The organism is Roseobacter sp. MH60115 (assembly GCF_015644665.1).
Lineage (GTDB): Bacteria > Pseudomonadota > Alphaproteobacteria > Rhodobacterales > Rhodobacteraceae > Roseobacter.
Genome location: NZ_JADOBQ010000004.1, coordinates 399485 through 457155, shown reverse-complemented (window position 1 = coordinate 457155; position 57671 = coordinate 399485). Strand labels below are relative to the sequence as shown.

The window sequence follows — 57671 nt, the reverse complement described above, 5'->3', positions numbered from 1 at the left end:
TCTGGCGCGCGGCGAGATTACGGACGTTGAGTATACAGAGCAGCGGGCGCTGCTGATCGACAGTGTCGATGTCGTCGAAACCGAATTCCTCGGGACCGAGACGCCTGCCGCACCGCCAGAGAAACGTCTTTCCGGCTCCATGACGTGGGGCTTTGGGATCGTCATTTGCCTCGGTGTTGTGGGCGTTTGCCTGTGCTTTGCCATGCTGGTGTTCGGCGACATGAACCTGGCGCTCACGCTGGGCGTTACCATTCTTGCGGCACTGACGGTCGCCCTGTTCCGCTCGCTGGAAGAGTGACGCGTATCCCGATACCGCCGGCCCTCGGCATCAACGGCAACGGCCCGCCAGCAAACTGGGCTCCGCCCTTTGACGGGCTCAAAACCTCCCCCGGAGGTTTTTGCAAGACGCCCGTCAAACCCGTTCAATGATCTTCTCCCCGAAGAGGCCCTGCGGGCGGAATACCAGGAACAGCAGCGCCAGCATGTAGGCGAACCAATTCTCCGTCGCCCCGCCGAGGTAAGGCGCGCCGATCAGGAATTCGAAAAGCTTCTCCCCCACGCCGATGATCAGCCCGCCGATGATCGCACCGGGGATCGAGGTGAAGCCACCCAGCATCAGCACCGGCAAAGCCTTCAGGGCAATCAGCGACAGCGAGAACTGTACGCCCGATTTCGCGCCCCACATGATGCCCGCCACCAGCGCTACGAAGCCCGCCAGCGACCACACCAGAATCCAGATGAAATTCAGCGACACGCCCACCGACAGCGCCGCCTGGTGGTCATCGGCCACCGCCCGCATCGCGCGCCCCTGCTTGGTGTACTGCGCAAACAGCACCAGCGCCGCGACCAGAATGATCGCCACAACGCTCGCCACGATGTCCAGATTGTCGATGAAGAATCCATAACCGAACCAGCCGAAGGTGACCTCGTCGATGGTCTCGTTGATGCCCTGCGGCAGGCCCACATCCAGCGTCTTGATGTCGGAGCCCCACATCAGATCGCCTACGCCTTCAAGGAAATACGCAAGCCCAATGGTGGCCATGAACAGGATGATGGGCTCCTGCCCCACGAGATACCTGAAGATGAACCGCTGCACCATCCAGGCCAGCAGAACCATCACCGCGATGGTCAGCAGGATCGCCGCCAGGGCGGGCACGTTCCAGCCGAAATAGTGGATCTCCGTACCAAAAATCGCGTTGATCAGATGGGCAAACGGCACCTGCCCGTTCATGACCCCGTAAAGGGTCATGGCCGCAAACAGCGCCATGACCCCCTGCGCAAAGTTGAAAATGCCGCTGGCCTTGTAGATCAGAACGAAGCCCAAGGCGACGAGCGCATAAAGCACCCCCGCCATGAGCCCGTTGAGAAATACCTCGATGGTAAAGGCCAGCTGTTCCGGCATCAGTTTGCTCCTTGCCCCAGCAGAAGCCGCGTGTGTTCGCGCTCCGGCTGATACGAGACTTTGAGCCGGGTCAGACCCGCCTCGCTCAGGTTCCAGTTCAAGGTGATCTCGGTGACCCGCCCGTCTTCACGGGGGGCTGCCAGGAACACCGCCGCATAGGCGCGCGGCATCTCGCGTTTCGAGACCGGCTCGAACGGAGCGGTGGCCGCAAACTGCGCCCCTTCCCCCCCACGCCAGTCGCGGTAGGCGATCAGCAGGTCCGAATACTGCATCCCCGTCATCAGCAATTCGCACGACGGGTACTCATCACCGTAGACCACAGCCACCTGCGGGTTCGGCGTCGTCAGATAGCCCAGCGTGACCTGCGTCAGCTCGCTCGCGGCGAACCGCGCCCGCGCCCCACTGGGAATTTCGCGCAAGGTAGACCGGTCCAGTGAGGACGGGTCTTCCAGATAGGCCGCGCAATAGGATTGATAGACGGCGCAGGTTTCCTGCATCGCCGGGCTTGGCTCTGCGCAGAACTGCGGTGCCGCATCGGCTTTTGAGCCTGTGAACACTACTCCAGACAGGGCGAAAGCGCCCAATAACCACCACTTACTCATATGTACCCTCCAAACGGTATCCATTGTCCGTCTGCTCTGTGACACCGACCCAGGCGGGTCGGCATGGCATGAAGGACAAGATCGCCGGCAGACAAAGCGGGTTCTTGCCCATTTTGCCTTGGTACCACGGAAACAATCCGCCGATGGTTAACCTTTTGTTCAAAAAATATAACAGAAAGAGAAGGTTCGTGAGGGTATGGTTGGGTCGCACAAAGAGTGGGCAACCTGGCCAATCGCATCGCATGTCGCATATCATTCTGACGCTGCGCGACATCAGACGCACTCCTTGGGCCAGTTCTCACAGAAACGTTCCATGAATTTGTTTTTGTCAGACCAAATCCAGCGGACATCAACAGTCGCCCAAGGCGCCTCACCAACGTCTTTGACAGCACAGAATATCGCTTCGGTCGTTCCATTGTCGACGTCACGGACGGCCCGTCCGCACGCCCGCACGCCCCATTCGTCGCGACTGACGGTTGCTAGTTTCTTGAGCTCGAAACCGTCTTCATTGTTCGTCAAATATGCATTCCAGGTCGCGGCCAGGTTCGCCACCACGAAACTGTAAGACAAAACCTGGCACTCCAAACTCCAGCTGAGTGGTCTGCGCTGGTACAGATACCAGGCATCCGTGTCACCCACCCAAACCCGGTCACCTGCCGAAAGCTTGCGGTCTGCGGGATGATGGGCGTTGAGCGCCTCAAAACGCCAGTATTTATCCACTCCAACGACAGCCGCGCTTTCAACTTTCGGAACACAGTTCTCGAAAGCGGCACGGATCAGGTCATCTCCGGTGTAGTCCGCCAAGGCGGGTTTCGACAGTAAACACAAGCCAAATAGACCGACCGCCACGCACCGACGCAATACCGATGTGATACCGACGCAAAACCGACACGCCACCGACGGGGCCACTTCAATCATGCGCGACCCCCAGATAAGCGTCGATCACCGCCTGATTTCCGCGCACCTCATCGGGCGTCCCGTCGCCGATCTTCTTGCCGTAATCCATCACCACCACCCGGTCCGACAGATCCATCACCACACCCATGTCATGCTCGATGAGCGCGATCGTCGTGCCGAACTCGTCATTCACGTCGAGGATGAAGCGGCTCATGTCCTCTTTCTCCTCCACGTTCATCCCCGCCATCGGCTCGTCCAGCAGCAGAAGCGACGGCTCCGCCGCCAGCGCCCGCGCCAGCTCCACGCGCTTTTTCAACCCATAGGGCAGCCGCGAGACGGGCGTCTTGCGGATCGCCTGAATCTCCAGAAAATCGATAATCTTTTCAGCGACTTCCCGATTCTCCGTTTCCTCTTTCTCCGCCTTGCCCAGCCAGAACGACTGCGAAAACAGCCCGGTCTTCATATGGGTCAGCCGCCCGGTCATCACGTTGTCCAGCACGCTCATGCCTTCGAACAAGGCAATGTTCTGAAATGTCCGCGCGATACCTTGCTGCGCCACCTGATAGGGCTTCATCGGCGGCCGCGGCGCACCCTTGTAGAACACCTGCCCCTCCTGCGGCACATAGAACCCCGAGATGACATTCAGCATCGAGGATTTACCCGCCCCATTGGGCCCGATGATCGCGCGAATTTCCCCTTCGCGGATGTCAAAGGAGATGTCCTTGATCGCCTCAACTCCCCCGAATCGCAGGGTAATATTGCGCATCTCCATGACCACGCCGCCGATCTTCCGGCCGTCCTCGGTGGTGTAGCCTTCCGTCTGATCAAGCATGGTTTACCCCCGCCGTGCGCCAACTCCGCGATAAATTAACCATTCTCTGTCTAAGGTGACGAACGGAGCAGCAAAAAGGAACGTCACAATGCGCAGCGATTGGGAACGCACCTGCCTGATGTCGATGGCCACCAAACGCAAACGCCAAGGCCTCAGCCGCGCTGAGGCGATCCAAGACATCGACGCCGCCCTGCGCGGCTTTTCCACACGGTTTCACATCAGCCGCGCCGTCAGCGCCGCTTACAACGGACCGATCACCGAATTCTAAGCGCGCCCTTCGGGAGGGTGGGCGGGGCGATGGCGCAGCCGAGCGTCGTCCCATCATTCCGCAGCCATCTTCTGTGCAACCGCCTGCACCGCAGCCGACCGTACTTCCAGCGTTGCTGAAATCGAGCCCTTGCGGCCGTCCTCATAGGTCACTTCCGTGACCGTATCGACGGATGTCGACCCGTCATAGAGCGCCGCGATGATATCGGCGTATTTCTCCTCGATGATCCGGCGGCGCACCTTCCGCGTCCGGGTGAGTTCCCCGTCATCGGCATCGAGTTCCTTGTGCAGCACCACGAATCGGTGCACCTGACAGCCGGACAGCATTTCGTCCTGCGCGACCGACCGGTTCACCTCTTCCATGTGGTCCTGGATCGTATCCATGACCTGCGGGTGCCGCGCGAGCTCCTGATAGGAGGCATAGCCGATGTTGTTCCGCTCGGCCCAATTGCCCACGGCCGTCAGGTCAATGTTGATGAAAGCCGTGCATTCATCCCGCCCGTTCCCAAAAACCACCGCCTCCAGAATATTCGGGAAGAACTTCAGCTTGTTCTCCACATACTTCGGCGCAAAGAGCGCACCCGAGGCCATCTGCCCCACATCCTTCGCGCGGTCGATGATGCGCAGATGCCCGGTGTCCTCCTCGACGAACCCTGCATCCCCCGTGGCGACCCAGCCCTCGGCGTCCTTGGTGTCCGCCGTGCTTGCTGCGTTCTTGTAGTACTCAACGAACACGCCCGGCGAGCGATAAAACACCTCACCGTTCTCCGCGATCTTCAACTCCACACCGGGGCAGCAGACGCCCACCGTGTCACTGCGCACTTCGCCATCGGGCTGCGCCGTAATGAACACGGTGGCCTCAGTCTGGCCGTAGAGCTGTTTGAGATTGATCCCCAGAGAGCGATAGAAATCAAAGATTTCCGGGCCAATGGCCTCGCCCGCCGTATACCCCACGCGCACCCGGGAAAACCCGAGCGTGTTTTTCAGCGGACCATAAATGAAGAGCTCACCCAGATTATACTTGAACCGGTCCCACTGGCTGACCGGTTCGCCGTCCAGAATGGCCGACCCCACCTTGCGCGCCTGTGCCATACAGACGTCAAAGAGCCACTTCTTGAAGCGCCCCGCATCCTCCATCCGGATCATCACATTGGTCAGCTGCGTCTCGAACACACGCGGCGGGGCGAAGTAATAGGTCGGTCCAATCTCCCGCAGATCCACATGCATCGTGTCGGCGCTTTCGGGGCAATTCGTGCAGAACCCCGTCCACATCGCCTGCCCGACCGAGAAGATGAAATCGCCGACCCAGGCCATCGGCAGGTACGCCAGAATATCATCGCTCTGCCGCAGATCATCGAATTCAGAGGACGACTTCGAGGTCTCGATCACATTGCGATTGCTCAGCACCACGCCCTTGGGCTTGCCGGTCGTGCCCGAGGTATAGAGCATCACACAGGTGCTGTCGTAGTTCAGCTTATCCTGTCGTGCTGTCAGCTCACCCAGCAGCTCATCGCGCTTGGCCCGCCCCACGTCCTGAATGTGGCTGTATTGATGCAGCCTGGAATGATCGTATTTCCGCAAACCCCTGGGGTCGAGGTAGACCATCTGCTCGAAGTTCGGCAGCTCGGCCTGCACTTCGATCACCTTGTCGACCTGCTCCTGATCCCCCACAATCACAAAGCGCGCGCCGCAATGGCTGAGCACATATGACATCTCTTCCGCAACCGCATCCTGGTAGAGCGGCACGGGCACGGCGCCGCACATCTCGGCCGCCACCATGGACCAATAGAGCTTGGGCCGGTTACGCCCGATGATCGCGACAAAATCCCCTTCGGCCACCCCCAGATCCAGCAGGCCCAGCGCCAGCGCTTCGATCTCTTCGCGCGTCTCCGCCCATGTCCAGCTCTGCCAGATGCCATACTCTTTTTCACGATACGCAGGCGCGTTCGCAAACTCGGTGGCATTGCGGTGCAACAGCGCCGGAACGGACTGCGGTCCGTCAGCGCCCTTGGTGCGATCAGTCAACTGTTGTCCTCCCAGACCTTGTCTTTTGCAGACAAGCGCGGCGCTGACGCCGTCATATCAGTAACAATGTTGCTTTTAGGCTCGGCGTCAACTTTTTCGTTATGATTTCTCAATCCTTACGAATTGTTACACGCATCTCTCACACCGCTGTGTCGGACGATTTGGATTTTCACCGCCTCAATCCATGATAGGTTTGCGCCGTCCGCGCGCAGTTACAGGAGCAGCATTGGCCCTTTCCGATTCCAGAACGCAAGAGCTGACCGCTGCCGGTCTCAACCTGATTGGTCAGTCTCTGACGATCTACGATTCCGACCTGCAACTGGCCGTCTGCAACGGCCCGTTTCAACGCATGTTCGATCTGCCGGATGCCTTGGTCACACCGGGTGCCACTTTCGAGGACACGATCCGGCATCTGGTCAGGCGCGGGGAGTATGGCGATGTGACCGACATTGACGCCTTTGTGGCTGAACGGGTGGAACAGGCGCGCGCGTTCGAGCCGCACTACATGGAACGCACACGCTCGAACGGGCGTATCATCAGCGTGGAAGGGGCCCCGCTGCCCCAGGGTGGGTGGGTCACGGTTTACACGGACATCACGCGCACCAAGCGACAAGAGGCCTTGCTGCAAAGCCGGTCGGAGGAATTGTCCGATCAGCTCAACACCTATGCAGAGGAACTTTCCAGCACGAACCGCGCGCTGGCTGCCATGAATGCCGCGCTGCAGGAAGCCAAGCGTGAACTGACAGAGATCGAAGCCCGCACCCGGCTCACCACGGAAATGATGCCCGCGCATATCGCGCATATCGATGCAGCAGGACACTACACCTATTCCAACCGACAACTCAACGCGGTGATCCCGGGACGCCCCTCAGACATTCATGGCATGCACATCAGCAGCGCCCTGGGCGCCTCCGCCTACAACCGGATCGTGCCGCATCTGGAGCAGGCCTACGGGGGACAGGCCTCCGTTTTCGAGTTCACCGATGATGCCAGTGCGCGCCGCATCCGTGCGGCGTTTACCCCCGACACCCGGGGGGGCATCTACATTCTGTCCATGGATGTGACCGCCGAAATGCAGGCCCGCGTGGCCTTGCAGCAAACCCACCGCCGTGCTCTCGCAGCTCAAATGACCTCTGGCCTGACCCATGACTTCTCCAACCTGCTCACGATCATTCTTGGGCTACAATCCAAGCTCTTGCGGCACCAGGGTCTGCCCGGTGACGTGATCGAAATGGCCGAAGGCACGCTGGCCGCGGCCCGACGGGGGGGTGCTCTGCTGAGCAGCATTGCGGGCATGACCGAACAGCGCGCCCTGCGCCCCAGCGCCACCAGTCTTCGTCAGTTGATGGATGACCTGCGCAGGCTTGCGGATCACACCTTGCCGGAGGGCATCGCGCTGGATCTGGATGTATCTGCGCCCGAGGGTCTGGTGATGCTGGACGGTGGCATGGCGACGGACAGCCTGTTGAATCTCATCCTCAACGCCCGTGATGCCTGTGGCGCGACGGGTCGGATTCTGGTCAGGCTGCGCATCGTGCATGAGACCTGGATTGAATGGCAGGTCACGGACACGGGGCCGGGCTTTTCGGACCGCGCGCTCAGCCACGGGTTCGATCCATTTTTCACCACCAAAGGGGCCGAAGGGTCCGGGCTCGGCCTGCCGATGGTCTACGATATGACGAAGCTCGCAGGCGGCGATCTGCGGTTGGAAAACACCGATACCGGCGCCCGCGTGGTGCTGCGACTGCCCTTCAGGCCGGCGGTGGAAACCCCGCAGGCGCTGGTGCTGCTGGTGGAAGACCGCGATGATCTGCGCGCCCTCTATCGGGATATGCTGACCGATCTGAATCACTCGGTCATTGAGGCGGTTAGCGCCGATGAAGCCAGCGCCTTGATGGCGGATCTGCCGGAAATCTCATTGGTGCTGTCGGATATTCAGCTGGCCGGAGACGCCACGGGCATCGACCTCGCGCAGCGTCTGATCGGTGTCGTGCCGGTCATCCTGATGACCTCCCTGCCTGCGGACCACGCGCTGTACCAATCCGCCCAGAGAATTGCGCCTCTGCTGCAAAAACCATTTACGGCAGAGGACATCAGCGCCGTCCTGGGCCCGTCAAACAGCAAGGCAATCGCCTCATGACCGCGCCCTTGGTGACCATCCTCGACGATGAACCGGCCATCCGTACCATGCTGACCGACGCGCTGGAGGAGGCAGGCTTTCGCACGCTGAGCTTTGCCCGCGCGCAGGCCTTCACCGCGGCACTGGCGCAGCATCAACCGGACGTCTGTCTTGTCGATCTATCGCTGCCCGACACGGATGGCCTGACGCTGGTGCACAAGTTGGCGCTTGAACAGGGGGCGATTGTCATCATCATCTCGGGCCGGGCGCTGGTGCAGGACAAGGTGACCGGTCTGGAACTGGGCGCGGATGACTACATCATCAAACCCTTCGATCCGGCAGAGGTCGTTGCCCGCATCCGGGCCCGTCTGCGCACCTCGAAGCCCGCAGCCGCAGCAGGCCAGATTGCCCGCTTTTCCGGGTGGCAGGTGTTCTTCGACCAATATCTGATAGAAGACGCGGAGGGACAACAAACGCCCTTCTCCCATGCCGAAGGCGAGGTGCTGCGGCTGTTCCTCGAAAACCCCAAAAGGCTGATCAGCCGCGCACAGATGCAGGACCACTTGGGCGGTGCGGCCAGCGAAAGCTTCGACCGCGCGATGGATGTGCGCATCTCCCGCCTGCGCACCAAGCTGCGCGAAGATCCAAAGAACCCGCAGCTGATCAAAACGATCTATGGCGCGGGCTACATCTTCCTCGGCGACGTCGCCTGGAGCTGACCGCTGGCAGACAGCAGGTAGGGTGGGCTTCAGGCCACCCTTAGACGCACACCCCAACCGCCTGCGCCAAAACCTTCAGACCCGTCACCAGATCCGCTTCACGGGTATCTTCCTCAAACGCGTGGCTGATGCCGTCAATCGATGGCACAAACAACATAGCGACAGGCATCAATCGCGATAGATTGGTGGCGTCATGCAAGGCACCGGATGTCATTCTGCGCCAGCGGCCCGGCACAATGGATCGTGCCGATTGCACCAGAGCGTCTTGCAATCCCGCATCCATGGCCACCGGCTCCAACCCCAGCATCGGCCCGTAAGAGAGCTGCATCCCGCGCTGTGCAGCAACCTCCTGCGCCGTCTCGCGGATGATCTGTTCCATGCGCTGTAACCGGTCAGCATCGGCATCCCGCCACTGCATCGAAAACACCGCCCGCCCCGGCACGATCGAGGAGGCATTGGGATGCAGGCTAACATGCCCAATGGTCCAGACTGTCTGCGGGGTCACCACGTTCTGAAACCGCGCATCCAGCAGTGTATTGAAAGCTGACACAGCCTGAAACGCATCCCGGCGCAGTGGCATCGGGGTTGTGCCAGCATGGTTTTGCTGCCCCTCAAAGGTGACTTTCATGTCGCGAATACCGACGATATCCGTGACCACCCCAACTCTTTCTCCGCTCGTGTCCAGCGTGGGGCCCTGTTCGATATGCATCTCGATGAACCCGGTGAACTGCGCGGGATCAACCTCGCCCGTAACCATATCCGCCACGGCCTGCCGCGCCTGTGAAAGCGGAACGCCCGAGTGATCCGTCAGCGCATCTGCCTGCCTCTGCGACATGTGGCCTGACCAGACCGCAGATCCTGTCGTCACGCCAAAGCGGCCTTCCTCATCCTGAAAGGAGACAACCGAGACAGGCGGCCCATCACATTCGCGCGTCGCGCGGGCAATCTCCAATGCGGCGATCACGCCAAGGGCGCCATCCAGCCAACCGCCCTCGGGCTGGCTGTCACTATGCGAGCCCAGAAGAATGGATGGAGCTTCCGTCAGGCCAAACAGATTGCCCATGGGGTCAACCGCGACCTGCAATCCGGCTGCGCGCATCTGGTCCGCCAGCCACCGCCGCGCGGCCACATCGGCCTCCGAGTAGGCCGGGCGCACAACACCCTTGCCGACGCCAGCGGCTCCGAAGGACCGCAGCTTATGCAAATCAGTCAGGAAACGATCTGGGCTAACCATGACGTTCACCTACGAAGTAGCTCACTCTTCCATCCGCAAAAATCTCGACTACACTCTCGTCGCCTAGAAGAACAAATACTCTATCGAAAACAAGCCTCGGTAGTCGACTATCCAAAAGGGCTGCTACAGTTCCCGTTTCTAGTGACAATAAACTGGCGTTTGAATTTGGATAAATGAGAAGCCATGCACCAGCTGCGTAGGGCTTATTGGCCTTGCGCGCAATCGCGCGAATGACATCATCAACCAATGCTCGTTCTGGAGTATCCCCAAGCGCGCCGCTCGCAAAACGACCAACGGCAAATCGGGTAGTGTCTGATGCATCATGTCGGGCCTGCGCGATCGCGCGGCGTTCCTCGGGAATAGTGGCCTCGGTGATTTCTAAAGAACGTAGACCGCCGGGCATCTCAAGACAGAAATCGGCCTTGTTGTGATCATCCTGCCACGTCGCGACAATGTTACCGGCAAGCTGACGACTCGAACCTGCCCTGTACAACAACTGCAACAGGCACCACCATTCCTTCCACCTTTGGTCTTCACGCTCAGGCCGAAAGGCCTGCTCTCTGCTCCCTTCAAGCCAGCTTTTCAGGTCTTCTAGCTCTTCCGGAAATCTGACCGTTCTCAAATCCTACTCTGCCGCAACAGCCCCTTTCGCCTTCTCAACACGCACGGCGGAATATTTGAATTCCGGGATCTTGCCATAAGGGTCAATTGCCGGGTTGGTCAGAATATTCGCCGCCGCCTCGACATAGGCAAAGGGGACAAAGACCATATCGGGGGCCACCGCGCGATCCTCCCGCGCCATGATCGAAATGCTGCCGCGCTTGGTGGTCAGCACCACATGCTCGCCGGGCGCTACGTCCAGTTTGCGCAGCGTGGAGGGGTGCAGCGAACAGTTCGCCTCGGGCTCCAGACCATCCAGCACCGCAGACCGCCGGGTCATGGAGCCGGTATGCCAATGCTCCAGCTGGCGCCCCGTGGTCAGGATCATCGGGAACTCTTCATCCGGCACGTCATCGGGGGCAATCACACTCGCGGGTGTGAACCGCGCACGCCCTTCCGGCCGCGGGAATCCATCGCCAAAGACAATTGCCTGACCGGGGTCTTCCGGGCTGAGCGACGGGTAGGTCACCGCGTTTTCGCCCATCAACCGGTCCCAGGTGATGTTCTCCAGGCTGCGCATATTGTGCTTCATCTCGGCAAAGACATCCGCCGGGCTCTCATAGGTCCAACCAAGGCCCAGCCGCTTTGCCAGTTCAACCTCGATCCACCAGTCTTCCCGCGCCTCACCGGGCGGGGACACTGCCGGACGACCCATCTGCACCTGCCGGTTGGTGTTGGTCACGGTGCCCGATTTCTCGGCAAAGGCGCTTGCCGGCAGGATCACATCGGCGAAATTCGCGGTCTCCGTCAGGAAGATATCCTGCACCACCAGATGATCCAGTTTGGCCAGGGCTGCGCGGGCGTGTTCCACATCCGGATCGGACATCGCCGGGTTTTCCCCCAGCACATACATGCCCTTGATCTTGTCCTCATGCACCGCATCCATGATCTCGGTCACGGTCAGACCGCGTTCATTCGAGAAATCCGCAGAGCCCCAGACCTTAGTAAAGGCGGACCGCACACCGTCATCTGTTACCGGCTGATAATCCGGCAGGAACATCGGGATGAGCCCCGCGTCCGATGCACCCTGCACGTTATTCTGACCACGCAGCGGGTGCAGGCCAGACCCTGGACGCCCCACCTGCCCGGTCATCAGCGCAAGGCTGATCAGGCAACGGGAATTGTCGGTGCCGTGAATGTGCTGGCTAACCCCCATGCCCCAGAAGATCATCGCCGCCTTGGCGCCTGCAAAAGTCCGCGCCACATCGCGCAGCACTTCGGGTTCAATGCCACAGATCGGGGCCATGGCTTCAGGCGAGAAGTCCGCTAGATGCGCCTTCTCGGCCTCCCAATTCTCGGTATAGGCGTCGATGTATTGCTGATCAAAGAGGCCTTCCTCGACAATCGTATGCATGATCGCGTTCAGCATCGACACATCCGCGCCAGGGCGGAATTGCAGCATGTGGCTGGCAAAGCGTTTCAGCGCCTGCCCACGCGGGTCCATCACGATCAGCTTGCCACCCCGCTTGGTGAACTGTTTGAAATAAGTCGCCGCCACAGGGTGGTTCTCGATCGGGTTACACCCAATGGCAATGGCCACATCCGCATTCTCGATCTCGTTGAAGGTCGCGGTAACGGCACCCGATCCCACATTCTCCATCAGCGCCGCCACCGAGGACGCGTGACACAGCCGCGTGCAGTGATCCACGTTGTTGTGGCCAAACCCTTGCCGGATCATCTTCTGGAAAAGATAGGCCTCTTCATTCGTACACTTGGCGGAGCCAAAGCCAGCAATCTCACGCCCCCGGCCCTTCATGCCTGCAGCCGCAAAATCCAACGCCTCATCCCAACTGGCCTCGCGAAAATGCGTCTGCCAATTGCCCGGGTCCACATTCAGCCCCTTGGCGGGTGCATCCTCACGTCGGATCAGCGGCTTGGTCAGCCGGTGATCATGGTGGATATAGTCGAACCCAAAGCGCCCCTTGACGCACAACCGCCCTTCATTCGCCGGGCCATTAATCCCTTCGACATATTTGACCTTGTTATCCTTGACCTTCAGCGAGACCTGACACCCCACGCCGCAGAAGGGGCAGATGCTCTCGACTTCCGCGTCAAAATCCGCGCTGTCCCCCACCTGGTCCTCATCAACGACAGTGGCGGGCATCAGCGCCCCCGTCGGGCAGGCCTGCACGCACTCACCGCAGGCCACACAAGTGCTATCGCCCATCGGGTCCGCCATATCAAAGGTCGGGTAGGCATCATGCCCCCGCCCGGCCATGCCGATCACATCATTGACCTGAACTTCGCGACAGGCCCGCACACAGAGCCCGCATTGAATGCAGGCATCCAGGTTCACCGACATCGCCACATGGCTGTCATCGAGCAGCGGAATACGCCCCTCTTCCAGCTTAGGAAACCGGCTCTCGGACACGCCATTCAACTCTGCCATCTCCCACAGATGGCTGGACTTGTCATGCGCTACCTCCTGCTCCGGCTGATCGGCCAGCAACATCTCGACCACCATCTTGCGCGCGCCTTCCGCCCGCGCGGAATTCGTGGTCACAACCATCCCCTCGGAGGGCTCCCGAATACAGGAGGCCGCCAGCGTGCGCTCCCCCTCGATCTCGACCATGCAGGCACGGCAGTTCCCATCCGGGCGATACCCCGGTGCGGGCTTGTGACACAGATGCGGGATCACCAGCCCACGACCGTTTGCGACTTCCCAAATGGTCAGACCAACCTCGGCCTCAACCGTCTGGCCGTCCAGCGTAAAGGTGATTTTGTCGCTCATCGCACCCGTCTCCCACAAAATTCCGCCCGACTATAGCGACGGCACATCCCCCACCGTAGCCCCAATCCCGACACCTCGCACAGGATTCACGGCAGAAAGTTTCCGATAAGAGGCACCTGTCTATTCATTGTTCCGCAAATATGCCCGCCGGAGGCACCCGCCCTTTCCACCGCCCGACCGCTCGCCTATGAAGAGCCAATGTCTCACATCACTCTCATACGCCACGGTCAGGCCAATTCCGGTGCCCAAGATGAAGCCAGCTACGACAAACTGAGCGCACTCGGCCATCAACAATCCGCCTGGCTGGGCACCCATCTGCGCAACCAGAATCAGCATCACGTGCGACTCTACACCGGCACGTTGAAAAGGCATATTGAAACAGCCCGCTCCATGGACACCGGGCTGACGCCCACGCGGGATGCGCGCCTCAATGAGCTGGAATACCTGACGCTGGCCCGCGCGCTGGAGGAAGAACACGGCATCCCCTTTCCAACCGATCAGGTCGGATTCACCACTCATTTGCCACAAGTCTTCGCCTATTGGCAGCGCGACGAGATTGCGGGCGCGCCAGAACGGTTCAGCGATTTCGAAGACCGGGTGGGCGCCGCGCTGGCAGAGATCGCGGAAGGCGACGGCCCCGCCCTTGTGGTGACCTCGGGCGGGTTGATCTCCATGGCGATGCGGCAGGTGCTCCGGCTCGACATCACGGCGATGGCGCAGATGGCACTGGCCATCTACAACACCTCCCAACACCGGCTGTTCCCAATTGGCGGCACGCTGTCGCCCACCATGTTCAACGCCATCCCACATCTTGAAGACCCGGATCGGCACTATGCCCAGACCCATGTTTAAAAGGAGATCATGATGCGCCTTTACTATGCCCCGCGGACGATTTCGATTGCTGTGGCCATTGCTCTGGAAGAAGCAGGGCTTGCCTACGAGCCGGTGCTTGTGGATTTCCAGTCCGGAGAGCAGAAAAAGCCCCAGTATCTGGCGTTGAACCCAAAAGGGCGCGTGCCGACACTGGAGACCGATGCGGGGACCCTGCTCACCGAAACGGGTGCCTTGCTGGACTATGTCGCGGCCCTTGCGCCGGGGGCTAATCTGGTGCCTGCAAACCCTGAGCGGGCCGCCCAGATGCGCAGCGTGATCCATTTTCTGGCAGCAACGATGCACGTGAACCACGCGCATATGCGCCGCGGCGACAGATGGGCAACGCAGCAATCGAGCTTTGACGACATGGCGGCCAAAGTGCCCGAAACCATGACCGACTGCGCGCGTTACTTCACCAGCGACTGCCTCGAAGGCGACTACGTTCTCGGGGACAGCTTCTCCATCGCCGATCCACATGCCTACATGCTGTGCAGCTGGCTCGAACGGGACAACGTGTCCCTGGATGACTTCCCGGAGATCAAGGCCTATCTGGCGCGTATGGCAGCGCGCCCATCAATCCAGACGGTCACCGCCAAGGGCATGCTGTGAGCCAGCTGCATCTTTGGGTCCGGGCAGAGCAACGCGACAATGAAACCCGTGTTGGACTGACCCCGAAAGGGGCCGCCTCCCTTCTGGCAACGGGCATGAAGGTCAGCGTCGAACACTCTCCCACGCGTGTCATCCCGGATGCGGCCTACGTCGACGCAGGGTGCCAGATGGAGCCCTCCCACAGCTGGTCCGACGCCCCCGGGGACGCGATTATCTTTGGCCTCAAGGAACTGCCCGAGGACGGCACGCCGCTGCGTCACCGCCACATCATGTTCGGACATGCGTTCAAGGGGCAGCCTGCCGGGGTGCGTCTGTTGCAGCGCTTCAAGGCGGGCGGCGGGACCTTGCTGGACCTCGAATATCTGCTGGATGATGACGGGCGCCGGGTGGCGGCCTTTGGCTATTGGGCCGGATATGCAGGTGCTGCGGTGGCGCTGACGTGCTGGGCGGCGCAACAGACCGGTGGCATCGCTGGTCCGATCACCGCTTACGACAGTTCCACCCACTTGCTGTCCGAATTGCAGGCTGATCTCGTGGCAACGGGCAGCCACCGACCCAACGCCCTGATCATCGGCGCACTGGGGCGCGTCGGCAAAGGTGTTGCCGATCTCTGTACGGCCATGGGTGTGGCGACCACCAAGTGGGACATCGCGGAAACTGCTTCGGGCGGTCCCTTCCCGCAGGTGCTGGCCCATGAGCTGTTTTTCAACTGCGTGCTGGCCCGTCCCGGCACGCCGGTCTTCGTGCCGTCAGATGCGCCAACCCGCCCGCGCAGGCTCTGCGTGATTGGCGATATCGCCTGTGACCCGGACAGCGATTTTTCCCCGATCAAGGTCTATGACAGGACCACGACCTGGGACGCGCCCGCCCTGCGGGTACATGCCGAACCAGTGCTGGATGTAACCGCCATCGACAACCTGCCGTCGATGCTGCCCCTGGAGAGCAGCGAGGACTACGCGGAACAATTGCTGCCGGTGCTGGCCCAGCTTGGGACACCGGACGCGCCCGTCTGGGCTCGTGCCGCACAGACCTTTCGGGACCACGCCGCACGGCATTAGGAAAAAATCCGGAAATACAGCCAGTCCGGCAGCAGCTGGCTGCCCCGGAACACCAGTGAGAAGAGCCGCGGAAAGCTCAGCTTGAACCGGTCGCTGTTCATGTGTTTGAACATGTATTCCGCAGCCTCTTCAGGTGTCATCAGGAAGGGCATCTTGAAATCGTTCTTGTCGGTCAGCTGCGTCTTGATAAAGCCGGGATTGGCCACCTGCACCTGCACCCCGGTCTGCCGCAGATCGGCATACATGCACTCCGCCAGTGACATCGTCCCGGCCTTGGACGCGGTGTATCCGATGGACCCCGGCAAGCCGCGAAAACCGCTGAGACTGCCGGTGATCACGATGTGGCCCGCATCCCGGCGCACCATACCCGGCACAACGGCGCCCATGACACGCATCAACCCGGTGAAGTTGATATCCGCCATGGCGGTCGCCTGATCCGCATTCCATTCCTGTGCGGGAAAGGGCCAGTACACCCCGGCCAGAAAAACGATGCCATCGACCGGGCCAACGGCTTCTGCCGCCGCCTTGACACTTTGATCGTCGGCCACATCGACCATCTGGTAGCTGCCGTCCGACGGCAGCGTATCGACCAATTCCTTCAACTTGTCCTCTGACCGGGAGGAGACAATAACATGGGCCCCTGCCGTACTGAGACGGGTGGCCAGCGCAGCCCCGAGACCGTCACCGGCGCCGACCAGCCAGTACCGTTTCCCGTTCCAGTTTTTCATGTGATGTCCTTTGGCCGCATGGTGGCGACCAGTTCGGCGACCTTGATCCCGAACTTGCGAAACTGGGACCGGTTCATGATCGTGCCGTTTGGCGTCAGGTACATCCAGTCGACGGTGTTCAGGACATGCCCACCGGACCCTTCGGGCAACCTGATCCGGTATCTCAACTGCACCGTTGGTCCGAGTTGCTGCCCCGATCCCTCCCCCACCACATCATCGGCCCGTGCACAGATCTTGCCGTGATCGTCGATCTGCAAATGCCATTCGCGGTCCTGAACGCTGCCGTCGTCGTAGACAAAATGCTCTTTCATCGAGCCCGAATTGCCCTCCCACGTGGCATCGAAATCTGCAACAAACCGGCTGCTGACCCGCCCTGTCGGGCCGTAAATGACGCCTTCACAGAGGAGCGGGCCATTGAGATGTTTACGGATGTCAAAGTCCGGTGTGCCGTCTTCGTAATCTTCCGATTTTTGCGCTGCAAATCCGACGATGCGTTTGCAGAGCCAAAGGGCCACCAGAGCGGCCACGGCACCGAAAGCCAAAAACATCCATTCACTCATCGTCTCAGACCTCGCTCAGATCGGTGATGGCCAGCAAGGCGATGGAGATCACCTTGAGACCGCAGGGAACCGCAGCATAGAGGATCGCCAGCAAGGCTAGCGTCTCTGGACTGTTCTGCGCCGCGCTGCCGCTTTGAAACCCCGCCCGCTCCAGCATCGGCAACAGGGTGACGGCGGCAAAGGCCAGTGTGAGTTTCGACACGAAAGACCAAAGCCCGAACCCCTCCGCCGCGGAAGGCGAAATCCGCGCCATCCGGTTGGCAAAAATGGCGGGCATCAGCGTGAGGTCAGCCCCCAGCGTCGCCCCGGACATCACACAGATAATCGCGAAAAACACCCAGTCGCCAGGGCCCAGCGTCAGTGTCAGCCCAAAGGCGCAGATTGCCAGGATCATGGCAACGATCAACACGTCTTTTGGGCCAAATCGCTCGGCCATCGCGCCCCAGAACGGCGCGGCAGCAGCAGCCGACAGGAAGAACACCAAGAGAAGCGGCCCTTCGAAACCCGGGGCGTCCAGTTTGCTTTCGACAAAAAACAAAAACAGGGTCGAGCTGACGGCAACGGGGGCCGCGTTTACCAGCGCGATCAGCAACAGGCGGCGCGCCAGCTTGTCCTTCAAAACCACGCCGAAGCCGGTGGATGCCGCGAGGCCAGCCGTGCTCCATTCCGACTGCATGGCCAGAGCGGCGATCACGGCAAGGACGGCGAAACCTATGGCAAACCACGCAAAGGGCGCGGCAAAGATCGATGCCAAGGCAACGGGTGCCACCGCCGCGACACAGACACCCAGCAGCGCGCCGCTCTCGCGCCAGCGTGCCAGCCGGAAATGGCCCTGGCCGGACATGCGCGTGCCTTTCATCACCCCCTGGGCGTAAAAGTTGATGGTCAGAAAGCTGAAGGCGGAAAACACCAGTGTCAGTGTCAGGCCGAACCAGACCAGCGGTGGCAGAACTGGCGGAATTGCAAAAAGGCCGACCATCGCCAGGGCGATCACGGCGCAGCCTGCGGCGACCGCGATAGCCCGCTGATCCCGCAGCTTTTCCGCCAGCTTGCCCAGCAGCGGATCCTGCACCACGTCCAGCAGCCTAAGGCCAAAGAGGACAGCCCCGAGAGCCGCCAGCGACACGCCGTATTCATCCACGTAAAATTTTGGTGCGTGGATATAGATGGGCAGGCCAGCGGCTGCCAAAAGCGCAGCGAAAAGGGAATAGGCCGGTAATCGCTCGCTGTCCTGCGTCACCGTGAGATCTCTTTCTCAGGTGGCACCGGACGGGCCCGATACCGCGCGCCCTTGGCCCAGAGTTTGAGCGCCTGCCAATGGATCAACGCAAGGACACGACGTGCGCCCAAAGGCCGGAGAAAGGCGGAACGCAGGATGGCCCGATTGGTCAGCGGCTTGCGTTTGCCGGTCAGCGTGGCGATCAATCCGCCGTTGCCTCGTGTGTAGTCGATCCAGATGCCGATGCGCGCATCGTTGATGTCGAAGCGGAAGCTATACCCACCCTCAATGGGCTGAAACGGTGAGACGTGGAAAATCTTTTGCGCCGTGAGCGTGTCGCAGGGCTCAATCGGACGCAGATCGGGGTGGTGGCACAGGTAGCTGTGGCGATCACCAAAAGTATTGCTGACCTCGGCAATCACCGTGATCAACGCGCCATCGTCACGGCGGCAGAGCCAAAAGCTGACCGGGTTGAACACATGTCCCAGCATACGCGGCTGCGCGAGCAGTTCGATCTGTGCCACGCCAGTGATCTGATGCTGCTCCAGCACCTCGCGCACCCAAAGCGCGCCACGACCCACTTTGGGTGGGCCGCCATGATCGCTGTCATGCAACGAGGTCAGCGCCGATCCGTTGCGCGCAAAAAGGCGTGGGCAACGCACCTGTGCTTCGGCATCCAGCAGGATGTAGTCTACGGAATAGCGAAAGGCATTCTCAATGGCGCCTTTGCGACCGTGAAACGTCAGGCCCGAGATATGATCGACCCGGGCGGTCATTCAGCGGCAACCCTGTCCCGCTGCACAAGGCGCAGGCTGCGCACCACGTCCACGGCGCTGGACAATCCGTCTTCGTGAAAACCGTTTTTCATCCAGGCACCACAGAACCACGTATTCGCTGTCCCGTTGAATGCTCTGATGTCCTTTTGCGCCTCAAGCGCTGCCAGATCATAGACCGGGTGGCGCAGGGTCACCGCGTCATAGATCAGCTCTTCGCGGATCTGGCGTTTGGTGTTGAGGGTGACGAAATGCGGGTCATCCTGCGGAATGGGCTGCAAGGAGTTCATCCAGTACGTGAGGTCGATCCGGTCGGATTGGGCGTCCTTTTCTTCGGTGTAGACCCAGCTGGCCCAGGTCTTGCGGCTTTTCGGCATCATGTCTGTGTCCGCATGCAAAACGATGTCATTCGGCTGGTAGGCAATGGCGCCCAACGCTTTCTGCTCCTGCGGTGTCGGATCACCAATCATCCGCAGTGTGTCATCCGAATGAGTGGCGAAAATCACGTGATCGAAAACCTCAGGGGCGCCGCCAAAGGGATGCAGGATCACATGGCCAGCCCCCCGGGTCACGGATTTTATGGGCGCGCCAAGCCGGATGTCGGTGCCTACGCCCTCCAATGCCGCCACCAGACGGCTAACGTATTGGGTGGATCCGCCGTCAACCGTGTACCACTGGTGCTGTCCGTGCACGCCGAGCAGCGCGTGGTTCTTGAAGAACTCGATCATGGCATAGGCGGGGAAATCCATGATCTTTTCTGTCGGCGTCGACCAGATCGCCCCCGAAAGCGGCAGCAGATAGTAGTCGCGGAACCACCTGCCGGTCCCGAGCTTTTCGAGAAAGGCGCCGAGGCTCAGGCTGCGATCCTCTGCGATGCTGACCGCGTGTTTGTTGAACCGCAATATATCACGCACCATGCCCAGAAACGCAGGGGTGACCGCGTTCCTGCGCTGCGCAAAAAGGGCGTCGAGCGAGGTCAGCGCATATTCCAGACGCCCGCCGTCGATGGACGCGCCAAAGCTCATGTTCGACTCCACAACCGGCACGTTCAACTGTTCAAACAGGGCCGTCATATAGGGGTAGTTTGCGCGGTTGAAGACGATGAAACCGGTGTCGACGGGCTGGTCACCACGTTTGCCCGCCATCACCGTCCGGGCATGGCCGCCCAGCCGCGGCTCCGCCTCGAACAAGGTAACGTGGCAGTCCTTGCCCAGCATGAAGGCCGCCCCCATCCCCGAGATACCGCCGCCGATGACGGCGACTTTTCGGGTTGTTCTGCGAATGTCAAAAGGAGCAAAGGTGCCTTCGGTCAGGGCTTCAAAGGGCATAAAGGACGTGTCCGGTCTTTCTGGTTGCAGTGCCATGTATACGGCGTGTTGGATAAAATGGATGCATTGCATTAAAAACAAAGTTTTTTTGATCTACTTCTGCACGTGCAGCGTAATCTGGACATGTTGGCGGGTGTAGAACCAGATGTAACAGATACAAGTACACGATCAGTGGGCACACCATTGGCGGCACCTGCGGTATCGATGAAGAAGGCTGGGCAAAGAAAAGTGACTGCAACGACCGGACCTGCGCGGATGCTTTGGGTGGAGCATGTGGCCCGTATCCGTGACGATCAAGATACGCAGGCATTTGCCGAGTTGTTTGCCCATTTCGCCCCCCGGGTGAAGGGCTTTTTGATAAAATCCGGTGCGGATGCCTCTCTGGCCGAGGAGTGCGCGCAGGACGTGATGGCGACGCTCTGGCACAAGTCGCATCAGTTCGATCCCGCCCGGGCTTCCGTAGCGACGTGGATTTTCACCATCGCGCGAAATCGGCGCATTGACCTTATCCGCCGGCAACGGCGACCGGAACCGGAGGACCTGACGTGGGGTCCCGAAGAAGAACCAGATCAGGAAGATGTCCTGACACTGCAACAGGAAACCGAAATTCTCGGTGCGGCGCTGGCAGAGTTACCGGATGCGCAGCGGGAATTGATTGAAAAGGCGTATTTCGGAGATCTGACCCACAGCGAAATCGCCGCCGAAACCGGTCTGCCCCTGGGCACGATCAAATCGAGAATTCGATTGGCGCTGGACCGTCTGCGCCATGCAATGAAGTGAAATGAAAGATGACCGAGACAATCAAACATCACCTGAATGACGCCATCCTGATGGCCTATGCCGCGGGATCGTTACCCGAGGCCTTCAACCTGATGGTGGCCTCTCATCTGTCGCTCTGTGACAGCTGTCGGGCGCAGGCGGAGAGCTTTGATGCTCTGGGCGGTGAAGTACTGGACCAGATGCGCAATGATGAAGTGGCCGACCTTCAGCCGGAAAGCCTTGAGGCGACGCTGGCGTTGATCCTCGGAGGTCCCGTGGATAAACCGCATGTAGCCGAGACCAATGTCTGCGCCGTGCTGCCCAAGCCGCTGCGTGACTATGTAGGCGGGGATCTGGAAGCGATCCGTTGGAAGCCGGTGGGCATGGGGGTCAAACAGGCTATCTTACCGACGTCGAAGGACGCCTCTGCCAGGTTACTCTTTATCCCTGCGGGCACCGCGATGCCAGATCACGGACACCACGGGACGGAGATGACCATGGTGCTGAAGGGGGCGTTTCAGGATGAGGATGATTACTTTGCCCGTGGCGATGTGGAGATCGCGGACAGCGACATGCATCACACGCCTGTGGCGGACATTCACGAGGATTGCATCTGTCTGGCCGTGGCCGACGCACCGCTGCAGTTCGACCGGCTGATCCCGAAGATTGCACAGCGGTTTCTGCGGATCTGACCTTTGCGTTCAGGACAAGCCGCGTGATTTGCATATTTTTGGAACAATGAAGCGGCGTTGGTCCGGTTGTCATACTACCGTTCGCGTTACAGGCGCACCTCAAACGGCACAAGCTCTGGCCAGTCGAAGACGACGCCCACCCCGGGATCATCGGGGGCCACCGCTCGGTGCTCCTTTATGACGAGGGGGCGTGTTGTGTAGCGGTCAATCGGGAAGCTGTGCACTTCGATCCAGCCGGCGTGCGGTTGCGCAGAGACCAGGCTGACATGAAGTTCCTGCATACCGTGGCTGCACACCGGAACATCTGCCTCTCGCGCCAGGTTGGCGACCTGTAACCACCCGGTGATCCCGCCACAATTCGAGGCATCGGGCTGGACGAACCCAAGCTCTCCCTGTGCCAGCGCCATCTCGAATTCATGGATCGTGTGCAGGTTCTCTCCCTGCGCAACGGCCATGCCTGTCGCCCGCGTGATCTCGGCATAGCCTGCGTAGTTATCCGGGATGATCGGCTCCTCGAACCACAGGATGTTCTGATCCTTCACCGCATTTGCCAGCGAGATCGCCTGCGGCACCGTCATCGAATAATTCGCGTCGATCATAAAGGCCGCATCCGGCCCGATCTGCTGGCGTACCGCGCGGATGCGGTCCACATCCTCGGCTTCGGTGGGTTGCCCGATCTTGATCTTGACCCCGTTCAGGCCGGCATCCAGATAGCTCTGCACGTGCTTGAGTAACTTCGGCAGTGGGTAGGCCAGATCAATGCCACCGCCGTAGGCTTTGCAGGTCTTGCCCGCGCCGCCCGCCATTTGCCACAGCGGCTGACCCGCTGCCTGACAGCGCAGGTCCCAGAGCGCGATGTCCACCGCCGAGATTGCAAAGCTCAGGATGCCACCACGCCCAACGTAATGCATATGCCACTGCATCGCATCATAGAGCGCTTCGACATCCGCGGCCTCCTGCCCTACCAGAAAGGGTGCCAGATCGTGGGTGATCAGAGCGGCGGTCGCATGACCGCCGCGCCCTCCGTTGTATGTATACCCCGTGCCACGGCGACCGTCCTTCAGCATGACTGTCGCCGTGATCAGGTGAAAGTGACTGTGAGAGCCATGTTTGGCATCCACCAGCACTTCGTCCAGCGGGACATTGAAGAGCCGGGCCGTGACCGAGGCGATCTGGCTCATGGGCTTACATATCCGCGCATTCCGGGACCGGGCTGATGACCGTGCCGTCCTGCAGGTGCTGCAGAAGGTTATCTACCGTCAGCGCCCCCATGGCGGCGCGGGTCTCCAGCGTGGCGCTGCCCACATGGGGCAACAGCACGACGTTGTTGAGTTTGCGCAGCGCTTCGGGCACATGTGGTTCTGCCTCGAACACATCCAGCCCTGCCCAGCCAAGACGCCCGTCCTGCAAGGCAGCGATCATCGCCTCTTCATCCACAACCGTTCCACGGCTGACGTTGATCAACGTGCCCTGCGGCCCCAGCGCATCGAGCACCTCGCGGTTGACGATCTTGTTGGTCGCGGGCCCGCCGGGCGTGATGCAGATGAGCGTATCCACATCCCGCGCCATTTCGACAAGGTCGCCGTAATACGTGTAGTCGACGTCCTTTTGGCTCCGCGAGTGGTAGACAATCTTTGTCCCCCACGGCGCGAGCTTGTCCGCAATCGCCTGGCCAATCCGGCCCAGACCCAGAATGCCCACGGTCTGATTATCCGCCGAGCGCGTCAGCGCCGAATTACCCTCTGTCTCCCACCGTCCGGACCGCACATAGGCATCGTCGCGCAGCAATTCGCGGTAGCAGGCCAACATCAACAGAACGGCCGTGGTCCCGACCTCGGCGTTCAGCACATTTGGCGTATGTGTGACCACAACGCCCCTGGCCCGCGCCGCATGGGTATCGATGGCGTCATATCCGACACCGTAGCAGCTGATGGCTTTGAGGTTGGGCATCGCCGCCATGAATTCGGGCTTTACCCCATCGTGGCCATTGGTCGCCACATATTCGATGCCATTGCCATTTGCCGCCAGCCACGCCTGCGGATCCTCCATATCCTGTGCCCGGTGAATGGTGAATTTCTCACCCAGACGCTCCAGCATCACATCCGTCGCGCCACCAATCATGAAAAGCTCGGCCACCTATGCGTCCTCCGTCACGGTTTGGCGCTGCGCACCCAGACCTTCGATGGTTAACTCCATGACGTCCCCCTTCTTGAGGTAGACAGGGTCGGGCTTGATGCCCATGCCCACGCCCGGTGGCGTGCCTGTGGTGATCACATCCCCTGGATGCAGCGTCATCAAAGACGACAGATGTTCGATGATCTCCGCAACGGTGAAAATCATCGTCGAGGTGGTTCCGGTCTGCATCCGCTTGCCGTTTACATCAAGGCTCATGGCAAGGTCTTGTGGGTTCGGCACCTCGTCACGGGTCACCAGCCACGGCCCTGTTGGCCCAAAGGTGTCGCAGGATTTGCCCTTGGTCCATTGCCCCGTGAGCTGCGTCTGAAAATGCCGCTCGCTTACGTCGTTCACAACACAATAGCCCGCGACGTGATCCAGCGCGTTTTCCTTGCTCACGTATTTCGCGGTGGTGCCGATCACCACGCCCAGTTCGACCTCCCAATCGGTGTGGGTCGATCCGCGCGGCATGCTGACATCGTCATAAGGGCCGACAATGGCGGAGTTGGCCTTGAAAAAGAGGATCGGATGCGCGGGAATGTCCGCGCCTGTCTCCGCCGCGTGGTCAGAGTAGTTCAACCCGATGCACAGGAACTTCCCGATATTGCCGACACAGGCCCCGATGCGCGGGGCACCGTCAACCACAGGCAAGCTGGCAGGATCAATTGCGCGCAGCTTTTCAAGCCCGGCATCCGACAACACGTCTCCCGCAATGTCGGCAACATGCGCTGACAGATCGCGCAGGGTCCCCTCGGCATCCAGCATTCCGGGCTTCTCTGCGCCCCTCTCCCCATATCGCACAAGTTTCACGTCTCTTGGTCCTTCTCAGTTTGCGGGTAGGGTGGGCTTTCAGGCCACCGCTCTTTAGCGCCACGCCAGAGGCGCGCTAGTGATTGTCGCCCCGAGGGCGCACTAATGGTTATCGCGCGGCATGAACCGACGCGATATATCCTGGTACTTGTCGGCGTCCTCCAGGATCATGCCCTGGTCAAAGCGGCCGACTTTTTCGCGGAAATACTGCTGCCAGGGCGACTGGCTCTCCGGCGCGTCATAGCCGCCCGCTGCTTCGAACGCGCGCGCCCGTTCAGCAAGTTCATCCAGCGGCACCAGCATGTCGGCGGTGCACTTGTTCAGGTCGATCCGCACCCGGTCCCCGTTTTTCAACAGCGCAAGCCCACCGCCCGCCGCCGCTTCGGGCGACGCGTTCAGGATCGACGGGCTGCCAGAAGTACCCGACTGACGTCCGTCCCCTACGCAGGGCAGCGCCTCGACGCCCTTCTTCAGCAGATACGACGGCGGCCGCATGTTCACCACTTCCGCCCCGCCGGGATACCCCTTTGGCCCCGCGCCACGCATGAAGAGCACGCAGTCTTCATCGATGCTCTCCGCCGGGTCATCGATCCGATGATGAAAATCTTCCGGCCCGTCAAACACGACCGCGCGCCCCTCGAAGGCGTTCATGTCGTCCGCATTTGACAGGTATTTCGCGCGGAAGGACTTGCTGATCACGCTGGTCTTCATGATCGCGCTGTCAAAGAGGTTGCCGGTCAGGTTGATGAACCCGGCCTGTTCTTTCAACGGCTCAGACACCGGCTTGATCACCTTGGTATCTTCGCTGCGCAGATGCCCGCAGTTTTCCGCCATCGTCTTGCCATTGGCGGTGATCACATGCGGGTGCGGCAAAAGCCCTGCCGCGATCAGCTCTCCCACCACTGCGGGCACACCGCCCGCGCGCTGGTAGTCCTCGCCCAGATATTCGCCTGCGGGCTGCAGGTTGACCAGCAGTGGCACGTCGTGGCCTACGGCTTGCCAGTCATTATTGTCCAGCGGCACCCCCAGATGCCGGGCAATTCCGTTGAGGTGAATGGGCGCATTGGTCGAGCCGCCAATCGCGGAATTGATCACGATGGTGTTCTCGAACGCCTCACGCGTCATGATGTCGGAGGGCCGCAGGTCTTCCCAGACCATGTCGACAATCCGCCGCCCCGTCTCATAGCTGATCTGCCCCCGCTCACGATAGGGCGCAGGGATCGCCGCCGAGCCTGGCAGCTGCATGCCCAAGGCTTCGGCCAGTGAATTCATTGTCGTCGCCGTGCCCATAGTGTTGCAGTACCCAACCGACGGGGCCGATGAGGCCACCAGTTCCATGAACCCATCGTCATCAATCTCACCCGCCGCGAGCATCTCGCGCGCTTTCCAGACGATGGTGCCTGAGCCTGTGCGCTCGCCCCGGAACCAACCGTTCAGCATCGGACCAACTGACAATGCAATCGCCGGGATATTCACCGTCGCAGCCGCCATCAGCAGCGCAGGCGTGGTCTTGTCACACCCGATGTTCAGCACCACGCCATCCAGCGGATAGCCAAAGAGCGTCTCGACCAGCGACAGATACGCCAGGTTCCGGTCCAGCATCGCCGTGGGCCGCTTGCCGGTCTCCTGAATCGGATGCACCGGCACCTCGATACAGGTGCCTCCGGCGGCAATGATCCCGTCGCGCACCCGCTTGGTCAGCTCCAGATGGTGCCGGTTGCAGGGGGACAAATCACTGCCCGTCTGCGCGATCCCGATGATCGGCTTGCCCGACTGCAGCTCTTCCCGCGTCAGCCCGTAGTTCAGATAGCGCTCCAGATAGAGCGCGGTCATTTCCGGATTGTCCGGGTTCATGAACCACTTGCGCGACCGTAAGTCCTTGATCTCAATCTTCTTGGTCCCAGAATCTGTCACTGTCCTGACCAGCCTCCGTCAATGATATGGGGATGCCCCGTTGTAAATGCGCTCTCGTCGCTGGCCAGATAAACGACCAGCGCCGCGATCTCCTCGGCTGTGGCCACGCGGCCCATGGGTTGGCGCGAGACGAACTGCGTCATCGCCTCGTCCTTGCTGCCCAATTGCTTGCCCAAGGCGTCCACCCGGTCATGCCAACTCGGGCTTTCCACCGTGCCGGGGCAGATCGCGTTGCAGCGGATACCCTTGGACACATAGTCCACCGCCACCGATTTCGTCAGCCCGATCACCGCCGCCTTCGTGGTGCCATAGATGAAACGGTTCGGCGCGCCGATCACGCTGGAGCAGGCCGAGGACATATTGATGATCGATCCACCCCCGCGTTCCAGCATCCCCGGCAGGGCCGCACGGATTGTGCGCAGCATCGACCGCACGTTCAGATCAAAGGCAAAGTCCCATTCGTCATCGGTTGCGTCCAGCACAGACCCATGATGCACAAAGCCCGCACAGTTGAACAGAACGTCCGGCTGCGCCCGCGCCACCCCGGCGGAGACACTCTCATCGCTGCGGGCGTCAAGTTCGAAAATTTCGATATTTTCGTGATTCGCCTCCCGAATCGTGGAAAGCGCATCCATGTTGATGTCGGTGGCAAAGACCTGCGCACCTTCTGCCGCCATGGCCAAAGCACTGGCGCGCCCGATCCCCTGACCAGCCGCTGTCACCAACGCCCGCTTTCCCGTAAGCCGTTGCCCTGTCATAAAAAAGTGTCCCCCGTAGCGCTTGCGGCCGGCTCTCCACACCGGGTGATCCACCCTTGGCCGCAGCACAAATTTTGCCGTCTTCATCAAAAAACCACCGGACGGGCTGGTCCAATGGCTGGTTTTCGTTAGCGTATGACAACAGCGCCAGTTTGGCTACTGCTTTGGAAAACGGATCAAGGGGGATGTCCGGCACCATGACCACATCGCGAAAAATCACGCTGATCGGAACGGGGCTGATGGGTGTCCCGATGAGCCGCAATCTGCTCAAGGCGGGGCATGACCTCACCGTCTGGAACCGCACCCTGGCCCGGGCCGAACCTCTCGCCAACGATGGCGCCACCGTGGCACCCGATGCCATGACCGCCATCACCGGGGCGGAATTCATCATCACCATGCTCTCGGACGGTTTTGCCTCCGGCGCCGTGATCGAAGAGGCGCTGGCCGCAAGGGCACTCAGCCCCGGGGCAGTCTGGATCGACATGTCCAGTGCCAAGCCGGAACATGCGCGCGCCCAGGCCAAGCTACTCGAAAGCCTCGGCTTCGCGCACCTTGATGCGCCGGTGTCAGGCGGGACCAAAGGGGCGGAGGCCGCCAGCCTCGCCATCATGGTCGGCGGCAAGGCGGATACGTATCAAACCGCCCGCGCCATCTTGGAGGCCATGGGCCGACCCGTTCACGTGGGCCCCTCGGGGGCAGGACAACTGTCGAAACTCGCCAATCAGACCATCGTCGCCGTCACCATCAGCGCCGTGGCCGAGGCCATGCTGCTCGCTGAACAGGGCGGCGCCGACCCGGCAGCGGTGCGCGCCGCGCTCAAGGGCGGCTTCGCCGACAGCGTGATCCTGCAACAGCATGGCGAACGTATGACGACAGGGAATTTCGAGCCCGGCGGGCTGACCAAGTTTCAGGTCAAGGACCTCAACAACACCCTGGACGAAGCCGCAAGCCTTGGCCTTACGCTGCCCGCCACGGAAAGCGTGCGGGACAGGTTTCAGCATTTCATCGACGCCATGGATGGCGCGGAGAAGGACCATTCAGGGCTTTACCTCGAACTGAAAGCCAGAAACGGATTAAGCACATGACCCGCGTTCTGATCATCGGTGGCGGCGGCATGGTTGGCCAGAAACTGTTGGCGCGGTTGCTGTCTGAAGGCCTGCAGGGCCACGACACGCTGGATATCTCGCTGTTTGACATCGGCTTTCCGCCCAGCTGCCCCGAGGGGCCTGCGCAGATCACCGGCAATCTCACCGACCCTGCAAAGATCGACCAGCTCGCCGGTCTGCGGCCCGATCTGATCTATCATCTGGCTGCCATTGTTTCAGGCGAATCCGAGACCGATTTCGACAAGGGCTGGGCCACCAACATGATGGCCATGTGGCATCTGCTGGAGGCCCTGCGCGGCGAACATGACGCAAGCGGTGGCGCGTATGTGCCGCGCGTGATCTTCACCTCTTCCATCGCGGTTTTTGGCGCGCCCTTCCCGGACAAGATCGGCGACGAATTCCTCTGCTCTCCGCAAACCAGTTATGGTGCGCAAAAGGCCATCTCCGAACTGATGCTGCAGGACTTCAGCCGCAAGGGCTTCATGGACGGCATGTCGCTGCGACTGCCCACAATCTGTGTTCGCCCCGGCAAAGCCAACTTGGCGGCCTCCTCCTTCTTTTCCGGGATCATCCGCGAACCGCTCAACGGGGTCGAGGCGGTGCTCCCGGTGCCGGATACGGTACGGCACTGGCACGCGTCGCCGCGTGCCGCCGCCGGTTTCCTTATCCATGCTGCAACCCTCGACACCGCGCGGCTCGAAGGCCGTCGCGCGCTCAGCCTGCCGGGGCTCAGCTGCACCGTGGCCGAGCAGATCGAAGCGTTGCGCCGCGTCGCAGGTCAAAAGGCGGTCGATCTGATCAAGCCGCAACCAGATGAGGCCATCATGAAGATCGTCGCGGGCTGGCCGCGCAACTTCGACCCGGCCCGCGCCACGGCGCTTGGCTTCAAAGCAGAGAACAGTTTTGACGAAATCGTACAGACCTATATCGCGGAGGATTTACCGAAGGCATCAGGGTAGGATTTGCGGGGCAGGGGCCGTGTCAGATTGCGCGCCAGGTGGTCATTCACACAGACGCGCATCAGATCCTCATTGCGCTGCAAAGCGGCATCCAGAATCGCCTGATGCTCGCGGATATTCTCCGGAAAATACCCGTAATTTGTCTCTGCAGAGACCAGCTGTTGCCGAAACTGTTCGTAAATTACCACATGCGTACGCTTTAACAGTCCAGACCCGCAGGCGTCGATCAACGTCTCGTGGAATTCCTGCTCCGCCCGGCTCCAGAGCCCCAGCAGGGGAATCAGATCGCCCGATGAGCGCACCCTGGTTTCGATGTGAGACAACTTGTGGTGGGCCGCCGTCAGACGGGATTCCCATTCGACGCCCCCCAAGCGTATCGACAGGCACGCGCCTTCCGTCTCCAGCAAAATCCGCATGTGGGTCAACTCATGCTGTCGCTCAACTGACTGATATGGTGATCTAAATCCGCGCTGCTCCTGAAAATCCACCAACCCGACCGTGGACAGCCGAAACAGGACTTCCCGCACCGTACTGGCCGAGCAATTGTAATCTTGACGTAGCTTTTCCGCGCGCAGTTTGGTACCATATCCAAATTCGCCGGTGATCAGCCGGTGACGCATATCGTCGAAAATATCGGCATCCTGCGCGGCCATGTGAAGTCTCCCAGTCTCCTTCCAGCGTTACGCCCAAAATTTCGAAAATCAAAGAAAATATCGAAATTCGGGAAAAATAAAATATTTTCTTGCTTGAAGCGCCTGCCTCAGCCTAACGTTTCGTTAGCGTAATCACGACCGGGGCGTTCAAGTCCCGAAATTTAGTGCGCTCAACGTCTGGGAGGACAAAATGAAAATGATGAAAAAGGCGGCCACAGTCGCCGCTGTAGCAGCCTTTGCTGCGTCGACTGCGCTGACCGCGTCGGCAGAAACAAGCAATCTTCGCATTCAAACACATTATGCGCCTGAAACGGTTTCGGGCAAACTGGCAGCACAATACGTGCAGGACATTCAGGACATGTCGAACGGCGAGATCGCTGTCGAAATGTTCTACTCATCCTCGGTCGTGAAATCGGTTGAGACCTTCGATGCCGCCTCCACGGGCATTCTCGACTGCGACATGACGGGTGGTGGATATCAGACCGGCAAGAACTCCGCCTTCCAGTTCGTCGGCGACATCATGGGTGGCTACGACACACCATATCAACAGCTGAGCTGGCTCTATTTCGGTGGCGGTCGTGAAGCAGCGGCACCGCTCTACAACAAATACGGCATGGAGCTGATCGGCTGGTGGGTCTACGGGCAGGAGAGCTTTGCCTCCTCCAAGCCCATCGCCAAGGTGGCAGACTTCAAAGACTGGAAATTCCGCTCGCCCCCCGGCATGGAAACCAAGATCTTCGAAAAGCTGGGCGCCTCGCCCATCGTGATGGACTTCACCGAGATCTTCACCGCACTTGAAACCGGCATCATCGACGGCGCGGACGCGTCGGGCCTCGCCAACAACGTGGGCCTGGGTCTCTATGACATCGTGAAATATGCCAACTTCCCCGGCTTCCACTCGATGCCGTCGGATCACCTGGCGTGCAACAAGGCCGTATTTGACGCGATGCCGGCGCACCACCAGAAGATCATGAAAGTGGCGATGGAAGCGCTGGCCCTGCGCACCGCGCTGACGTTCGAGAAGAAGAACGCCGAAGCGGCTGCTCAGCTGCGTGAGCAAGGAGTGACCCTGTCGCAGTGGGCACCTGAAGAGCTGGCGAAGTTCCGTGCAGCAGCACAGGCCACATGGCCTGAGTTCGCCGACACACCGGAAGCCAAGGCGCTTGTCGAAAGCCACCTGGCCTATCTGGAGCAGCTTGGCCTCAAGCAGTAAGCTGGCCTGAAACCGGACCCCGCCTGCCAAGGGCGGGGTCTTTTTTGTCTCTGGCCGGGGCAATCACCAACAATCGGCCGCTGGGGGAGAACCATGCAGGAAAAATCCGGAAGCCTTATCGAATGGCTTGTACCGCTCGCCTTCATCGTCTGTGCTGCGTGGCTGACATGGCATCTTCCCGCCTTTACGCTCTCGTGGTTTCCCCCCGAGGATCCATCGCAATTTGACAAGCTCAGCGCGCTTTTCGGACGCATCGACGTGACGCCCGAAATGGGCGGGCTTTTTGGCGGTTACGCCGACATGGTGGATTGGATCACGCTGCTGCTCTTGCCGATCTTCGGCTTCATCGGTGTGCGCACTGTCCGCCGCGCGCCCATGGAATTCGAAAGCTGGCGACCGCTGGACCGCCTTGCCGTTTTCATCGGGCGGCTGACCATGATGCTGATTGTCCTGCTCTGCTCTGTGATGATCTACGAGGTGGTGTTGCGTTATGTCTTCGAGGCGCCAACCCTCTGGGCCAATGAACTCTCGCTCTGGCTGGCTGGTTTCGTTTTTCTCTGCGCCGGGCTCTACGCCATGCAGCAACGCAGCCACATTCGCATCTTTCTGCTCTATGACATGCTGCCCCGCGCCTTGCAGCGCACTTGCGACTGCATCTCCACGCTGCTGATCGTGACCTTCGCCTTCTTCCTCGTTTATGGCGGCTACGGCGAGGCCTTCGACAAGTTTTACCGGTGGGAAACATTCGGAACCGCCTTTGACCCGCCCATTCCGGCCACGCTGAAACCCATGGTCTTGCTGGTGATCGTGCTTGTGGCTTTTCAGGCCGTTGTCAATCTGGTCTCCGACTGGAACGCCGAGCCGGTGATCCATACCGCTGCCGACGACATCGACCAAGACGAGTTGGAGCGGATCAAGGCCGCCGTCGGCGCGGACGGCACCGGCGACCTCGACGTCACACGCGGCAGCATTCAGTCCAAAGGATCCAACTGATGGATATCGGTACAATTTCACTGGTCCTCATGCTGGGCCTGATCCTTTTGCTGGCCATCGGCATGCCGCTGGGCTTTGCCTCTGCCATCCTCGCCGTTCTGGTGCTGGTGATGAAGTTCGAACCCGCGTTACTGACCGCGCCCTGGACCTTTGGCGACGGCATTCTGACCGGCAGGCCCGGTGCGGGGCCGCTCAACATTCTCGCGCAGAAAATATACGGGCTCTTAACGGACTATGTCCTCATATCCATTCCGCTTTTCATCTTCATGGCGGCCTTGCTGGAACGTTCGGGCATTGCCAAGGATATGTATTCCTCGCTGAACGTCTGGCTGAACCGCACCCGCGGCGGCATCGCCATCGTAACCTCGATCATGGCGGTGATCATGGCCGCGATGTCCGGCATCATTGGCGGCGAAGTGGTGCTGCTGGGTCTGATCGCCCTGCCGCAGATGCTGCGCCTGGGCTACAGCCAGAACCTCGCCATCGGCACCATCTGCGCCTCCGGTTCGCTCGGCACCATGATCCCGCCCTCCATTGTTCTGATCATCTACGGGCTGATCACGGAAACCTCGATCAAGGCGCTCTTCACCGCCTCCTTCCTGCCCGGCTTCATGCTGGCCAGTTTCATCATCCTCTACATCATCATCCGCACCCAGCTGCGTCCGCAGGATGCGCCGCTCCCCGACCCTGTTGAGGGTGAGCCCTATGGCATGGAGAAAGCCAAACTCTTCCTCGCCTTCCTTTGTGTCCTGGTTGCGGGCTTTGGCACGGCACTCTTCCTGCGGGCTCTTTTCTTTGAGCTCTCCGGCCAGAACGCGGGCAATACCGGGGCCGCCATCGCCTATGGCACCGCCGACTGGCTGCCATGGTTCGGCGGGGCCGTGGCGCTGTCTTTCGTGATGATGTTCGCGGTTCTGGGCAAGGCGCGCACGGCCCTGGGCTGGTCGATGGGCAAGGGTCTCGTGCCGCCCATCGTCGTCATCGGCGTTGTCATGGGTTCGATTTACGGCGGTATCACCGGCATCACCGAAGCGGCGGGCATGGGCGCGCTGGCCGTTCTGGTGATCGCCATCTGCCGGGGGGAGGCATCGTTCGAGCTGGTCTGGGACAGCCTCATGCGCACGTTGAAATCCACCGGAACCATCATCTGGGTGACCATCGGGGCCGCGGCCCTCGCGGGTGCCTACACCATCGCGGGCGGGCCAGTTTATGTCGCCGATTTTATCGTCGGCTCCGATCTGCCAACCATGGGGATCATCCTCGCAATGATGGTAATTTTGCTCTTCATGGGGGCCTTCATGGATTGGGTCGGCATCGTGCTGCTGATCATCCCGGTCTTCCTGCCCATCGTGCAGCGCCTTCCCATCGAGGAAATCGGCGTCTTTGGCGAGCTGAACCCCCGCCATGTGGCGATCTGGTTCGGCGTGGTCTTTTGTATGAACATGCAGGTGAGTTTTCTCAGTCCGCCCTTTGGCCCTGCCGCCTTCTACCTGAAATCCGTGGCACCGCCGCACATCAGCCTGACGGATATCTTCAAAGGGTTCCTGCCCTTTATCGGTATCCAGCTTTGTGCCCTGTCGGTGCTGCTGATCTGGCCTCCGATCGTCTCATTGCTCTTACCCTGAGGAATGTAAAATGCTGACCTATGCCCAACGTCGTGCCTTTGCCACCGATGGCTATCTGGTGGTGGAAGACGTGGTGCCGCAAGAGGTCAGGGCGCAGGTTGAAGGCGAATATGCCGCGCTGCTGGACAGCCTGTGCGACGGTTGGGTCGCAGATGGCCTGCTGCCACAGGAGGTCATGCAGCAGGATTTCTGGCAAAAACTGCTGAACGCCTATGAGGCCGGATGTGATTGGTTCCAACCGATGGACATCAGCTTACCGGGGGATGAGATTACTGCAGACACGCCGATGCATTTCGGCCCAGCGGTCTTTGACCTCGTGACTTGCCACGCCATTCTGGACGTTGTCGAGGCCCTGATCGGGCCTGAGATCACGTCAAACCCGATCCAGCATCTGCGGATCAAACCGCCCCGTCCTGCACTTCAGGAAAGTGAAATCCGCGCCCATATCACCCAGACGGACTGGCATCAGGATCGTGGTGTCGGTCTGGAAGAAGCCGACCAGACAGAGATGGTTACCGTGTGGATCGCCATGACGGACGCGACGGAGGAAAACGGATGCCTGCAGGTCATGCCGGGCACACCCGACACCATGCTGCCACACTGCCCAAAGACCCAGACCGCCATCGCTGATGGGTTCATCGACCCCGCGCAGGCCCTGCCCCTGCCCGTCCGTGCAGGAGGCATCGTGCTGCTGCATCCGCTCACGCCACATGCCTCGCTGCCCAATGGCACCGATGCCTTCCGCTGGTCCTTTGATCTGCGCTACAATGTAACCGGCCAACCCACCGGCCGCGCGCATTTTCCCGATTTCGTCGCCCGCAGCGCCGCACGGCCGGAGACGGCCTTGACCGACTGGCGTACATGGCGGCAGATGTGGGAAGAGACCCGGGCAGAGCTTGCCGGCGGGGCTCATATCCCGATCCATCGCTGGCAAAGCGATGCCCCCTTCTGCGCCTGAGGAGCTGTCATGGACATCGTCCGTCTTGATCCCGCCGATAACGTTGTGACCGCCACCCGCGCGCTGGAGGTCGGTGTGGCCTTCGAAAGTGTTACCACCCGCGCGCTGATCCCCTCAGGGCACAAGATCGCAACCCGGGACATCGCCAAGGGGGAGGCCATTCGCAAATACGCGCAGGTGATCGGCTACGCGGCGGATGACATTGCGGCGGGCGATAACGTGCACACGCAGAACGTCGAATTCCGCAATACCCAAGCCGATTACGACTATGCCACCGACCTGCGCCCGGTCACGCCCGTGCCCGAAGACCAGCGCGACAGTTTCATGGGGTATCGGCGGGAAAACGGCCAGGTGGGCACGCGCAATTACATCGCCATTGTGACCTCGGTGAATTGTTCCGCCACCGCCGCGCGGATGATTGCCGCGCATTTCACGCCCGAGGTGCTGGCCGATTATCCCAATGTGGATGGGGTCGTTGCCTTTGTGCATGGCACGGGCTGCGGCATGGCCGATGCCGGGGACGGGTTCGAGGCGCTGCAACGTGTGATGTGGGGTTATGCGCGCCACCCCAACCATGCCGCCGTGCTGATGGTGGGGCTGGGGTGTGAGATCAACCAGATCGACTGGCTGCTTGATGCTTATGGCCTGAAACAGGGTCCAAGCTTTCAAGTGATGAACATCCAATCCGTGGCCGGGCTGCGCAAAACCGTCGAGATGGGCATCGGCAAGATCACCGCCATGTTGCCGCTGGCCAATCAGGCCACGCGCGAACCCTGCCCGGCCTCGGAGCTTAAGGTGGCCCTGCAATGCGGTGGCTCTGACGCCTGGTCCGGCATCACCGCCAACCCTGCCCTGGGTTACGCCTGCGATCTGCTGGCGGCCCAAGGGGGCACCGGCGTGTTGGCCGAAACGCCCGAAATCTACGGCGCGGAACACCTGCTCACCCGCCGCGCCGCCGACCGCGTGATCGGTGAAAAACTGGTGGGCCTCATCCACTGGTGGGAGGATTACACCGCCCGCAACAAGGGCTCGATGGACAACAACCCCTCCCCCGGCAACAAGGCTGGTGGTCTGACCACCATCCTCGAAAAATCACTGGGCGCTGCCGCCAAAGGCGGCACAAGCCCCTTGATGGGCGTCTACAAATACGCCGAACCCGTCACAGCACGCGGTTTCACCTTCATGGACAGCCCCGGATACGATCCGGCCAGCGTCACCGGTCAGATCGCCGGAGGCTGCAATCTGGTGTGTTTCACCACCGGGCGCGGCTCCGCCTTTGGCTCCAAACCCAGCCCGACCATCAAGGTCGCGACAAATTCACAGATGGCCCAGCGCATGGCAGATGACATGGACGTGGACGCGGGCACGATCCTCTCCCAAGGGACCACGGTCGAGGAGAAGGGGCGCGAAATCTACAACCTCTTCCTGAAGGTCGCCAGTGGCGAGATGACCAAGTCCGAAGCTCAGGGCCTGGGCGATTATGAATTCGTTCCCTGGCAGATCGGGGCAGTGATGTGAAACGCATCCTTGTCGTTGGGGGAGGTCTGATCGGCATTCGGCACGTCGGGGCGGCGCAGGCTCATCCGGGCTGCCACCTCGTCGGGCTGGCTGATCCGGACATGTCTCTTGCACCGAATGTCCCGCGCTTTGCCGATATGGCGGAGGTGACGGACCCGGTGGATGGCGTCATCATCGCAACACCCACGGACCTGCACGCCCGCCACGGCACCCACGCCGCCAAACGCGGATGGCACATGCTGATCGAAAAGCCCGTTGCGGGCGATCTGACAGGTGCGCAGGCCCTGCGCGACGCCGTGGCGCGCGCCGGTGTCGGTTCTCTTGTCGGGCACCACCGCCGCTATCATGCCGCCGTGCAACAGCTCAAAGCCATGATCGCGGCGGGGACCGTCGGCCGGGTGGTCTGTGCCAATCTGATCTGGGCGATGCGTAAACCGGATGATTATTTTGCCGGGAACTGGCGAGCTGCGGGCGGCAGCCCGGTGATGATCAATCTGGTGCATGACATCGACATCCTGCGGTTTGTCGTTGGCGAGATCGCGGCGGTTTCCGCCCTGCGGGGCGCGGGGCTGCGCGGCGATACCCGCATTGAAAGCGGCGCGGTGGCACTGGCCTTTGAGAACGGCGCCACCGGCACCATCAGCTTTGCCGACACCAGTCCCAGCCCCTGGGGGTTCGAGGCAGGCACGGGGGAGAACCCCAACATCGGCACCACCGGGCAGGATATGATGTGGATCATGGGCACCGAAGGAGCGGTCAGCTTTCCGTCCATGACGCTCTGGTCCGGCACCGATTGGGGGCAACCCGCGCAACGGGTGCCCGTTCAAAAGGCGGAAAATGCAAAGACCCCGTTGGAAGCCCAGCTGGATCATTTTCTCGACGTGATCGACGGAGCCGAACCGCTGATCGATGTCGCCGATGCCACGCGCACCCTTGATGTCGCCCTGCAGATCGAAGGGCAATTGGCCAGCACAGTCAAAGGAGCCATCTATGCCTGAAGTTCTCACGGCGGATCATATCGCGCATTATCAAGAGCAGGGCTACCTTGTTCTGGAAAACCAGATCCCCGCGGCATGGCTCGCCCGTATCCACGCCGAAATCGCAAGGTTCGAGGATGAGGCACGCGGGATGACGGCCAGCAACGACCGGCTCGATCTGGAAGACAGCCACCAGCCCGACGCGCCTCGCTTGCGGCGGATCAAGCTGCCGCATCTGATCTCGGATGTCATGCGGGAGTTGATGTATTCCGATCATATCCTTGGTCCCGCGCGCGATCTGGCCGGGCCTGACCTGCGACTGCACACGACCAAGCTGAACATGAAATCGGCAGGCTATGGCGCCGCCGTCGAGTGGCATCAGGACTATGCGTTTTACCCGCATACGAATGACGACATCCTCGCCATCGGCGTGTTGATCGACGATATGGCCAGCGAAAATGGCCCACTGATGGTCTACCCCGGCTCTCACAGAGGGCCGGTCTATGACCACCACGTGGACGGTGTTTTTGCGGGCGCGATGCTGCCGGAAGAAAACGGGCTCGACCCGAAGGACGCGGTGGAACTGACCGGCCCTGCGGGATCAATCAGCATCCACCATGGGCGCATCGTGCATGGTTCAGCGCTAAACACATCTGACCGCGCCCGGCGCATTCTGTTTTACGAGATGATGGCGGCGGATGCCTTTCCGATCATGGGGTCGATGACCCGCTGGGAGGGGATCAAGGATTATGACACCCGCATGCTCTGCGGCAACACCACGCTGAACCCACGGCTCAAGGATATTCCGGTGCGCATTCCGCAGCCGCAACCGGATGTGCCGATCTCCATCTACGAAATCCAGAAAGGCCTGAAGAAACGGGCCTTTGACACCATTTCAGAACCAAAAGACGTAAAGGACAGGACATGACACACCCCACAATCGGATTCATCGGGCTTGGGCTGATGGGCGCAGCCATGGTCGGGCGCCTGCAGGACAAGGGCTATGGCATGACGGTCACCGCCAACCGCTCCCGTCCGAACATTGATGCCGCCGTGGCGCGCGGGGCCAGCGAAGTCGCAACGGCACGCGATGTGGCAGCGGCCAGCGATATCGTCATGCTTTGCATGGACACCAGCGACAGCGTGGAAAGCCGGATGCGCGGGGCAGACGGGGTGATCGCGGGCCTGAAACCGGGGGCTGTGGTGATCGACTTCGGCACCTCGCTGCCCGGCAGCACCCGCGCCCTTGGCGCAGAGGTCGCGGAGGCAGGTGGCACCTACATGGACGCGCCGCTGGGTCGCACGCCCAGCCACGCCAAGGACGGGTTGCTGAACATCATGGCGGCGGGCGACAAGGCGGCCTTTGACAAGGTGGAACCGGTCCTAAAGGACCTGGGCGAAAACGTCTTTCACCTCGGCACCCTCGGGTCGGGCCATACGATCAAGCTGATGAACAACTTCTTTGGCATGACCGTCGCCAATGCCATGGCCGAAGCCTTTGCCATGGCGGATGTCGCGGGCATCGACCGTCAGCAGCTTTATGATGTGATGGCCGCCGGGCCGCTGCATTCCGGCATGATGGACTTCGTCTCAGGCTACGGCCTCAAGGGTGATCCGAACCAGCTGGCCTTTGCCATCAGGAACGCCGCCAAGGACGTGGGCTACTATGCCCGGATGGCCGAAGAGGCCGGCGTCGACAGCATCATGTCGAAATGCGCGCTCAGCGCCTTGCGCGAAGCCACCGAAACCGGCCACGGCGACAACATGGTCAGCCAGATGATCGATTTCTACGCCAGCAAGATGGGCAAGTAGCATGGCAGTGGCCGCGCGCCTGATCGAGGATCGCCCACATTTTGGCATCCTCCTGATGCTGGGCGCGTGGTTCCTGTTTTCACTGGTGGACACCAGCGCCAAATGGCTGGTGATCGCCGGGTTTTCGGCGTTTCAACTGGCCTTCATGCGCTATGCCGGGCACTTCGTGATCTCTCTGGCGCTGATTGCCCGTGGCGGGGTCACCCGGGACCGCTTTCAAACCACGCATATGTGGCAGGTGGTCAGCCGCGCCATGCTGCTGATCATCGCCACCCTGTCGAATTTCTACGCGCTGAATTTCCTGCCGCTGACCGTCACCTCGGCGATCATGTTCTCCAGCCCCGTTATCGTCTGCGCCCTGTCGGGACCTCTGCTCGGCGAGCGGGTGGGCCCGTGGCGGTGGTTCGCGATCCTGCTGGGATTTGCGGGTGTGCTGGTTGTCATCCGCCCCTTTGGCGAGGCCTTTCACATCGCGATGCTGCTGCCGCTGTTCAACTCGCTCAGCCTTGCGCTCTATTCGATCATGACGCGGAAACTGGCAGGCGTGGTCGCCACCGAAACGATGCAGTTCTACATGGGCGCGCTTGGCACCGCCGTGATGCTGCCCATGGCCGTCTGGGTGTGGCAGTGGCCGGAAACCCTTGCCGATTGGTTGATCCTGATCGGGCTGGGCGTCTTTGGCTGGGCGGGTCACCAACTGCTGACCAACGCCCACCGCTTCGGGTCGGCCAACACGCTGATGCCCTATACCTATTCCTTCATGATCTACCTGTCACTTCTGAGCTATCTGGTCTTTGATCACCTGCCTGACCGATGGACAATCCTCGGCGCATTGATCATCGTGGTCTCCGGTCTGATCATCTGGAAGAGGGAACAGCGATGACACGCGTGGCCTGTATCGGCGAAGCAATGATTGAACTGTCGATGCGCGGCAGCACGGCAAATGTAGGCGTGGCCGGGGATACCCTCAACACCGCGATCTATCTCAAAAGGGCCGCACCTGATCTGCAGGTCGACTATGTAACCTGTCTGGGGGATGATCCTTTCTCCGGTCAGATACGCGATTTCATCGCCGCGCAAGACATTGGCTGTGGGGCAATCCAGACAATCGCAGGCAAATCCCCCGGCCTTTATGCGATCACCACCACCGATGATGGCGAACGTTCCTTCACCTATTGGCGCAGCACATCCGCCGCGCGCGAGATGTTCCAGACCGGCGATACATGTGATTTCTCGCCACTCTCCGACTACGATCTTGTCTATCTTTCCGGGATCACCATGGCGATCCTGCCGCCGCATGTCCGACAAGCGCTGATCCGCTGGCTGGAGAGCGCATCGATCCGCGTCGCCTACGACAGCAATTACCGGCCCAAGCTTTGGGAAGATCAGCAGATCGCGCAGGATGCCACCCAGGCCATGTGGGCGCGCTGCGACATTCCCATGCCGTCCATTGATGATGAGATGGCGCTCTTTGGTGAAACCGACACGCAGGTCGCCGCGCGGTTTGACACCTATCAGGGGACCGGAGCGCTGAAACGCGGTGATCTTGGGCCCGTGTCACTGGGTGAGCCGGTGGAGCAAGCCTATGACGCCGCTCCAAAGGTGGTCGATACAACTGCGGCAGGCGACAGTTTCAACGGCGGCTATCTGGGTGCCGTGCTGACCGGCAGCACACAGGCGGACGCTCTGCGTGCAGGCCACGACTGCGCCGCGCGCGTGGTGCAGCACCGGGGCGCGATCATCCCAAAATAGCCTGCGATAGATCATCCGCGCCGATCAGCTGTAGCAGCGCGTCGTCGGCTTTGCCCGTGCGGATGATCTCGGCAATCTGCACCGCCAGCGGGTCTTGCAGATCCCGCCCCTCCGCCACTTCCTGACGGCAGAATGTGATCCATGCGCGGACACCAGACGCCAGAGCAGGCGCGGGATGCCCCTGCTCCTGTAAGCCACGGATGCTGTCGATCATCCGGTAGGGCAGCTTCTGGCTGCCATCCATCGCGATCTGCCGCAGGCTGTGGTTGATGTGCGGATTGTCGAACCGCGCAATCAGCGCGTCGGCATATGCCGGTGCCAAGGCCTGCATGTCCGGCGTCAGGGTCCGGGCGGCTTCTGCCATGATATCCCGCGCCGCCTGCCGCAGGGTCGGATCACCCATCGCCTCATGCACATAGGTATGCCCCGCCAGCGTCCCGGCATAGGCGAGCATCGAATGCGCCGCGTTCAGCATCCGCAGTTTGCGCATCTCATGCGGTGCCACATCATCGGTGAATTGCACATCCGGCCAATCGGGGCGGGGACCAGCAAAGCTATCCTCGATCACCCATTCCCGGAACGGTTCGGTCGGCACCGCCATCGGATCACCGGTCGCATCACACAGGGCCTGCGACGTGGCGGGCGTGATCCGGTCCACCATGCTGTTGGGAAAACTGGCTTGCGTCCAGTCAATGCTGAGCCCTGCACGCGCGGCAAACTCTGAAACAGCCGCGCGCAACACATCACCATTGGCCGCGCGGTTGTCACAGCTCAGCACGGTCACCGGTGCCAGCCGCTCGGCCAACCCGCGCGCGAGAAAGCCGATCACCGTGCGCGGGTCGCCACCAGCCAGATCGCCCGCAATCAAGGGATCGGCGACATCCAATTGATTGTCCGATGTCAGATGGTAGCCCTTTTCCGTCACCGTGATTGAGATGATCTGAACGTCAGGTGCCGCGATCTCCTGCAAGACGGCGCGCGGGTGTTCCGGCGCGACCAGCACGTGCTCGAAAACGGTGATCGGTTTGACCGCCTGCCCCTGAATGGCGAGACCATAGCGATAGTCCTGCGCCCGCAGCCCGTCACGGACAGTCGCAGACCGCAGGCTGACCCCGGTGATCCGCCAGCCGCCAGCGTCCTGTGTGTAGTCGGCCAGATGGGCACGACAGAAGTTGCCGACCCCGATGTGCAAAATCCGTCCCATCAGCGATCCAGCCGATAGGTGTTTCGCGCCAGATCGGTCGCCAGCAAGGGTGCCAGCATGCGTGCATCGCTCAGGTCAAAGGCGCCGCGCGCCACCTGCCCTGCCAGATGCACCGCGACACCGCGACGCCACAGATCATGCCGCGCCGGGATCGACAGAAACGCCCGCGTGTCATCATTGAATCCGGCCAGATTGTAGTATCCCGCTGTCTCCACCACCTGGTCAAAATAGCGCGCAATACCCGCCGGGCTGTCATGGAACCACCAGGGCGGACCAATCCGCAGGCAGGGCCAATGCCCGGCCATCGGGGCCAGTTCCCGGGCATAGGTGGTCTCGTCCAGCGTGAAGAGGATCAGGGTGAAATCGGGTGTGTTCCCCACCCGGTTCAATAGCGGCTCCAACCCGCGCACCCAATCCACGGCAATAGGAATATCCGCGCCCTTGTCACGGCCAAACTGATCCATAACAGCGGCATTGGTATTTCGCCTGCTGCCGCCGTGGATCTGCATGACCAACCCGTCCTCAACAGACATCTGCGCCATCTCGATCAGCATGTGACCGTAAAAGGCCCGCGCATCGTCGTCTGACCCCATGCCCTTGCGCAGCCGCTGATAGATCCCTTCGGGATCCTCCAGCCATTCGGTATGGACCGCTTCGATCGCATGATCGGTTGCCGTGGCTCCCATCGCCTTGAAAAAGGCGCGGCGGGCGCGCAGGGCGGCAAGGAAACCGTCAAAGCTGCTCACGTCCTCTCCCGTGCGCATGGCAAGACGGGCCAGATTTTTCGCGAAATCCGGGTCGCTGGGGTCAAGCACCGAATCCGGGCGAAAGGTTGGGATCACCCGCCCGTTCCAGTCGCTGTCAGTGATGGCCTGATGATGCGCCAGATCATCCAGCGCCCCATCCGTCGTCGCCAGCACGTCGATCCCGAATTGGTCAAACAGCGCGCGGGGGTGAAAAGCCGGGTCGCCAAGTTTCTCGGCAACCCGGTCGTAAATCTCATCCGCCGTTTCTTCGGACAAGGGCGTCTCAATCCCCAGCGTTTCGGTCAGAACATAGCTCATCCAGAACCTTGAAGGTGTGCCCAGAAACAATGGCCAATGCCGCGCAAACAGCCGGAATATCGCGCGCGGGTCAGCCCCCTTGCCGGGCGCGCCAATGCCGAGATCGGCAAGGCTGACGCCCTGGGAATAGAGCATCCGAAACACATAGTGATCCGGCACGACCAAGAGGGTCGCAGGGTCCGGAAAGGGATCATCCGTCGCAAACCATTCCGGCGCGCAATGCCCATGGGGCGAGACAATCGGCAGACCCCGGATTTCCTCGTAAAGCGTGGCCGCCGTTCCTGTCAGATGTTGCACTGCTGTCCCCCTGATCCTCATGCCGTACCGCGTGATACCACGCTTTGCGGATTGTGCATCTTTTGCTTGGCCTTATCCGATCTTTCCTGCAAGTGTTGCCCCAATCGGGAGGGGATATGAAGACTGTTTTGATCGGCCTCGGCATGGTCGCGGATACACATCTGGCGGCGATCCAGCATTCCGCAAAAGGGATCGAACTGGCCGCCGTCATGGGCCGTGATCCGACCCGTGCGCAGGCGTTTGCAGACAAGGCAAAAACCGCCCTTGGCTATGACGTTCAAGTTGCGCAAACGGTGCAGCAGATCGCGCAAGACAACACGGTGGATTCCGTGATCATCGCCACACCACCCGACGCGCGCCAGGAGTTGGTCTCGGCGCTCAGCGCGGCGGGCAAACCGATCCTGATGGAAAAACCCATCGAGCGGACATTGGAGACGGCAACAGCTATCGTTGCGCAGTGCGAACGCGCGCAGGTGCCTCTTGGGATCGTATTCCAGCACCGCGCCCGTGCCGCGTCACAACAGCTCAAGACGCTTTTGGACGCAGGCGCGCTGGGGGATATCGCCACCGTGGATATCCGCGTGCCGTGGTGGCGCGATCAGGCCTATTACGATGCGCCGGGACGCGGCACCTATGCCCGCGATGGCGGCGGGGTGATGATCAATCAGGCCATTCACACGCTCGATCTGGCGCTTTGGCTGCTGGGTCCCATCCGCAACCTGCAGGCTATGATGGGAAAAACCCCGCTGCATGACCTCGAGGCCGAAGACTGGGCCAGCGCGGTTTTCGACATGGAGAGCGGCGCGTTCGGAAATCTGACCGCGACGACGGCGGCTTTTCCGGGCGAGGCCGAGAGCCTGACCATACAGGGAACGCGGGCGAGCGCGCATCTGGCATCCGGTGTCCTGACCCTTACCCATCTGGATGGTCGGGTGGAGACATTTGGCGCAGCGGCAAGCACCGGGGGCGGCGCGGACCCCATGGCCTTTACCCATGACTGGCACCAAACCATCCTTGAAGATTTTGCAACCTGCGTCACAACCGGGCAGACCCCGCTTGCTTCTGGCGCCAGCGCTCTGGAAGCACACCGGGTCATCGACGCCATGGAACGGGCACACGCCTCCGGAGAACGCACAGAAGTGACACCGACATGACTCTCTCCTTCATCGCTCTGGGTCTCGACCACCGGCACATCTTTGGCATGACGCAGAACATGCTGGAAACCGGCGCGACCTGCCTTGGCTACTGGACGGACGGAACGCCCGAAACGCTTGCCGGGTTCACCAAAAGGTTCCCCGACCTGCCCCGCTTTGAAAGCCTTGAGGCGGCGCTTGCCAGCGGCGCCGATCTGGCACTGGTGTCCGCCATCCCCGCCGACCGGGCCGCCCTCGCGATCCGCGCCATGCAGCAGGGCATGGATGTGATGACAGATAAACCCGGCTGCACCACACTGGCCCAGCTGCAGGAAATCAAGGACTGCGTGGCAGATACAGGCCGCATCTGGTCTGTCAACTTCTCGGAACGCTTCGAGGTGCCCGCCGTGACCCGCGCGACCGAGCTGGTCGAGGCGGGCGCGATTGGAAAGGTTGTGCATACGGCAGGTCTTGGCCCCCACCGGCTCAACCGCGCCAAGCGGCCCGGCTGGTTCTTTGAGCGCGAGCGCTATGGCGGTATTTTAACGGATATCGGCTCCCACCAGATCGACCAGTTTTTGCACTTCACCGGCTCGCAGGAGGCAGATGTCGCCTATGCCATGGTCGCCAATCACGCCAACCCGGCCGATCAGGGATTACAGGATTTTGGGGAGATTTCCATACGCAGTACCACGGCCTCGGGCTACATCCGCGTGGATTGGTACACGCCCGATGCGCTGCCCACTTGGGGCGACGGGCGGCTGACCATCCTGGGCACCGAAGGCTACATCGAGCTGCGCAAATATGTCGATGTCGGCGGATCTGACGGCACCGATCACTTATTGCTGGTCAATGGCACGCGCTGTGAGAAAATCGACGCCAGCGGGGCCGGTTTGCCCTACTTCGCACGACTGGCGCATGACATCCAAAACCGGACCGAAACCGCGATGACACAGCGGCATTGCTTTACGGTGATGGAACTGGCCCTGACCGCACAGGCCATGGCGGAAGGCACGGCCCCATGATCCGCGTCGCCATCCTCGGTGCTGGCATTGGGCGTGAACATCTGGAAGCCTACCGCGCGTTGCCGGATCTTTTTTCGGTGAACACTCTCGTGGATCAGGACGCCGCCCGCGCAGAGAGCATCCGGGCGGGCGACAGCTTTGCCGTGGAAACAGAGGTGCAAGCGGCGCTGGACGATCCGCAGATCGATCTGATCGATATCTGCCTCCCGCCTCACCTGCATGTGCCTGTGACCTTGCAGGCGCTGTCTGCTGGCAAACATGTCATCTGTGAAAAACCGCTGGCCACCTCCATGAAGGATGTGGACCGCATCCGCAAAGCGGCAGCAGACAGCGGACGCCGCGTGTTTCCGGTGTTCCAATATCGCTGGGGTCCGGCCCTGGCGCAATTGCGCGGGTTGATGGCCGCCGGGCTGACCGGCGCACCGCAGGTGGGCGCGATCGAGACCCATTGGTCGCGCGGCGCTGACTACTACGCCGTGCCCTGGCGCGGGACATGGGCCGGGGAGCAGGGCGGTGCCGTGCTGGGCCACGCCATTCACAACCATGATCTGATGACCCATTTCATGGGGCCGGTCGCCAACCTGTCGGCCATGACGACAACGCGGGTGAACCCCATCGAAACAGAAGACTGCGCGGCGATCAGTTTCCAGATGGAAAATGGCGCGCTCTGCACCAGCAGCATCACGCTGGGGGCGGCGACCGACGAAACCCGCATCCGTTTCGTGTTCGAGCGTCTGACCGCAACCTCCGCCACGACGCCCTATGCCCCCGGCGCGGCCAACTGGCAGTTCGTCGCCCGCACCCCCGACGATCAGCACAAGGTGGATACCTGTCTGGCCGTAACGGCACCCGAACCCATTGGGTTCGAAGGCTTTCTGACAGCCATCGCACAAGAGATGGCAGGACAGGGTAGCCATGCCGTTTCACTGGAAGAGGGTGCGGCCTCTGTCGCTCTGGTAACGGCGATCTATCACGCGGCCCGCAGTGGCGACCGGGTGGCGCTTCCGCTCGATGCCGCACACCCGCTTTATGAAGGATGGCAACCATGAAGCAATGCTGGCGCTGGTTTGGACCACACGACACCATTGACCTGAGCGACCTGCATCAGGTCGGGGTGGAGGGCATCGTCACCGCCCTGCATCACATCGCCCCCGGCATGCCCTGGACCGAAGACGACATCGCCAAACGGCAAGAGATGCTGAGCAGCGCCGGGTTTGCCTGGGACGTTGTCGAAAGCCTGCCCGTTTCCGAAGAGATCAAGACGCAGGGACCGGAGGCGCAGCAGCATCTGGAGCACTATAAATCCAGCCTGATCGCCCTGGCCAAACGCGGGATCAAAACGGTGTGCTACAACTTCATGCCGATCCTCGATTGGACGCGCACATCGCTCCGGGCACCGCAGCCGCATGGCGGCAATGCGATGCTGTTTCGCCTGCTGGATTTCGCTGTCTTTGACCTGCACATCCTCGCCCGCAATTCGGCGCCTGAGGACTATTCCGCCGCGATGCGCGAGGCCGCCCGCGCGCAGTTTCAGGCGATGTCAGGCGCCGAACGCCTGAGCCTGCAGCGCAACATCATCGCCGGTCTGCCCGGTGCAAACGATACCTGGAGCTTGCCGGATGTGGCCGCAAGACTGGGCACATATGATGGCATCAGCCCGGACAAGCTACGCGCCCATCTGATCGATTTTCTGGCCGAAGTTGCGCCCGTTGCCCAAGACCTCGGCCTGCGCCTGTGCTGCCATCCGGATGATCCGCCTTTTGGGCTACTCGGCTTGCCGCGGGTGATGTCCACAACAGATGACTATGCCGAAACGCTCACCGCCGTTGATTTGCCCGCCAACGGGGCCACCCTCTGTACCGGGTCGCTGGGCGTGCGGTCGGATTTCGACGCACCGGGGTTCGTGGAACGGCTTGGCCCACGCATCCATTTCGTACATCTGCGCAACACGAAGAGGCTGGGCGGTGAACCGAACCGACCGGATTTCTTTGAAGCGGCGCATTTGGAAGGCGACACCGATATGGTTGCCACAATCCGCGCGCTGATGCAGGAACAGGCCCGGCGCAAGGACGCGGGCCGGTCAGATTGGCAAATTCCGATGCGCCCGGATCACGGGCAGGAACTGCTCTATGACAGGGAGGCGGGCAGCATGCCGGGTTATCCGCTGATCGGGCGGATGCGCGGGCTGGCGGAACTACGCGGTATCATGGCTGCCTGCGCGGGTTAGACGTCCTGCTTGGCGAGTGGCACGACGTTTGCCGTGTCATCATCCGGGCTGATCTCTTCAAAGTCGAAGTTATCGAGACGGTGCGCCCGTTTGCCCGCCTTATCCGCGCTGATCTTGATTTCCTCGATGTCTTTCGAGGCCTGATTGAAATGCCGGTCAAGGTTGCCCACCCGCGTCCCCAGACGGTCCACATCCGCCACCAGCTTGGACAGTTCCGACCGGATCGCCCCCGCCTGCTCGCGCATCCGGGCATCCTTGAGAATGGCGCGCATGGTGTTCAGCGTCGCCATGCAGGTGGTGGGGGACACGATCCAGACCCGGGCGTCAAAGCCCTTGCGCACCAAATCGGGAAAATTGGCGTGCAGTTCGGCGTAGACGGCCTCCGACGGCAGGAACATCAACGCCCCATCCGCTGTTTCACCGTCGATGATGTATTTTGCCGCGATGTCGCTGATGTGTTTTGTCACCGCGACCTTCATCTTGGCCACCGCCTCTTTCAACTCCCAATCGGTCTCTGCCGCACGCAAGGCTTCGTAAGCTTCAAGCGGGAATTTACTGTCGATCACGATCGGGCCGGGCGGATTTGGCAGGTGGATCAGGCAATCCGCACGTTTGCCGTTGCTCAGCGTGTGCTGCAACGCAAAACTGTCCTTCGGCAAGGCTTTGGAGACGATATCGCGCAGCTGAATTTCGCCAAAGGCCCCGCGCGTCTGTTTGTTGCTAAGAATATCCTGAAGCGACAGGACATCGCCCGAGAGCTTGGTGATATTGTCCTGCGCCTTGTCGATGGCTGCCAACCGCTCCTGCAGCTGCGTCAGTGATGTGGTTGTCTGCTTAGAGGACCCGTGCAGCGTCTCCTTCATCCGCTCCTGCATTTCCGAAAGGGAGCGGGCCGAGCGCAGGGCGTTATCCGCCAGACGGTCCTGCATCTGTTGTTGCACGGCGGCAAGGCGGGCCTCTACCGTCTGGATGACCTGCGCCTGTGCAGTCGCCTGGGTGTCAGATACTGTCTGCAACCCGCCGCGAAGCTGTTCCTGGCCCGCGCTCAATTGCTGCACATGCTGACCCAGAAGGCCAATTTGCTGCATCAATGGGGCGGAAACGGCAGCACTCCGGCGCGCCGCCCGAACCGTCATAACCAACAGCACCAGGATCACCAGAACGACACCGGCGCTGGCCAAAATGACCATCACCTGCGGATCCGTCAGAGAATAGGTTTGTCCTGCGATTTCAATCATATGCGTCCAAACAGGCGTTCGATGTCGCCCAGTTTCAACTCGACGTAGGTTGGTCTGCCATGGTTGCACTGGCCGGAGTGCGGTGTCGCCTCCATCTCGCGCAGCAGGGCGTTCATTTCTTCCGCGCGCATCCAGCGACCCGAGCGGATGGAACCGTGGCAAGCCACACGGCTGAGGATGGCTTCTATTCTAGCTTGCAGCGTGTTGCTGTCGTTCTGGTCGGCCAGTTCATCAAGGATGTCCATTACCATGGCGCGCGCATCGACCGTGCCCAGAATGGCCGGTGTTTCGCGCACGGCAATCGCCCCGCCCCCAAATGGTTCAATGCCTAAACCAAATTTCTCAAGCTCCTCGGAAACCTCCATCAGGCGTGCGCATTCCGCGTCCGAAAGCTCCACGATTTCCGGAATCAACAAGGCCTGACGCGCCACGCCGCTCTCGGCCATCTGACGTTTGAGTTTTTCGTACACCAGCCGCTCATGTGCGGCGTGTTGATCAACAATGACCATGCCAGTCGCCGTCTGCGCGATGATGTAATTCTCATGCACCTGACCCCGCGCGGTGCCGAGCGGATAATCCGGAGTTTCTTCCGGTTCAGCCTGGTGTGGTGGCTCCGGCGTGTCGACCACCCGTCCCCAAACGGGCGCGGTTTCGGCAAAGCTTGGTGTCTGGGTTGGTGCCGGGCGACGGTCCATCTGGTAGACCCGTGCGCCCACGGGCTCTGGCGTCATCGCGCCCAGTGTTGCCTCCGCCACCGTCGTGGACGCCCGATGCCCGGCGTTGGCCAGCGCATGACGCAAACCCGAAACGATCAAACCCCGGGCGACGCCGGGATCGCGAAACCGCACTTCGGATTTCGCCGGGTGCACATTGACGTCCACCAGGTTGGGATCGCAATCAATGAAAAGCGCAGCAACCGGATGCCTGTCCCGGCTGAGAAAATCAAAATACGCCCCCCGCAAAGCCCCGACAAGCAGTTTGTCCCGCACCGGGCGCCCGTTCACAAAGAGGTATTGTGCGACAGCAGAGCCCCGCGAATAGGTGGGCAGCGCGGCAAAACCGGTCAGGTGCAACCCATCGCGTTCGGCATCTATCGGCAGCGCATTCTCGGCAAACTCGCGTCCCAGCACACGGGCCAGGCGCCCTTGCAACGCTCCGAACAGATCACCCTGCTCCGCATCAGCCCGAAAGACCTCGCGGCCCTCGCCATCGCCGGAGACATCGCGCAGAATGAATTGAACAAAGGGCTCCGCCATCGCCAACCGCTTGATGACGTCGGCAATTGCCTGGCTTTCAGCGCGATCCGTGCGCAGAAACTTCAGACGCGCGGGGGTGGCGTAAAAAAGATCGCGCAGCGTGACGGTTGTACCGGTATTGAGCGCGGCAGGCCGGACCGCTGTCATCTCTCCGCCGGTGACGGACACCTCCACACCGGCAGCACCTTCCGCACGGCTGGCGATGGTCAAGCGACCCACAGCACCAAGCGATGGTAGAGCCTCACCGCGGAACCCGAAGGTGTGAATGGCCAGCAGGTCCGATCCATCGATCTTGGAGGTCGCGTGGCGAGACAGCGCCAGCGGCAATTCGTCCTCACGCATGCCACAGCCGTCATCCTGCACCCGGATCAGAGTCTTGCCGCCATCGGCATAGTCAATCGCGATCCGCCGCGCTCCGGCATCGAGTGCGTTCTCCACCAGTTCCTTGACCGCAGAGGCGGGGCGTTCGACAACTTCACCGGCAGCAATGCGGTTTATGGCTGCTTCATCCAGTTGCCGAATGACAGGGCGGTTTTCGCCTATATTGGGGTCGAGAGATACCATACCCCAAGGTTTAGCATAGTCGCACCCGATTCTAAAACCGCTTCCCGCACAGAAGGTGGCCTAAAGCCCACCTTACCTGTCTACCTCATCCCGACGTGGGCGGCAGGTAGGGTGGGCTTTAGGCCACCCTTGGTCACTCTGCGGTTGCGGCACGGTACCACGCGACAATCAACGCGCGCTCTTCCTCTTCCATATAGGACAGGTTCGCGGGCGGCATGGCATGGCTCATACCGGCCTGCAGGTAAATTTCCCGGGCTTGCCGCGCGATCTGGTACTCCGTTTCCAGGCGCACCGCCTTCGGTGCCCAATGCAGCCCTTCCCATACCGGCTCAGCCGCATGACACATGGAGCAACGCCCCAGAACAATGTCCTGCACATCAGAAAACCCATCCGCCTGTGCGAATTTCAGCGCGCTTCCTTGAGCCGTCTCAGGCTCTTTCACCCGGAACATCGGTGCCGTCGACAACCACATGATCAGAATGAAGATCAGTACCGTGACCGCCCAGGTCCAATGTGGGTTCCCTGTCCGGGCGTGCAGTGAGTTGAAATAGTGACGGATGGTCACGCCCATCAGGAACACAAGACTGGCGATCAACCAGGTAAACTCCGTGGCAAAGGCCAGCGGGTAATGATTGCTGAGCATCAGGAAGATGACAGGCAACGTAAGGTAGTTATTGTGCGTGCTGCGTTGCTTGGCAATTTTTCCGTATTTTGCATCCGGCTTGCGCCCGGCCATCAGATCAGCAACCACGATTTTCTGGTTCGGGATGATAATCCTGAAGACATTGGCGCTCATGATCGTGGCGGTGAATGCGCCCAGATGCAACATCGCCGCGCGGCCTGAAAACACCGATGTGTAGAAGTAGGACATCGCTACCAGGACGCCGAACAAGGCCACCATCAGCGTGGTCTGGTTGGCATCGACAAACACCCGGCACAGCGCGTTATAGGCCACCCATCCAAGAGCCAGCGAGGCCAGCGAAATACCAATGGCCTGCCACACCTGCAGATCCGCAATCGCGGGGTCGATCAGGTAGAATTCAGCACCCAGATAGTAGACCATCACCAAAAGGATAAACCCGCTGATCCAGGTCCAGTAGCTTTGCCATTTGTGCCAGATCAGCCCGTCGGGCATGTGTTCGGGCGCCACCAGATATTTCTGGATGTGATAGAACCCGCCACCGTGCACCTGCCACTCTTCACCATCCGCACCGCTTGCAAGATTGCGATCACGGTGCAGCCCGAGATCCAAAGCGATGAAGTAGAAGGACGAGCCGATCCATGCGATGCCGGTAATGACATGCAGCCACCGCACGGCGAACTCGATCCAGGCGCCCATGGCGGCGAAATCATACATGGAAACTGTCCTCTGCAGCAGCTGATGATCCAGTGTGGCCCTGCCGGCGGCGAATGGGGTCCTAGCCAGACAACGTCTGACTACACATCATCCGGCAGCACAAGGTTCAACACGATGGCCACCAGGGCGGTAGGTGCCACCGCAGAAGTCGCCAGCGTCTTGACCACGCCCGGCAGATATTGGACCGCCGTTGGCACCAGATTCAACCCCAATCCGGCCGCCAGCGACACGGCGATGATCACCATATTGCGGCGGTTCATCTCGATCTCGCTCAGGACATTCATCCCCGCCGCGGCCACCATGCCGAACATGACGATGACCCCACCGCCCAGCACGGGCAAGGGCATCGAGGCAATCACCGCGCCGATTTTCGGCACCAGACCGCAAAGGATCAGAACCAGCGCACCAATCGTCACCACATGGCGGCTCATGATGCCGGTCATGCCGACGATACCGACATTCTGGCTAAAGGACGTGTTGGGCAGCCCGCCAAAGACCCCCGCAACAGCCGTGCCCAACCCATCGGCATAGGTGGCGCCGGAGATTTCCGCATCCGTCGCCTCGCGCCCGGCCCCAGCCTTGGTTGTGGCAGAGGTGTCGCCGACGGTTTCAATGGCCGAGACGATGGACACCAGCGTCACGGCAATCACCGCGCCCAGAGAGAATTCAAACCCGTAGGGCAAAGGTGTGATGGCGGTGAACCAGCTGGCATTTGCAACAGCGCCGAAGTTCACCATGCCCAGCATCAGCGCCAGCAGATACCCCACGATCAGCCCGATCAGGATGGCCGCACTGGACAGCGTGCCCTTGGTGAAGAACTTCAGCACCAGCGCCACGATCACCACGCTGAGCGCCACGGACCAATGCATCAGCGATCCGAAGCTTTCGGCCTCCATCTGGAATGTCGCCGCCCCGCCCGCTGCATATTTGATCGCCACCGGGATGAGGTAGAGACCGATGGCGAGGATGACCAGACCGGTGACCAGCGGCGGGAAAAGCCAACGCAGATGTTTGATGAACGCGCCCAGAACGAAATGCACGCAGCCGCCGATGATGCACGCGCTTAGCGCCACGCTGAGCCCCTGGGTGGCCGCCACCCCGGCCAGCACACCAACAAAGGCAAAGCTGGTGCCCTGCATGATCGGCAGCCGCGCCCCGATCGGCCCCAGGCCGACAGTCTGAAACAGCGTGGCCACCCCGGCAAAGAGCATCGCCATCTGGATCAGGTAGACCTGCTCTGGCCCGCCAAAGGCCAGCCCCGCGGCACCCGCCACGATGATCGAAGGCGTCACGTTCGAGGCAAACATCGCCAGCACGTGCTGCAAGCCGAGCGGCACGGCCTGCGCCAGCGGAGGGGTCTGATTGGGGTCGCGGAAAGCGCCGGATGCGGTGTCTGTCATGGTTTTATCCCTGTCGTGAGTGGCCTGTTGGTCGGCCTCAAACGGTTATGGAACCACGCGATAGGGCGGATCAAGAAAAACCTCCTCGAGGTTCGGCGTTTTCCCGATCCGGTCCACGACTGCAAAAATTCCGGGCGCTGCGAGCGGCGTCAGCACCCCGTGCCACGTCCCTTTATGAAAGTTGATCGCCTGATGGGGGGCAGTCAGAAACGCGCGGGGGGCGCCCGGTTTGCCACCCGCGTCCGGCGCGACGGTCACCAGAAAGGGCTGATCCGTCATCGGGATGAAGGCCTGGCTGCCCTCTGGATGCCGTTCCATCAGGTCAAGCGTGTAGGGCAACGCGCGTGGCTCGGCGTGAAAGAGGCTGATGCCTGCGCGCGCCCCCTCACCGAAATCAAGCCTGGCACGGTCATGGTAGCGCCCGCAGAGCCCTGCGTTGATCATCTTGTCGGGTGTGCCGCTGCAATCGAGCACATCGCCATAGGGCGCAAAGGCCTCTGCGGTCAGCGGTACGCAGCGGATCTCCCGGCTCATAGGCGCACGTGACGGTTCACGTCCTTGTAGAGCAGGTAACGGAAGGGCTCGGAGCCCGTGGCGATACAGGCTTGGGGGCAAAAGGCACGCAGCCACATGAAATCCCCAGGCCCCACGGAGACCCAATCCTTGTTCAAAAGATACTCGGCGGTGCCCTGCAACACGTAGAGCCCGTGTTCCATCACATGGGTTTCCGCAAAGGGGATGCGCCCGCCCGGCTGGAAGGTCACGATGTTCACATGGCAATCATGCCGCAAATCCAACGGGTCCACGAAACGGGTTGTCGCCCAGACACCATCGCAATCGGGCATAGGGGTGGGCGCGACCGATTTATCCGAGGTCACAAAGCTTTTGGGCACTTCGATGTTCCTGACGGGCGAATAGGCCTTGCGAACCCAATGGCACTTGAAGGGCGCCGCGCCGTCGTTCCACAGCGTCCAGAAATCCCCCGGTGCGATATAGGCGTAACTGCCGGGTTTCAGCGCGTGTTCATTGCCATCCACGGTCAGGGTCGCCTCTCCTGCCGCTACAAAAAGGATGGCCTGCGCGGATTGATCCGGTTCCGGCGCATCGGAGCCGCCCCCCGGTGCAATCTCAACCGCATATTGCGCGAAAGTCTCTGCAAATCCGCTTAGCGGGCGGGCCAGAATCCAGGCGCGCGTGTCCGTCCATTCCGGCAGGAAGCTGGTGACGATATCGCGCTGCGTGACGGCGGGCAGGACGGCGTAGCTTTCAGTGAAAATCGCCGTGCCTTCGGGGTGCACGGATTGATCCGGCAATCCGCCGGGGGGGAACGCATAGCTCATAAGAGCGCCTCCAGTCTGATCTCGGCAATGCGCTCCACCTGACGGCAGGCTTCATCGAATTCCGTATCCGTCTCATGGTCCAGCCGCCGCTGGAAGGCACGTAGAATACCGGCCTTGTCGTGATCTTTCACTGCAATAATGAAAGGAAACCCATGTTTCTTGACATATGCGGCGTTCAGGCTCTCGAAGGTCTCGCGTTCCTCATCGGTCAACGCGTCAAGCCCGGCGCTGGCCTGTTCCTGCGTGCTTTCGACGGTCAGACGTTTGGCTGCGGCCAGTTTGCCTGCCAGATCAGGGTGCGCCCGTAACACGCCCATCCGTTCCTCCACCGTAGCGGAGCGAAACATGCGCGCCAACGCGGAATGCAGGCCCGTCGCCGTATCATGCGCAGGCCCCAGCTCAAGCTCAAAGGCGCGTTCCGCAATCCACTCTGAATGCTCGAAGATACCGCCAAACCGTTCGACGAAATCGGTTTTCTTCAACGCCGAGGGCCGTGCCATGCGGGTGGGCGGATGCACTTTGCGCCAATGTTCCGCAATTTCGATCCGACGCGGACACCAGACGCCCTCAAAGCCCTGAATATAGTCGATAAAGCGTTTCAGCGCCTGCACCCGACCGGGTCTGCCGATCAACCGGCAATGCAGCCCGACGGACATCATCTTGGCCGCCCCCGCTGCGCCTTCGGCATAGAGAGCGTCGAAGGTGTCGCGCAGATAGGCAAAGAACTGGTCGCCTGAATTGAACCCCTGCGGCGTGGCAAAGCGCATGTCATTGCAATCCAGCGTATAGGGGATGATCAGCTGATTGCGCCGCCCGATCTTGCGCCAATAGGGCAGATCATCATCGTAGGTATCCGAGATGTATTCGAATTGCCCGGTCTTGGCCGCCAGCGCCACCGTATTCTCCGAACAGCGCCCGGTGTACCAGCCGCGCGGGCTTTCGCCGGTAACCTCGCCGTGCAGGCGGATCGCCTCCATCATATCCGCGGCCTCGTCGGCCTCGGCGTGATCTTTGTAGTCGATCCATTTAAGCCCGTGGCTGGCAATTTCCCAGCCCGCCTCCTGCATCGCCTTGACCTGCTCCGGCGCACGGGCCAACGCCGAGGCCACACCGTAGACCGTGACCGGCACGCCCGCGCCGGTAAACAGGCGGTGCAGCCGCCAGAACCCGGCGCGCGCGCCATAATCGTAAATCGATTCCATATTCCAGTGCCGCTGCCCCAGCCAGGGCTGCGCACCGACGATTTCGGAGAGAAATGCCTCTGACGCGGCGTCCCCGTGCAGCAGGCAGTTTTCGCCCCCTTCTTCGTAGTTCAGCACGAATTGCACGGCAATCCGGGCGCCACCGGGCCACTGCGCATCTGGCGGATTGGCCCCATAGCCTGAAAAATCCCGGGGATAGCGTTTCACAAACGAACTCCTGTGCCTGCCGGGCCATTCAATACCGGGTTGCGGGCCGTTGCAATTCGTATCTGGGCCGGGCAGGTTGCAGGTGAAACAGCAGGAAAGACGCCAATGCCCGAGGGATATCTGACCACCCATGTTCTCGACACGGCGCGTGGCTGCCCGGCGGAAGGGCTCCGCATCCTGCTGTTCCGCGTGTCCGGCAACAGCCACCGGAAAATCGCGGAGGCCGTCACCAATGCGGATGGCCGCACGGATGCGCCGATCCTCGGCAAGGACAAGTTCAAGGCGGGCGTCTACGAGTTGATCTTCGAAGCCGGACCCTACCTCACCGCCAGCGGTGTCGCGCCGGAAGAGCCGCGCTTTCTCGACAGTATTCCGATCCGCTTCGGGATTTCGGACAGCGACAGCCACTACCACGTGCCGCTGCTGCTCTCGCCCTTCGGCTATTCGACATACCGCGGCAGCTAGAAATTCGGAATCGATTACCCGAATGACGCGACGTGCCGGTTCTTGCCAAGCCTGACCGGCCATGCGACTTTGCAGTCCCGCAGGTTCAGGAGTGCCGCGATGCTCAGCCAGACAACACAAACCGCAACGGCCAGCCACCAGTTGCCGCAGGTCACCGAGCCCCGCAATCCCGGCATGGCGCTGGATCTGGACTGGGTGCGTAGCCTGCAGGCGAACACCTCCGCCATTGAACGGCGTGCGGCCAGCCTGCCCGCGCGACGGTCGGTCAAGAAACAGCATCAGGCCGCGTGGCTTTTGCGCGCAGTCACCTGCATCGATCTGACCACCCTGTCCGGCGATGACACCGAACACCGCGTTGCGCGGCTCTGCGCCAAGGCCCGGC

General features: G+C 61.1%; 55 protein-coding genes (2 of these 55 running past the window's edge). 27 read left to right on the top strand and 28 right to left on the bottom strand.

Annotated features, from left to right (window positions below; all coding sequences use genetic code 11):
* A protein-coding gene (locus ISX84_RS15290; RefSeq protein ID WP_195821243.1) for an SHOCT domain-containing protein crosses the window boundary here: on the top strand, positions 1–298 show its 3' portion. The gene continues 41 nt to the left of window position 1, outside the view; 298 of the gene's 339 nt are visible here — the last part of the coding sequence; the start codon falls outside the window, past its left edge; its stop codon occupies positions 296–298.
* Positions 299–412: 114 nt separating this feature from the next.
* Here ISX84_RS15290 and ISX84_RS15285 read toward each other — a convergent pair whose 3' ends face one another.
* The 4 genes from ISX84_RS15285 to ISX84_RS15270 form a co-directional block, all read right to left on the bottom strand.
* Positions 413–1402, bottom strand: coding sequence for a branched-chain amino acid ABC transporter permease (locus ISX84_RS15285; protein WP_195821242.1), 990 nt, complete (start codon positions 1400–1402; stop codon positions 413–415).
* The gene (locus ISX84_RS15280; RefSeq protein ID WP_195821241.1) at positions 1402–2004 is read right to left on the bottom strand and encodes a hypothetical protein; all 603 of its coding nucleotides are present in this window, start codon (positions 2002–2004) and stop codon (positions 1402–1404) included. The genes ISX84_RS15285 and ISX84_RS15280 overlap by 1 nt, the downstream gene beginning before the upstream one ends.
* A gap of 273 nt (positions 2005–2277) precedes the next feature.
* Complete coding sequence (locus ISX84_RS15275; RefSeq protein ID WP_195821240.1) at positions 2278–2922, bottom strand: hypothetical protein; 645 nt, start codon at positions 2920–2922, stop codon at positions 2278–2280.
* Entirely contained in the window at positions 2915–3733 is an 819-nt protein-coding gene (locus ISX84_RS15270) for an ABC transporter ATP-binding protein (RefSeq protein ID WP_195821239.1), read from the bottom strand. The genes ISX84_RS15275 and ISX84_RS15270 overlap by 8 nt, the downstream gene beginning before the upstream one ends.
* 88 nt (positions 3734–3821) lie before the next feature.
* On the opposite strand from ISX84_RS15270, the gene ISX84_RS15265 reads away from it, so the two are divergent.
* Positions 3822–4001 carry a hypothetical protein gene (locus ISX84_RS15265; RefSeq protein WP_195821238.1) on the top strand — a complete coding sequence of 60 codons (180 nt, stop codon included), beginning with the start codon at positions 3822–3824 and terminating at the stop codon, positions 3999–4001.
* A gap of 53 nt (positions 4002–4054) precedes the next feature.
* Here the strand turns inward: ISX84_RS15265 and ISX84_RS15260 are convergent, their stop codons facing one another.
* Positions 4055–6025 (bottom strand): AMP-binding protein, encoded by a 1971-nt coding sequence (locus ISX84_RS15260; RefSeq protein WP_195821237.1) that lies wholly within the window; start codon positions 6023–6025, stop codon positions 4055–4057.
* A gap of 226 nt (positions 6026–6251) precedes the next feature.
* On the opposite strand from ISX84_RS15260, the gene ISX84_RS15255 reads away from it, so the two are divergent.
* On the top strand, positions 6252–8165 hold the full coding sequence (locus tag ISX84_RS15255) for a hybrid sensor histidine kinase/response regulator (protein ID WP_229884328.1): 1914 nt from the start codon (positions 6252–6254) through the stop codon (positions 8163–8165).
* A complete protein-coding gene (locus tag ISX84_RS15250; protein ID WP_195821235.1) occupies positions 8162–8863 on the top strand; it encodes a response regulator transcription factor in 702 nt (233 codons plus the stop codon). The genes ISX84_RS15255 and ISX84_RS15250 overlap by 4 nt, the downstream gene beginning before the upstream one ends.
* Positions 8864–8903: 40 nt before the next feature.
* Here ISX84_RS15250 and ISX84_RS15245 read toward each other — a convergent pair whose 3' ends face one another.
* Genes ISX84_RS15245 through fdhF form a run of 3 tightly spaced genes read right to left on the bottom strand, consistent with a single transcriptional unit; the run spans position 8904 to position 13488 of the window.
* Positions 8904–10097: a Zn-dependent hydrolase gene (locus ISX84_RS15245; protein ID WP_195821234.1), complete on the bottom strand. Its 1194-nt coding sequence runs from the start codon at positions 10095–10097 to the stop codon at positions 8904–8906.
* Positions 10090–10719 carry a hypothetical protein gene (locus tag ISX84_RS15240; RefSeq protein WP_195821233.1) on the bottom strand — a complete coding sequence of 210 codons (630 nt, stop codon included), beginning with the start codon at positions 10717–10719 and terminating at the stop codon, positions 10090–10092. The genes ISX84_RS15245 and ISX84_RS15240 overlap by 8 nt, the downstream gene beginning before the upstream one ends.
* Positions 10720–10722: 3 nt before the next feature.
* The gene (fdhF, locus tag ISX84_RS15235) at positions 10723–13488 is read right to left on the bottom strand and encodes a formate dehydrogenase subunit alpha (RefSeq protein WP_195821232.1); all 2766 of its coding nucleotides are present in this window, start codon (positions 13486–13488) and stop codon (positions 10723–10725) included.
* 198 nt (positions 13489–13686) lie between these two features.
* Here fdhF and ISX84_RS15230 point away from each other — a divergent pair, with 198 nt between their 5' ends.
* From ISX84_RS15230 to ISX84_RS15220, 3 genes are read left to right on the top strand one after another with little or no spacing between them, the layout of a single operon-like run.
* Positions 13687–14340, top strand: coding sequence for a histidine phosphatase family protein (locus ISX84_RS15230; protein ID WP_195821231.1), 654 nt, complete (start codon positions 13687–13689; stop codon positions 14338–14340).
* A 12-nt stretch (positions 14341–14352) separates the two neighbouring features.
* Complete coding sequence (locus ISX84_RS15225) at positions 14353–14970, top strand: glutathione S-transferase family protein (protein ID WP_195821230.1); 618 nt, start codon at positions 14353–14355, stop codon at positions 14968–14970.
* On the top strand, positions 14967–16028 hold the full coding sequence (locus ISX84_RS15220) for a saccharopine dehydrogenase (protein WP_326838744.1): 1062 nt from the start codon (positions 14967–14969) through the stop codon (positions 16026–16028). Before ISX84_RS15225 ends, ISX84_RS15220 begins: the two co-directional genes overlap by 4 nt.
* Here the strand turns inward: ISX84_RS15220 and ISX84_RS15215 are convergent.
* From ISX84_RS15215 to ISX84_RS15195, 5 genes are read right to left on the bottom strand one after another with little or no spacing between them, the layout of a single operon-like run.
* Positions 16025–16756, bottom strand: a complete 732-nt coding sequence (locus ISX84_RS15215; protein WP_195821229.1) for an SDR family NAD(P)-dependent oxidoreductase — start codon at positions 16754–16756, stop codon at positions 16025–16027. The two genes, ISX84_RS15220 and ISX84_RS15215, sit on opposite strands and share 4 nt — an antisense overlap.
* Positions 16753–17304: a DUF3833 domain-containing protein gene (locus ISX84_RS15210; RefSeq protein WP_229884327.1), complete on the bottom strand. Its 552-nt coding sequence runs from the start codon at positions 17302–17304 to the stop codon at positions 16753–16755. The genes ISX84_RS15215 and ISX84_RS15210 overlap by 4 nt, the downstream gene beginning before the upstream one ends.
* A 16-nt stretch (positions 17305–17320) precedes the next feature.
* Positions 17321–18556, bottom strand: a complete 1236-nt coding sequence (locus ISX84_RS15205; protein WP_195821227.1) for an MFS transporter — start codon at positions 18554–18556, stop codon at positions 17321–17323.
* Complete coding sequence (locus ISX84_RS15200; protein WP_195821226.1) at positions 18553–19311, bottom strand: DUF1365 domain-containing protein; 759 nt, start codon at positions 19309–19311, stop codon at positions 18553–18555. The genes ISX84_RS15205 and ISX84_RS15200 overlap by 4 nt, the downstream gene beginning before the upstream one ends.
* A complete protein-coding gene (locus ISX84_RS15195) occupies positions 19308–20636 on the bottom strand; it encodes an NAD(P)/FAD-dependent oxidoreductase (RefSeq protein WP_195821225.1) in 1329 nt (442 codons plus the stop codon). Before ISX84_RS15195 ends, ISX84_RS15200 begins: the two co-directional genes overlap by 4 nt.
* 255 nt (positions 20637–20891) lie before the next feature.
* On the opposite strand from ISX84_RS15195, the gene ISX84_RS15190 reads away from it, so the two are divergent.
* On the top strand, positions 20892–21416 hold the full coding sequence (locus ISX84_RS15190) for a sigma-70 family RNA polymerase sigma factor (RefSeq protein WP_195821329.1): 525 nt from the start codon (positions 20892–20894) through the stop codon (positions 21414–21416).
* 8 nt (positions 21417–21424) lie between these two features.
* Positions 21425–22087 (top strand): ChrR family anti-sigma-E factor, encoded by a 663-nt coding sequence (locus ISX84_RS15185; protein WP_195821224.1) that lies wholly within the window; start codon positions 21425–21427, stop codon positions 22085–22087.
* A gap of 86 nt (positions 22088–22173) precedes the next feature.
* On the opposite strand, the gene ISX84_RS15180 is transcribed toward ISX84_RS15185, so the two are convergent.
* The 5 genes from ISX84_RS15180 to ISX84_RS15160 form a co-directional block, all read right to left on the bottom strand.
* Positions 22174–23268 carry a mandelate racemase/muconate lactonizing enzyme family protein gene (locus tag ISX84_RS15180; RefSeq protein ID WP_195821223.1) on the bottom strand — a complete coding sequence of 365 codons (1095 nt, stop codon included), beginning with the start codon at positions 23266–23268 and terminating at the stop codon, positions 22174–22176.
* A gap of 4 nt (positions 23269–23272) precedes the next feature.
* Positions 23273–24223, bottom strand: a complete 951-nt coding sequence (locus ISX84_RS15175) for a 2-hydroxyacid dehydrogenase (RefSeq protein WP_195821222.1) — start codon at positions 24221–24223, stop codon at positions 23273–23275.
* Positions 24224–25072, bottom strand: a complete 849-nt coding sequence (locus ISX84_RS15170; RefSeq protein ID WP_195821221.1) for a fumarylacetoacetate hydrolase family protein — start codon at positions 25070–25072, stop codon at positions 24224–24226. It lies immediately after the preceding gene.
* Positions 25073–25174: 102 nt separating this feature from the next.
* A complete protein-coding gene (locus tag ISX84_RS15165) occupies positions 25175–26986 on the bottom strand; it encodes an IlvD/Edd family dehydratase (protein WP_326838743.1) in 1812 nt (603 codons plus the stop codon).
* A complete protein-coding gene (locus tag ISX84_RS15160; RefSeq protein ID WP_195821220.1) occupies positions 26983–27744 on the bottom strand; it encodes an SDR family oxidoreductase in 762 nt (253 codons plus the stop codon). The genes ISX84_RS15165 and ISX84_RS15160 overlap by 4 nt, the downstream gene beginning before the upstream one ends.
* A 197-nt stretch (positions 27745–27941) precedes the next feature.
* Here ISX84_RS15160 and ISX84_RS15155 point away from each other — a divergent pair, with 197 nt between their 5' ends.
* Positions 27942–28829, top strand: a complete 888-nt coding sequence (locus tag ISX84_RS15155) for an NAD(P)-dependent oxidoreductase (protein ID WP_195821219.1) — start codon at positions 27942–27944, stop codon at positions 28827–28829.
* On the top strand, positions 28826–29809 hold the full coding sequence (gene denD / locus ISX84_RS15150) for a D-erythronate dehydrogenase (protein WP_195821218.1): 984 nt from the start codon (positions 28826–28828) through the stop codon (positions 29807–29809). The genes ISX84_RS15155 and denD overlap by 4 nt, the downstream gene beginning before the upstream one ends.
* Here denD and ISX84_RS15145 read toward each other — a convergent pair.
* On the bottom strand, positions 29773–30462 hold the full coding sequence (locus ISX84_RS15145) for a GntR family transcriptional regulator (protein WP_195821217.1): 690 nt from the start codon (positions 30460–30462) through the stop codon (positions 29773–29775). The genes denD and ISX84_RS15145 overlap by 37 nt on opposite strands.
* A gap of 190 nt (positions 30463–30652) precedes the next feature.
* Between ISX84_RS15145 and ISX84_RS15140 the strand changes: the two genes are divergently transcribed.
* The 10 genes from ISX84_RS15140 (at position 30653) to ISX84_RS15095 (ending at position 41310) form a co-directional block, all read left to right on the top strand.
* Complete coding sequence (locus ISX84_RS15140) at positions 30653–31675, top strand: TRAP transporter substrate-binding protein (protein WP_195821216.1); 1023 nt, start codon at positions 30653–30655, stop codon at positions 31673–31675.
* Between the two features lie 93 nt (positions 31676–31768).
* Complete coding sequence (locus tag ISX84_RS15135) at positions 31769–32668, top strand: TRAP transporter small permease subunit (RefSeq protein ID WP_195821215.1); 900 nt, start codon at positions 31769–31771, stop codon at positions 32666–32668.
* Entirely contained in the window at positions 32668–34293 is a 1626-nt protein-coding gene (locus tag ISX84_RS15130) for a TRAP transporter large permease (protein WP_195821214.1), read from the top strand. The genes ISX84_RS15135 and ISX84_RS15130 overlap by 1 nt, the downstream gene beginning before the upstream one ends.
* 10 nt (positions 34294–34303) lie before the next feature.
* The gene (locus ISX84_RS15125) at positions 34304–35251 is read left to right on the top strand and encodes a phytanoyl-CoA dioxygenase family protein (RefSeq protein ID WP_195821213.1); all 948 of its coding nucleotides are present in this window, start codon (positions 34304–34306) and stop codon (positions 35249–35251) included.
* A gap of 9 nt (positions 35252–35260) precedes the next feature.
* Positions 35261–36769 (top strand): UxaA family hydrolase, encoded by a 1509-nt coding sequence (locus ISX84_RS15120; protein ID WP_195821212.1) that lies wholly within the window; start codon positions 35261–35263, stop codon positions 36767–36769.
* Positions 36766–37767, top strand: coding sequence for a Gfo/Idh/MocA family protein (locus tag ISX84_RS15115; RefSeq protein ID WP_195821211.1), 1002 nt, complete (start codon positions 36766–36768; stop codon positions 37765–37767). Before ISX84_RS15120 ends, ISX84_RS15115 begins: the two co-directional genes overlap by 4 nt.
* Positions 37760–38674, top strand: a complete 915-nt coding sequence (locus tag ISX84_RS15110) for a phytanoyl-CoA dioxygenase family protein (RefSeq protein WP_195821210.1) — start codon at positions 37760–37762, stop codon at positions 38672–38674. The genes ISX84_RS15115 and ISX84_RS15110 overlap by 8 nt, the downstream gene beginning before the upstream one ends.
* A complete protein-coding gene (locus tag ISX84_RS15105) occupies positions 38671–39558 on the top strand; it encodes an NAD(P)-dependent oxidoreductase (RefSeq protein ID WP_195821209.1) in 888 nt (295 codons plus the stop codon). Before ISX84_RS15110 ends, ISX84_RS15105 begins: the two co-directional genes overlap by 4 nt.
* Before the next feature lies 1 nt (position 39559).
* Positions 39560–40441, top strand: coding sequence for a DMT family transporter (locus ISX84_RS15100; protein ID WP_195821208.1), 882 nt, complete (start codon positions 39560–39562; stop codon positions 40439–40441).
* On the top strand, positions 40438–41310 hold the full coding sequence (locus ISX84_RS15095; protein ID WP_195821207.1) for a sugar kinase: 873 nt from the start codon (positions 40438–40440) through the stop codon (positions 41308–41310). Before ISX84_RS15100 ends, ISX84_RS15095 begins: the two co-directional genes overlap by 4 nt.
* Here the strand turns inward: ISX84_RS15095 and ISX84_RS15090 are convergent.
* On the bottom strand, positions 41297–42514 hold the full coding sequence (locus ISX84_RS15090; RefSeq protein WP_195821206.1) for a mannitol dehydrogenase family protein: 1218 nt from the start codon (positions 42512–42514) through the stop codon (positions 41297–41299). The two genes, ISX84_RS15095 and ISX84_RS15090, sit on opposite strands and share 14 nt — an antisense overlap.
* Positions 42514–43875 carry a glucuronate isomerase gene (uxaC, locus tag ISX84_RS15085; protein WP_326838742.1) on the bottom strand — a complete coding sequence of 454 codons (1362 nt, stop codon included), beginning with the start codon at positions 43873–43875 and terminating at the stop codon, positions 42514–42516. Before uxaC ends, ISX84_RS15090 begins: the two co-directional genes overlap by 1 nt.
* Positions 43876–43991: 116 nt before the next feature.
* Here uxaC and ISX84_RS15080 point away from each other — a divergent pair, with 116 nt between their 5' ends.
* Genes ISX84_RS15080 through uxuA form a run of 4 tightly spaced genes read left to right on the top strand, consistent with a single transcriptional unit; the run spans position 43992 to position 48260 of the window.
* Complete coding sequence (locus ISX84_RS15080; protein ID WP_195821204.1) at positions 43992–45029, top strand: Gfo/Idh/MocA family protein; 1038 nt, start codon at positions 43992–43994, stop codon at positions 45027–45029.
* Complete coding sequence (locus tag ISX84_RS15075) at positions 45026–46033, top strand: Gfo/Idh/MocA family protein (protein WP_195821203.1); 1008 nt, start codon at positions 45026–45028, stop codon at positions 46031–46033. The genes ISX84_RS15080 and ISX84_RS15075 overlap by 4 nt, the downstream gene beginning before the upstream one ends.
* Positions 46030–47082 carry a Gfo/Idh/MocA family protein gene (locus ISX84_RS15070; RefSeq protein WP_195821202.1) on the top strand — a complete coding sequence of 351 codons (1053 nt, stop codon included), beginning with the start codon at positions 46030–46032 and terminating at the stop codon, positions 47080–47082. The genes ISX84_RS15075 and ISX84_RS15070 overlap by 4 nt, the downstream gene beginning before the upstream one ends.
* On the top strand, positions 47079–48260 hold the full coding sequence (gene uxuA, locus ISX84_RS15065; RefSeq protein ID WP_195821201.1) for a mannonate dehydratase: 1182 nt from the start codon (positions 47079–47081) through the stop codon (positions 48258–48260). The genes ISX84_RS15070 and uxuA overlap by 4 nt, the downstream gene beginning before the upstream one ends.
* Here uxuA and ISX84_RS15060 read toward each other — a convergent pair.
* The 7 genes from ISX84_RS15060 to puuE all read right to left on the bottom strand — a co-directional run bounded on the left by ISX84_RS15060 (position 48257) and on the right by puuE (position 56824).
* Positions 48257–49498 carry a DNA recombination protein RmuC gene (locus tag ISX84_RS15060; protein ID WP_195821200.1) on the bottom strand — a complete coding sequence of 414 codons (1242 nt, stop codon included), beginning with the start codon at positions 49496–49498 and terminating at the stop codon, positions 48257–48259. The two genes, uxuA and ISX84_RS15060, sit on opposite strands and share 4 nt — an antisense overlap.
* Complete coding sequence (gene mutL / locus ISX84_RS15055; RefSeq protein ID WP_195821199.1) at positions 49495–51318, bottom strand: DNA mismatch repair endonuclease MutL; 1824 nt, start codon at positions 51316–51318, stop codon at positions 49495–49497. Before mutL ends, ISX84_RS15060 begins: the two co-directional genes overlap by 4 nt.
* Positions 51319–51451: 133 nt before the next feature.
* Positions 51452–52675 carry a urate hydroxylase PuuD gene (locus ISX84_RS15050; protein WP_195821198.1) on the bottom strand — a complete coding sequence of 408 codons (1224 nt, stop codon included), beginning with the start codon at positions 52673–52675 and terminating at the stop codon, positions 51452–51454.
* A gap of 80 nt (positions 52676–52755) precedes the next feature.
* The gene (locus ISX84_RS15045) at positions 52756–54075 is read right to left on the bottom strand and encodes a uracil-xanthine permease family protein (RefSeq protein ID WP_195821197.1); all 1320 of its coding nucleotides are present in this window, start codon (positions 54073–54075) and stop codon (positions 52756–52758) included.
* A gap of 45 nt (positions 54076–54120) precedes the next feature.
* Entirely contained in the window at positions 54121–54609 is a 489-nt protein-coding gene (locus ISX84_RS15040) for an ureidoglycolate lyase (RefSeq protein ID WP_195821196.1), read from the bottom strand.
* Complete coding sequence (locus ISX84_RS15035) at positions 54606–55415, bottom strand: bifunctional allantoicase/(S)-ureidoglycine aminohydrolase (RefSeq protein WP_195821195.1); 810 nt, start codon at positions 55413–55415, stop codon at positions 54606–54608. Before ISX84_RS15035 ends, ISX84_RS15040 begins: the two co-directional genes overlap by 4 nt.
* The gene (puuE, locus tag ISX84_RS15030; protein WP_195821194.1) at positions 55412–56824 is read right to left on the bottom strand and encodes an allantoinase PuuE; all 1413 of its coding nucleotides are present in this window, start codon (positions 56822–56824) and stop codon (positions 55412–55414) included. Before puuE ends, ISX84_RS15035 begins: the two co-directional genes overlap by 4 nt.
* Before the next feature lie 105 nt (positions 56825–56929).
* Here puuE and uraH point away from each other — a divergent pair, with 105 nt between their 5' ends.
* On the top strand, positions 56930–57289 hold the full coding sequence (uraH, locus tag ISX84_RS15025; protein WP_195821193.1) for a hydroxyisourate hydrolase: 360 nt from the start codon (positions 56930–56932) through the stop codon (positions 57287–57289).
* Between the two features lie 99 nt (positions 57290–57388).
* On the top strand, positions 57389–57671 hold the 5' end (the start) of the coding sequence (deoC, locus tag ISX84_RS15020; protein WP_195821192.1) for a deoxyribose-phosphate aldolase. Its footprint extends 716 nt past the window's final position; the window shows 283 of its 999 coding nt (coding positions 1–283); its start codon is at positions 57389–57391; its stop codon lies off the right edge, out of view.

Bases quoted from the DNA above. Each gene is read 5' to 3' on its own strand.
- ISX84_RS15125 (WP_195821213.1), top strand. From the start codon at position 34,304: ATGCTGACCTATGCCCAACGTCGTGCCTTTGCCACCGATGGCTATCTG.
- ISX84_RS15090 (WP_195821206.1), bottom strand. From the start codon at position 42,514: ATGGGACGGATTTTGCACATCGGGGTCGGCAACTTCTGTCGTGCCCAT.
- ISX84_RS15100 (WP_195821208.1), top strand. From the start codon at position 39,560: ATGGCAGTGGCCGCGCGCCTGATCGAGGATCGCCCACATTTTGGCATC.
- ISX84_RS15270 (WP_195821239.1), bottom strand. From the start codon at position 3,733: ATGCTTGATCAGACGGAAGGCTACACCACCGAGGACGGCCGGAAGATC.
- ISX84_RS15195 (WP_195821225.1), bottom strand. From the start codon at position 20,636: ATGCCCTTTGAAGCCCTGACCGAAGGCACCTTTGCTCCTTTTGACATT.
- ISX84_RS15060 (WP_195821200.1), bottom strand. From the start codon at position 49,498: ATGATTGAAATCGCAGGACAAACCTATTCTCTGACGGATCCGCAGGTG.
- ISX84_RS15155 (WP_195821219.1), top strand. From the start codon at position 27,942: ATGACCACATCGCGAAAAATCACGCTGATCGGAACGGGGCTGATGGGT.
- ISX84_RS15180 (WP_195821223.1), bottom strand. From the start codon at position 23,268: ATGAGCCAGATCGCCTCGGTCACGGCCCGGCTCTTCAATGTCCCGCTG.
- ISX84_RS15040 (WP_195821196.1), bottom strand. From the start codon at position 54,609: ATGAGCCGGGAGATCCGCTGCGTACCGCTGACCGCAGAGGCCTTTGCG.
- ISX84_RS15045 (WP_195821197.1), bottom strand. From the start codon at position 54,075: ATGACAGACACCGCATCCGGCGCTTTCCGCGACCCCAATCAGACCCCT.
- ISX84_RS15185 (WP_195821224.1), top strand. From the start codon at position 21,425: ATGACCGAGACAATCAAACATCACCTGAATGACGCCATCCTGATGGCC.
- ISX84_RS15190 (WP_195821329.1), top strand. From the start codon at position 20,892: ATGCTTTGGGTGGAGCATGTGGCCCGTATCCGTGACGATCAAGATACG.
- ISX84_RS15275 (WP_195821240.1), bottom strand. From the start codon at position 2,922: ATGATTGAAGTGGCCCCGTCGGTGGCGTGTCGGTTTTGCGTCGGTATC.
- ISX84_RS15285 (WP_195821242.1), bottom strand. From the start codon at position 1,402: ATGCCGGAACAGCTGGCCTTTACCATCGAGGTATTTCTCAACGGGCTC.
- ISX84_RS15105 (WP_195821209.1), top strand. From the start codon at position 38,671: ATGACACACCCCACAATCGGATTCATCGGGCTTGGGCTGATGGGCGCA.
- ISX84_RS15160 (WP_195821220.1), bottom strand. From the start codon at position 27,744: ATGACAGGGCAACGGCTTACGGGAAAGCGGGCGTTGGTGACAGCGGCT.
- fdhF (WP_195821232.1), bottom strand. From the start codon at position 13,488: ATGAGCGACAAAATCACCTTTACGCTGGACGGCCAGACGGTTGAGGCC.
- ISX84_RS15140 (WP_195821216.1), top strand. From the start codon at position 30,653: ATGAAAATGATGAAAAAGGCGGCCACAGTCGCCGCTGTAGCAGCCTTT.
- ISX84_RS15050 (WP_195821198.1), bottom strand. From the start codon at position 52,675: ATGTATGATTTCGCCGCCATGGGCGCCTGGATCGAGTTCGCCGTGCGG.
- ISX84_RS15215 (WP_195821229.1), bottom strand. From the start codon at position 16,756: ATGAAAAACTGGAACGGGAAACGGTACTGGCTGGTCGGCGCCGGTGAC.
- ISX84_RS15280 (WP_195821241.1), bottom strand. From the start codon at position 2,004: ATGAGTAAGTGGTGGTTATTGGGCGCTTTCGCCCTGTCTGGAGTAGTG.
- ISX84_RS15075 (WP_195821203.1), top strand. From the start codon at position 45,026: ATGACTCTCTCCTTCATCGCTCTGGGTCTCGACCACCGGCACATCTTT.
- ISX84_RS15095 (WP_195821207.1), top strand. From the start codon at position 40,438: ATGACACGCGTGGCCTGTATCGGCGAAGCAATGATTGAACTGTCGATG.
- ISX84_RS15130 (WP_195821214.1), top strand. From the start codon at position 32,668: ATGGATATCGGTACAATTTCACTGGTCCTCATGCTGGGCCTGATCCTT.
- uraH (WP_195821193.1), top strand. From the start codon at position 56,930: ATGCCCGAGGGATATCTGACCACCCATGTTCTCGACACGGCGCGTGGC.
- mutL (WP_195821199.1), bottom strand. From the start codon at position 51,318: ATGGTATCTCTCGACCCCAATATAGGCGAAAACCGCCCTGTCATTCGG.
- ISX84_RS15110 (WP_195821210.1), top strand. From the start codon at position 37,760: ATGCCTGAAGTTCTCACGGCGGATCATATCGCGCATTATCAAGAGCAG.
- ISX84_RS15120 (WP_195821212.1), top strand. From the start codon at position 35,261: ATGGACATCGTCCGTCTTGATCCCGCCGATAACGTTGTGACCGCCACC.
- ISX84_RS15080 (WP_195821204.1), top strand. From the start codon at position 43,992: ATGAAGACTGTTTTGATCGGCCTCGGCATGGTCGCGGATACACATCTG.
- ISX84_RS15230 (WP_195821231.1), top strand. From the start codon at position 13,687: ATGTCTCACATCACTCTCATACGCCACGGTCAGGCCAATTCCGGTGCC.
- ISX84_RS15225 (WP_195821230.1), top strand. From the start codon at position 14,353: ATGCGCCTTTACTATGCCCCGCGGACGATTTCGATTGCTGTGGCCATT.
- ISX84_RS15210 (WP_229884327.1), bottom strand. From the start codon at position 17,304: ATGTTTTTGGCTTTCGGTGCCGTGGCCGCTCTGGTGGCCCTTTGGCTC.
- ISX84_RS15200 (WP_195821226.1), bottom strand. From the start codon at position 19,311: ATGACCGCCCGGGTCGATCATATCTCGGGCCTGACGTTTCACGGTCGC.
- ISX84_RS15245 (WP_195821234.1), bottom strand. From the start codon at position 10,097: ATGGTTAGCCCAGATCGTTTCCTGACTGATTTGCATAAGCTGCGGTCC.
- ISX84_RS15265 (WP_195821238.1), top strand. From the start codon at position 3,822: ATGCGCAGCGATTGGGAACGCACCTGCCTGATGTCGATGGCCACCAAA.
- ISX84_RS15035 (WP_195821195.1), bottom strand. From the start codon at position 55,415: ATGAGCTATGCGTTCCCCCCCGGCGGATTGCCGGATCAATCCGTGCAC.
- denD (WP_195821218.1), top strand. From the start codon at position 28,826: ATGACCCGCGTTCTGATCATCGGTGGCGGCGGCATGGTTGGCCAGAAA.
- ISX84_RS15250 (WP_195821235.1), top strand. From the start codon at position 8,162: ATGACCGCGCCCTTGGTGACCATCCTCGACGATGAACCGGCCATCCGT.
- uxuA (WP_195821201.1), top strand. From the start codon at position 47,079: ATGAAGCAATGCTGGCGCTGGTTTGGACCACACGACACCATTGACCTG.
- ISX84_RS15135 (WP_195821215.1), top strand. From the start codon at position 31,769: ATGCAGGAAAAATCCGGAAGCCTTATCGAATGGCTTGTACCGCTCGCC.
- ISX84_RS15070 (WP_195821202.1), top strand. From the start codon at position 46,030: ATGATCCGCGTCGCCATCCTCGGTGCTGGCATTGGGCGTGAACATCTG.
- ISX84_RS15145 (WP_195821217.1), bottom strand. From the start codon at position 30,462: ATGGCCGCGCAGGATGCCGATATTTTCGACGATATGCGTCACCGGCTG.